The 42,097-nt window shown below is 66.5% G+C and carries 39 protein-coding genes (1 of these 39 only partly in view); 28 read left to right on the top strand and 11 right to left on the bottom strand.

What is annotated here, in order from left to right; genetic code table 11:
- A protein-coding gene (gene hemP / locus GM910_RS02875; protein WP_159585992.1) for a hemin uptake protein HemP crosses the window boundary here: on the bottom strand, positions 1–59 show its beginning. 145 nt of this gene lie to the left of the window's left edge; the window shows 59 of its 204 coding nt (coding positions 1–59); the start codon lies at positions 57–59; its stop codon lies beyond the left edge, outside the window.
- 283 nt (positions 60–342) lie between these two features.
- Between hemP and GM910_RS02880 the strand changes: the two genes are divergently transcribed.
- Genes GM910_RS02880 through hmuQ form a run of 8 tightly spaced genes read left to right on the top strand, consistent with a single transcriptional unit; the run spans position 343 to position 5,902 of the window.
- A complete protein-coding gene (locus GM910_RS02880) occupies positions 343–2,454 on the top strand; it encodes a TonB-dependent hemoglobin/transferrin/lactoferrin family receptor (protein ID WP_201285394.1) in 2,112 nt (703 codons plus the stop codon).
- Positions 2,455–2,456: 2 nt separating this feature from the next.
- A complete protein-coding gene (locus GM910_RS02885) occupies positions 2,457–2,891 on the top strand; it encodes a hypothetical protein (RefSeq protein ID WP_159585994.1) in 435 nt (144 codons plus the stop codon).
- A gap of 43 nt (positions 2,892–2,934) precedes the next feature.
- Positions 2,935–3,636, top strand: a complete 702-nt coding sequence (locus tag GM910_RS02890) for a MotA/TolQ/ExbB proton channel family protein (protein ID WP_159585995.1) — start codon at positions 2,935–2,937, stop codon at positions 3,634–3,636.
- Positions 3,626–4,009, top strand: a complete 384-nt coding sequence (locus tag GM910_RS02895) for a biopolymer transporter ExbD (RefSeq protein ID WP_159585996.1) — start codon at positions 3,626–3,628, stop codon at positions 4,007–4,009. Before GM910_RS02890 ends, GM910_RS02895 begins: the two co-directional genes overlap by 11 nt.
- Before the next feature lie 5 nt (positions 4,010–4,014).
- Positions 4,015–4,419: an ExbD/TolR family protein gene (locus GM910_RS02900; protein WP_159585997.1), complete on the top strand. Its 405-nt coding sequence runs from the start codon at positions 4,015–4,017 to the stop codon at positions 4,417–4,419.
- Complete coding sequence (locus GM910_RS02905; protein WP_159585998.1) at positions 4,416–5,330, top strand: energy transducer TonB; 915 nt, start codon at positions 4,416–4,418, stop codon at positions 5,328–5,330. Before GM910_RS02900 ends, GM910_RS02905 begins: the two co-directional genes overlap by 4 nt.
- Before the next feature lie 15 nt (positions 5,331–5,345).
- A complete protein-coding gene (locus tag GM910_RS02910) occupies positions 5,346–5,576 on the top strand; it encodes a hypothetical protein (protein ID WP_159585999.1) in 231 nt (76 codons plus the stop codon).
- Between the two features lie 11 nt (positions 5,577–5,587).
- On the top strand, positions 5,588–5,902 hold the full coding sequence (hmuQ, locus tag GM910_RS02915) for a heme-degrading protein HmuQ (RefSeq protein ID WP_159586000.1): 315 nt from the start codon (positions 5,588–5,590) through the stop codon (positions 5,900–5,902).
- Positions 5,903–6,139: 237 nt separating this feature from the next.
- Here the strand turns inward: hmuQ and putA are convergent, their stop codons facing one another.
- Positions 6,140–9,754: a bifunctional proline dehydrogenase/L-glutamate gamma-semialdehyde dehydrogenase PutA gene (gene putA, locus GM910_RS02920; RefSeq protein WP_159586001.1), complete on the bottom strand. Its 3,615-nt coding sequence runs from the start codon at positions 9,752–9,754 to the stop codon at positions 6,140–6,142.
- Positions 9,755–9,918: 164 nt separating this feature from the next.
- On the opposite strand from putA, the gene GM910_RS02925 reads away from it, so the two are divergent.
- A complete protein-coding gene (locus tag GM910_RS02925) occupies positions 9,919–10,368 on the top strand; it encodes a winged helix-turn-helix transcriptional regulator (RefSeq protein ID WP_159586002.1) in 450 nt (149 codons plus the stop codon).
- Here GM910_RS02925 and GM910_RS02930 read toward each other — a convergent pair whose 3' ends face one another.
- Complete coding sequence (locus GM910_RS02930; RefSeq protein WP_159586003.1) at positions 10,369–10,641, bottom strand: type II toxin-antitoxin system RelE family toxin; 273 nt, start codon at positions 10,639–10,641, stop codon at positions 10,369–10,371.
- Entirely contained in the window at positions 10,625–10,849 is a 225-nt protein-coding gene (gene relB, locus GM910_RS02935; RefSeq protein ID WP_159586004.1) for a type II toxin-antitoxin system RelB family antitoxin, read from the bottom strand. The genes GM910_RS02930 and relB overlap by 17 nt, the downstream gene beginning before the upstream one ends.
- 141 nt (positions 10,850–10,990) lie before the next feature.
- Between relB and GM910_RS02940 the strand changes: the two genes are divergently transcribed.
- Positions 10,991–11,920, top strand: a complete 930-nt coding sequence (locus tag GM910_RS02940; protein ID WP_159586005.1) for a sugar kinase — start codon at positions 10,991–10,993, stop codon at positions 11,918–11,920.
- A gap of 3 nt (positions 11,921–11,923) precedes the next feature.
- Here GM910_RS02940 and GM910_RS02945 read toward each other — a convergent pair whose 3' ends face one another.
- Together GM910_RS02945 and GM910_RS02950 are read right to left on the bottom strand one after the other, a co-directional pair.
- Positions 11,924–13,381 (bottom strand): NAD-dependent succinate-semialdehyde dehydrogenase, encoded by a 1,458-nt coding sequence (locus tag GM910_RS02945; RefSeq protein ID WP_159586006.1) that lies wholly within the window; start codon positions 13,379–13,381, stop codon positions 11,924–11,926.
- A 133-nt stretch (positions 13,382–13,514) separates the two neighbouring features.
- The gene (locus GM910_RS02950) at positions 13,515–14,462 is read right to left on the bottom strand and encodes an AEC family transporter (protein WP_159586007.1); all 948 of its coding nucleotides are present in this window, start codon (positions 14,460–14,462) and stop codon (positions 13,515–13,517) included.
- Positions 14,463–14,590: 128 nt separating this feature from the next.
- On the opposite strand from GM910_RS02950, the gene GM910_RS02955 reads away from it, so the two are divergent.
- From GM910_RS02955 to GM910_RS03005, 11 genes are all read left to right on the top strand, one after another.
- The gene (locus tag GM910_RS02955) at positions 14,591–15,145 is read left to right on the top strand and encodes a histidine phosphatase family protein (protein ID WP_159586008.1); all 555 of its coding nucleotides are present in this window, start codon (positions 14,591–14,593) and stop codon (positions 15,143–15,145) included.
- 105 nt (positions 15,146–15,250) lie between these two features.
- Entirely contained in the window at positions 15,251–15,535 is a 285-nt protein-coding gene (locus GM910_RS02960; RefSeq protein ID WP_159586009.1) for an acyl carrier protein, read from the top strand.
- 34 nt (positions 15,536–15,569) lie between these two features.
- The gene (locus tag GM910_RS02965; RefSeq protein ID WP_159586010.1) at positions 15,570–16,754 is read left to right on the top strand and encodes a beta-ketoacyl-ACP synthase; all 1,185 of its coding nucleotides are present in this window, start codon (positions 15,570–15,572) and stop codon (positions 16,752–16,754) included.
- 25 nt (positions 16,755–16,779) lie between these two features.
- Complete coding sequence (locus tag GM910_RS02970) at positions 16,780–18,048, top strand: beta-ketoacyl-ACP synthase (RefSeq protein WP_159586011.1); 1,269 nt, start codon at positions 16,780–16,782, stop codon at positions 18,046–18,048.
- A 207-nt stretch (positions 18,049–18,255) separates the two neighbouring features.
- Positions 18,256–19,284, top strand: a complete 1,029-nt coding sequence (locus tag GM910_RS02975; protein ID WP_159586012.1) for a zinc-binding dehydrogenase — start codon at positions 18,256–18,258, stop codon at positions 19,282–19,284.
- 9 nt (positions 19,285–19,293) lie between these two features.
- A complete protein-coding gene (locus tag GM910_RS02980) occupies positions 19,294–20,226 on the top strand; it encodes a lipid A biosynthesis lauroyl acyltransferase (protein WP_159586013.1) in 933 nt (310 codons plus the stop codon).
- Positions 20,227–20,366: 140 nt separating this feature from the next.
- Positions 20,367–21,641 (top strand): acetylornithine deacetylase/succinyl-diaminopimelate desuccinylase family protein, encoded by a 1,275-nt coding sequence (locus GM910_RS02985; protein WP_159586014.1) that lies wholly within the window; start codon positions 20,367–20,369, stop codon positions 21,639–21,641.
- A 62-nt stretch (positions 21,642–21,703) separates the two neighbouring features.
- Positions 21,704–23,185, top strand: a complete 1,482-nt coding sequence (locus tag GM910_RS02990) for an ABC transporter substrate-binding protein (protein WP_159586015.1) — start codon at positions 21,704–21,706, stop codon at positions 23,183–23,185.
- A gap of 243 nt (positions 23,186–23,428) precedes the next feature.
- Positions 23,429–24,385, top strand: a complete 957-nt coding sequence (locus GM910_RS02995; RefSeq protein ID WP_159586016.1) for an ABC transporter permease — start codon at positions 23,429–23,431, stop codon at positions 24,383–24,385.
- Entirely contained in the window at positions 24,382–25,251 is an 870-nt protein-coding gene (locus GM910_RS03000; RefSeq protein WP_159586017.1) for an ABC transporter permease, read from the top strand. Before GM910_RS02995 ends, GM910_RS03000 begins: the two co-directional genes overlap by 4 nt.
- Positions 25,248–26,876, top strand: coding sequence for an ABC transporter ATP-binding protein (locus tag GM910_RS03005; protein ID WP_159586018.1), 1,629 nt, complete (start codon positions 25,248–25,250; stop codon positions 26,874–26,876). The genes GM910_RS03000 and GM910_RS03005 overlap by 4 nt, the downstream gene beginning before the upstream one ends.
- Positions 26,877–27,112: 236 nt before the next feature.
- On the opposite strand, the gene GM910_RS03010 is transcribed toward GM910_RS03005, so the two are convergent.
- Both GM910_RS03010 and GM910_RS03015 read right to left on the bottom strand, forming a co-directional pair.
- Positions 27,113–27,514 (bottom strand): hypothetical protein, encoded by a 402-nt coding sequence (locus GM910_RS03010; protein ID WP_159586019.1) that lies wholly within the window; start codon positions 27,512–27,514, stop codon positions 27,113–27,115.
- 136 nt (positions 27,515–27,650) lie between these two features.
- Positions 27,651–29,147, bottom strand: coding sequence for a cobyric acid synthase (locus GM910_RS03015; RefSeq protein ID WP_159586020.1), 1,497 nt, complete (start codon positions 29,145–29,147; stop codon positions 27,651–27,653).
- Between the two features lie 75 nt (positions 29,148–29,222).
- Between GM910_RS03015 and GM910_RS03020 the strand changes: the two genes are divergently transcribed.
- From GM910_RS03020 to GM910_RS03035, 4 genes are all read left to right on the top strand, one after another.
- Complete coding sequence (locus GM910_RS03020; protein WP_159586021.1) at positions 29,223–30,401, top strand: isobutyryl-CoA dehydrogenase; 1,179 nt, start codon at positions 29,223–29,225, stop codon at positions 30,399–30,401.
- A gap of 137 nt (positions 30,402–30,538) precedes the next feature.
- Positions 30,539–31,423, top strand: coding sequence for a 3-hydroxyisobutyrate dehydrogenase (gene mmsB / locus GM910_RS03025; protein ID WP_159586022.1), 885 nt, complete (start codon positions 30,539–30,541; stop codon positions 31,421–31,423).
- A gap of 375 nt (positions 31,424–31,798) precedes the next feature.
- On the top strand, positions 31,799–33,376 hold the full coding sequence (locus GM910_RS03030) for a trimethylamine methyltransferase family protein (RefSeq protein ID WP_159586023.1): 1,578 nt from the start codon (positions 31,799–31,801) through the stop codon (positions 33,374–33,376).
- Positions 33,377–33,628: 252 nt separating this feature from the next.
- Positions 33,629–36,217, top strand: coding sequence for a GcvT family protein (locus GM910_RS03035; RefSeq protein WP_159586024.1), 2,589 nt, complete (start codon positions 33,629–33,631; stop codon positions 36,215–36,217).
- Positions 36,218–36,466: 249 nt separating this feature from the next.
- On the opposite strand, the gene GM910_RS03040 is transcribed toward GM910_RS03035, so the two are convergent.
- Complete coding sequence (locus GM910_RS03040) at positions 36,467–37,273, bottom strand: phosphate/phosphite/phosphonate ABC transporter substrate-binding protein (protein WP_159586025.1); 807 nt, start codon at positions 37,271–37,273, stop codon at positions 36,467–36,469.
- Between the two features lie 59 nt (positions 37,274–37,332).
- Positions 37,333–38,343, bottom strand: coding sequence for a fatty acid desaturase (locus GM910_RS03045; RefSeq protein ID WP_159586026.1), 1,011 nt, complete (start codon positions 38,341–38,343; stop codon positions 37,333–37,335).
- 204 nt (positions 38,344–38,547) lie between these two features.
- On the opposite strand from GM910_RS03045, the gene GM910_RS03050 reads away from it, so the two are divergent.
- Together GM910_RS03050 and bmt are read left to right on the top strand one after the other, a co-directional pair.
- Positions 38,548–39,396 (top strand): helix-turn-helix domain-containing protein, encoded by an 849-nt coding sequence (locus GM910_RS03050; protein ID WP_159586027.1) that lies wholly within the window; start codon positions 38,548–38,550, stop codon positions 39,394–39,396.
- Between the two features lie 182 nt (positions 39,397–39,578).
- The gene (gene bmt / locus GM910_RS03055; RefSeq protein WP_159586028.1) at positions 39,579–40,601 is read left to right on the top strand and encodes a betaine--homocysteine S-methyltransferase; all 1,023 of its coding nucleotides are present in this window, start codon (positions 39,579–39,581) and stop codon (positions 40,599–40,601) included.
- 57 nt (positions 40,602–40,658) lie between these two features.
- Here the strand turns inward: bmt and GM910_RS03060 are convergent, their stop codons facing one another.
- Positions 40,659–41,249, bottom strand: a complete 591-nt coding sequence (locus tag GM910_RS03060; RefSeq protein ID WP_246225830.1) for a PadR family transcriptional regulator — start codon at positions 41,247–41,249, stop codon at positions 40,659–40,661.
- A 403-nt stretch (positions 41,250–41,652) separates the two neighbouring features.
- Here GM910_RS03060 and GM910_RS27720 point away from each other — a divergent pair.
- The coding region (locus GM910_RS27720; protein ID WP_159586029.1) for a DUF4372 domain-containing protein at positions 41,653–42,097 on the top strand (445 nt) is incomplete at its 3' end.

Raw genomic sequence — 42,097 nt, forward strand, 5'->3', positions numbered from 1 at the left:
TCGACGCCCTGACGGACGGGCACGGGCTGAATCCTGTCGGCCGAAATGTCGCTTCTCATGGTCTGAACCCTCTCTCCTCGTCACGTGAAATCTTCGCCCGCCCGCCCCGCCGCAACGGCGGAATATTTCGCACGGAGCATTTGTTGACAGAAAGTATCATGTTTTATAGACACTGCAATACCGGACAAATCAAGTCAACAAATTAGCCCGCCGGAGGCAAGGCACGCCAGCAAGCCTGGATTTCAGGGCGAGCCAGCATCAGGCCGCGTGAACATCAGGGGTAAAGAGATGAAGGGGCTACTGGCTCGACACAGGACGGCGACGCTCGGCGGGGCGGCTGTTATGACCGTTCTTTCAATGCATGGTGCTGCGGCACAACAGGCCGCCGACAACGCGATCGGCGTCACCGCGCTGCAGCGGCTGGTGGTGGGCGCGGGCGTCGAGAAGGTGGCGATCGACACGCCGCAATCGGTGACCGTGGTCGACCAAGAGGACATCGACGAGGAGCAGCCCATGACCGTGGGCGAGATGCTGAAGCGCGTGCCGGGCGTCAACACCTCCGGTTCCGACCGCCTCTTCGGCCAGACATTCAACATCCGCGGCATCGGCGCGCCCGAATCGGCCAATGAGGAAGGCCGCATCATCGTCACCGTCGACGGGGCGACGAAATATTACGAGCAATACCGAATGGGCGGCTTCTTCTCCGAGCCGGAGCTTTACAAGCGGGTGGAGGTGCTGCGCGGTCCCGCCTCCTCCACGCTCTACGGCTCGGGCGCGCTGGGCGGCGTCATCCGGTTCGAGACCAAGGACGCCTCCGACTTCATCGCCGACGGCCAGAACGGCGCCCTGCGCCTGAAGAGCAGCTACAACTCCAACAAGGACGGCTGGCTCGGCTCCGTCATCCTCGCCCAGCGCATGGGCGAGAACGCCGAGTTCCTGCTCACCGGCAACTATCGCCGCGCCGATTCTTATGAAACCGGCGACGGCAGCATCGTTCCCAGCTCCGATTTCGAGGCCTGGTCGGGCCTCGCCAAGGGCACGTTCAAGGTCGGCGACGAGGGAACGCTGCGGCTTTCCTACCAGCAGTGGGATTCGGACGCGGACGACCAGGACTACGCGCAGGTGGGCGGATCCGTCTCCGGCGGCACGGTGTCGGGTTTCGGCACGGTCGACCGCCACGTGATCGACAAGACGGCCGTCGTCTCTTATGAAAACCCGTTCTCGGACAACGACTGGCTCGACCTGAAGCTGTCGGCCTCCTTCTCCGACACGACTGTGGAGCAGAGGGATGCCTCCGGCATTCCGCCCTTCGTCACCTGCGCCACCAGCGCTCTCTTCTGCGACACCGACTACGGTTACCAGACCTGGCAGTTCAACGCCGAGAATACCAGCGAGTGGCACGGCGAGGGCTGGGAAAACTACCTCACCTACGGCTGGCAGACCGCCTATCAGATCCGCAGCGCCGAGGCGGTGGACCTCACGGGCACGCCGGCGGGCATCACCTTCCACCCCGAGGGCGAGGACCTGAAGTCGGGCGTGTTCGTCCAGAACGAGTTCGTCTGGAACGAGCGGCTGACCCTCATCCCCGGCATGCGCATCGACTGGCACCGGCTGTCGCCCGACGATTCGACCGGCCTCGGCGAGGCGGAGGAAGACTTCGCCTTCTCGCCCAAGATCGCGGCGCACTACCGCTTCAACGACACTTTCGCCATCTTCGGCTCCATCGCGCATACCGAGCGCTTTCCGACGATCGACGAAGTGTTCTCGACCGCCGGCTCGCGCACGGCCTATCTGCCGAGCTATGACCTTAAGAAGGAGCGCTCGAACAATTTCGAGGCGGGCTTCGCCGTTTCCGGTTACGATCTGGCGCAGCCGGGCGACAGCCTGCAGATCAAGACGACCGGCTTCTACAACCGCGTCAACGACCTCATCGACACCAACCCGGCGCTCGATGGGCAGACGGGCTTCGTCCCGGTGCCGGGCTATGTGAACATCGAAAGCGCCGAAATCTACGGCTTCGAGGTCGAGGCAGCCTACGACGCCGACCACGTCTTCGCCGAAGCGGGCTACTCCTATGTGGTCGGCAAGGACCGGGACACGGGCGACTATCTGACCACCATCGCCCCGCACGAACTGTCCCTGACGCTCGGCGGCAAATTGCCCCAGCACGACCTGCGCTTCGGCTGGAGGACGCGCATCGTGGCCGCACCACAGGACCGGGCGCGGCGCTCGTCGGAGGCCAATTGGACCGAAAGCTCGCGCCGCTTCGCCAACTCCTTCGACGTCCACGACGTCTTCCTGACCTGGAAGCCGGACGACGGGAAGTTTGCCGGCTGGGAGGCGGAGGTCGGCGTCGATAACATCTTCGACAAACAGTACAAGGAGTTCCTCCACAACGATGCCGCCAAGGGCCGGACCTTCAAGGTCTCGCTGGCCAAGCAGTTCGGGTGGTGATCATGGGGCGTGCTGCACGGATATCTTCGAGCCTGGCGATGGCGCTTCTTTTGACGGCGGGCGCCCTTACCGCCGGCGCCCAGGAAGGCGGCGAGCCGCCTTCCCTCTCCCTCGAGCTCAACGGGGCGGAGGCGACGGAGCGCGGCTGCCGGCTGACCTTCGTCGCCGCCAACCGGCTGGGTGAGGACATCGACCGGGCCGCCTACGAGGTGGCGCTGTTCGGCACGGACGGGCTGGTCAAGCGCCTGACGGTGCTCGACTTCAAGGACCTGCCCGACGGCCAGACCAAGGTGCGCCAGTTCGACCTTCCCGACATCGACTGCGAAGGGCTCGGCCGCGTCCTTATCAACGGGGCGACGGCCTGCGAGGGCGGCGAGAACGCCTGTATGGACGCACTCAAGACCGAAACGCGCGGCAGCGTCGCCTTCGGCACCTGAACATTCGAGCAAGCAGACAAGCCAGCGAAAGGACAAGACAAAGATGCCCGCCGGACTGTTCGATACCATCGCCTCCTTCCTGACGCTGGGCGGCCCCGTGGTCGCCCTCTTAATCGCCCTGTCGGTCTTCGCGCTGGCGCTCATCCTTCTGAAGCTCGTGCAATTCTGGCGCGAGCGCGTCGGCCGGCACGGCCGCGCCGAGCGCGCGCTCCACGCCTGGTTCCACGACGGCTACGGCGAGGCGCGCGGCCACCTTGAAGGCGACCGCTCGCCGGCGGGCAGCGCGCTTGCCGCCTGCATGCGCCTTGCCGCCCTCAGGAACGTGCCGAAAGCCGAGATCGAGGACGATGTGGGCCGCATCGCGCTGACCCGCCTGCACGACCTGCAGCGCGGCTTCCGGGCGCTCGACGCCATCGCCCAGGTGGCGCCGCTGCTCGGCCTGTTCGGCACGGTGCTCGGCATGATCGAGGCCTTCCGCCAGCTCCAGGAGGCGGGCAACGCGGTCGACCCGTCGCTTTTGGCCGGCGGCATCTGGGTGGCGCTGCTCACCACGGCGACGGGCCTTGCCGTCGCCATGCCCGTCTCGCTGGTGCTCACCTGGTTCGAGACGCGGCTGGAAAACGAGCGCGTGGCGATCGAGACCATGACCGGCGCGGTGCTTTCGCACGGCGTTGAAAGCCGCGGGCGGGAGCGGGCGGCAGACGGAGCGCTGGATGCGGTCGCGGGGGTCGGCCATGCGCATTGACCTTGCCGCCGCCCGCCGCCGCCCGCTGCCGCTGACGCCGCTGATCGACGTCATCTTCCTGCTCCTGCTCTTTTTCATGCTGTCCTCCACCTTCGTGCGCTTCGCAGAGGTGGAGGTGACCGGCGGGGCAGCCTCCGCCGGCACGGCCGCCGAGGCGCCGGACGTGCTGATCCGCCTCGACGGCGGCGATTGGCAGGTGAACGGCGTTTCCGCAGGCGCCGACGAGGCGGTGACCGAACTGAAACGTTTGCAGGAACGAGGTGCCGCACGCGCCGTTCTCCTGGTGCGCGGCGAGGTGACCTCACAGGAGCTCGTCACGGCGATCGAACGCATCCGAGGCGAGACGACCCTTGACCTTACCGTCGCGAGGTGAATGCCATGCTGCGTCTTTCCCGTCCCCTGCCCGCCCGCCGGCGCGAAAGCACGATCGCGCTGATCAACGTCGTGTTCCTGATGCTGATCTTCTTCCTGGTCGCCGGCACCCTGACGCCGCCGCTCGAGCGCGATGTCGACCTGATCTCGACGGCGACGGCCGAACACGCCGAGCCCCCGGACGCGCTTTTCGTGACGCGCGAGGGCGAATTGCGCGCCCATGGGCAGGCGACGGACGCGGCAAGCTATGTGGATGCGCTCAAGGCGGAGGGCGCGGCGGACGGCGCCCTCGAGGTGAAGATGGCGGCCGACCGCGAACTGCCGGCGACCAGGCTGATCGAGATCGTCGGCGCCCTGCGGCAGGCCGGCGCCGGCAAGATCAGCATCGTCACGGAGCGGACGGCCGAATGAAGGGCAACGCGTGGAAATGGGGCCTGGCGCTCGGCCTTTCCGGCGTGATCCATGCCGGCGCGGCGGTCTTCATGCTGCCGCGCGAGCCGGAGGTGGAGATTGCCGGGGGATCGAGTATCGAGATCGCCATGGCGGGCAACGCCTTTGCCGATCTTTCGGCGGCAGGAACGCCGGCCGAGATGGTGGAGCCCGTGACCGAGGCGCCGGTGGAGGCCACACCGGTCGAGCCCACTGAGACGACCGCGGCCGAAGCACCGGTCGTAACGGCCGTTCCTCCGACCGAGACCGAAGCGCCGGCCGAGGCCGAGGCGACGCCCGATAGGGAGCCGCCGGAGGCTGAACCGTCTGAGCCGGAGGCGGCCGAGATCGAGCCCGCCGAGCCCGAGGAGACGGTGACGGCAATGGTGAATGTCCCGCGCCCGACGCCGCGCCCCGACTACGAGCCGCCGAAGGAGACGAGGCAGGCCGCGGTGCAGCCGCCGCCGGTGCGGCGACAGGCGCAAAGGTCCGCCGGTTCCGGCGGGCGCGACAGCCGGGACGCAAGGCGCGGCTCCTCAGAGGACGGGCAGAGCGCCAGGGCGAACAGCGGCCGGACGGCCGCCCGCGCCACGGCGATCGGCAACGCCGCCGTCTCGAACTATCCCGGCAAGATCGTCTCCAGGCTGCGCCGGGCGCTGCGTTATCCGCGTGCCGCGCAGCGCGAGCGGCTGCGCGGCGAGGTGGGCGTGGCCTTCACCGTCGCCGGCAACGGGGCGGTGAGCGGCATCCGCGTCGTGCGCAGCTCCGGCTCGCCGATCCTCGACCAGGCGGCGGTCGAAACCGTGCGGCGGGCCGCACCCTTCCCGGCTATTCCCGACGGCGCCGGACGCTCGTCCTGGCCCTTCACGGTGCCGCTCGCCTTCACCCGCTAAGAACAAGGATCGACGATGTCTCCCTTCGAAAGGCTCCACCAACTGGCCGCTCCGCGTGGCGACGGGCTCAGGCCCGAACTGCTGGCGCTCCTGCGTCATCGCACCGCCATTGAAGCAAATCCCAAGGTGGCCGAGATTGGCCGGCAGGCTGGGCCCAGCCCGATGCCGGCGCGGACGGCAGCGCTTCCCGACAATGTGCTGCCGTTTCCCGTGCCGGAAGCCGAGGCAGGCGCAAAGAACGAATGAAAGGATCAGGCATGTTCATCGCGATGAACCGCTTCAAGGTGCTCGAAGGCTCCGAGGAGGCGTTCGAGGAGGTATGGAAGAACCGGGATTCGAGCCTCAAGGAGATGCCCGGCTTCGTCGAGTTCCGCCTGCTGCTCGGGCCGAACAACGCCGAGGAAGGCTATACGCTCTACGCCTCGCACACGATCTGGCGGAGCCACGAGGATTTCGTGGCCTGGACGAAGTCGGAGAATTTTCGCAACGCGCATAAGAACGCCGGCCAGAACAAGGGGCTGTATAAGGGTCCGCCGATGTTTGAGGGGTTCAGCGTCGTGGAAGGGGCGTGAGGCTGGAGTTGGGGCGGGCTTATAGGCGACGAATGCGCCCCTTCGCGCCCCCCTCTGTCCTGCCGGACATCTCCCCCACGAGGGGGGAGATTGTGCCGGCCGCGCGGCCGGAACTCTTTCTGCAACGTTGACGATTGGCGAAAGAAGTGGCGAAAGCCAATCTCCCCCCTTGTGGGGGAGATGTCCGGCAGGACAGAGGGGGCGCGAAAGGGCGCCGGCGTCTCGAACCACCCCGCCCTACGCAGCCGCCAGCAGGCTCGCGTTGCCGCCCGCTGCCGTGGTGTCGACGCAGACGGCCCGTTCGTGCACGTAGGCGGCGGGAAGGATGGTCTCCGTCGCCAGCGGCACGATCGGCCCTTCGCGACGGGCGAGCGCGCGTCTCAGCGTGGCGAGCCATGCCTTGTCGCCGGTGGCAGCGACGAGATCGACCGGCAGGTTTTCCAGGCTCTCCGGCGCCACCGCGCCGTCGATGACCGCGAGCGGCAGGTTGTCCTTCATGAGCGGCTGCAGGAGTGCCGTCGCGCCCTCGCCGACCGCCAGGACCGCATTGCCCGCGGCGAGCGCCTGCACCGCCTGGGCGGCGAGTGCTTCCCCCTCCACACCAAGGCAGAGGACGCGGCCGCGTGGGACGAATTGCAGCGCGTTCGCCTCACCGGTCGGTCCCGGTAGGTCGACGGGGCCGTGGTCGAGCGCGGCGGCGGCCGCGAGCGCGTCGGGCCAGCGGCCCCGCGACAGGCGCCGAAGGGTGGCTATGCGGTCGGCGCGGCGTACCCAGTTGCCCTTCCTCGGGTCTGGCATGCGCGCTGCCAGCGTTTCGGCATCGACCGGGCTTGCCGTCGGCGCGCCCTCCGCCCCCTTCCCGCGGCGGAAGCGGCGCAGGTAGAGCGGCCCGCCGGCCTTTGGCCCGGTGCCCGAGAGGCCCTCGCCGCCGAAGGGCTGCGAGCCGACGACGGCGCCGATCTGGTTGCGGTTGACGTAGATATTGCCGACATGGATGCTGTCGACCACCTCCTGCACCCGCGCATCGATGCGCGTGTGCAATCCGAAGGTCAGCCCGTAACCCCTTGCGTTGACGTTCGAAATCACCTTCGCCAGATCTTCGGCCTCGAAGGTCGCCACGTGCAGGACGGGGCCAAACACCTCGCGCTCCATCTCCTCGATGCCGGAGACCTTGAAGGCGCTGGGGGCAACGAAGCGACCGCCCGCCGGCGGTTCGATGCGGGCGATCAGGCGGCCTTCCCTCTCCATCTTCTCGCAGTAGCCGGCGATACCGGAAAGCGCCTCGTCGTCGATGACGGGCCCGACATCGGTCGAAACCTGCCACGGATCGCCGACCGACAACGCCTCCATGGCGCCCTTGAGCATGCCGACGATGCGCTTTTCCACGTCCTTTTGCACGTAGAGGACGCGCAGTGCCGAACAGCGCTGGCCGGCGCTCTGGAAGGCGGAAGCGACGATGTCGCGCACCGCCTGCTCGGGCAATGCCGTCGAATCGACGATCATCGCGTTGAGCCCGCCGGTCTCGGCGATCAGCATGGCATCGGGCGACGCCGTCTCGGCAAGCTGCCGCTCGATCAGGCGGGCGACCTCCACCGAGCCCGTGAAGCAGACGCCGGCGATGCGCGGGTCGGCCGTCAGCGGCGCACCGACGGACGGCCCGTCGCCCGGCAGAAGCTGCAGCACATCCTGAGGGATGCCCGCCTCGTGCATCAGTGCCGCCGCGCGCGCGGCGATCAGGCAGGTCTGCTCGGCCGGCTTGGCGATCACCGCGTTGCCGGTAACGAGCGCGGCGGCGATCTGCCCGGTGAAGATGGCAAGCGGGAAGTTCCACGGCGAGATGCAGACGATGACGCCGCGCGCTTCCGTCCCCTCCTCCGCCTGTGGCGCGCCGTTGGCGTAGTAGCGCAGGAAGTCGACGGCCTCGCGCACCTCGGCGATGCCGTCGGCCAGCGACTTGCCGGCCTCGCGCGCGGCGAGCGCGAAGAACTCTCCGGCGTGGGCCTCGTAGAGATCGGCGATGCGCCGCAGGATCGCCGCCCGTTCCTTGACGGGCGTGGCAGTCCAGGCGGGTTGAGCGGCAAGGGCGATCTCCACCGCCTCCCGCGCCTCTTCGGCCGAGGCGTCGAGGACCGTGCCGACCACCTCGTCCGTGCGCGCCGGGTTGAGGACGGTACGGGCTTCGCCCCCGCCCTGAGCGCGCGTCATCGGCCGCGCCTCCCAGCGGTGGGGGCTGAGGAAGGGGCGCCGCGCCTCCTCAATACCGGCGAGCGTTTCCGGGTCCGTCAGGTCCCAGCCCTTCGAATTCCGCCGCTGCGGGCCGAAGATCGCGGGCGGCGCGGGAATGGCCGGGTTGGCGGCCTTGCCGTTGGCCGCGACGGCGATGAAGGGGTCGCGGGCGATTTCGTCGGCGCTCACCTCCTCGTCGACAATCTGGTGCACGAAGGAGGAGTTGGCACCGTTTTCCAGAAGCCGCCGCACCAGATAGGCCAAGAGGTCCTCATGCGCGCCCACCGGCGCGTAGACGCGGCAGCGCGTGCCCTCGCGCCGCCGCACGATCTCGTGCAGCGCTTCGCCCATGCCGTGCAGGCGCTGGAACTCGAAGGCCTGCTTGTCTTCGGCCATGGCAAGGACCGCGGCCACCGTGTGGGCGTTGTGCGTGGCGAATTGCGGATAGATGCGGTCGGTCATGGAAAGGAGCTTGCGGGCGCAGGCGATGTAGGAGACGTCGGTGTTCACCTTGCGTGTGAAGACGGGATAGCCTTCGAGCCCCATCACCTGGGCGCGCTTGATCTCCGTGTCCCAGTAGGCGCCCTTGACCAGCCGCACCATGATCTTGCGGTCGAGCTTTCGGGCCAGCACGTAGAGCCAGTCGAGAACGAAGGGCGCGCGCTGGCTGTAGGCCTGCACGACGACGCCGAAGCCGTCCCAGCCTTCGAGAGAGGGATCGGCAAGGACGCGCTCGATCACGTCGAGCGAGAGATCCAGCCGATCCGCCTCCTCGGCGTCGACGTTGAGCCCCATGCCCGCCGCGCGCGCCGCCTGGGCGAGCAGCAGGAGCCGCTCCGCCATCACCGGCAGTACCTTTTCGCCTTGCGTTGCCTCATAGCGCGGGTGAAGCGCCGAGAGCTTTACCGAGATGCCCGGATTGGCGCGGATGTCGCCGCTTTTCGCCTCGCCCCGAAGGGCTGCGATCGCCTGCCGGTAGGCCTCGAAATAGCGCAGGGCATCGGCCTCCGTGCGCGCCGCCTCGCCCAGCATGTCGTAGGAATAGGTGTAGCCCTTGTCCGTGTTGGCGCGGCCGCGCTTGACGGCCTCGCCGATGGTGCGGCCGAGCACGAACTGCTCGCCCATCTCGCGCATGGCCACCGCCACCGCGGTGCGGATGACCGGCTCGCCGAGCCTTCTCACCATGGCGCGCAGCGTCGCCTCCACGCCGTCGCCCCTTTCGTCCAGGACGCGGCCGGTGAGCATCAGCGCCCAGGTGGAGGCGTTGACGAAGATGGAGGCGGAGGAGCCGGAGTGCGCCGACCAGTCGTGCGGGGCGATCTTGTCGCGGATGAGATCGTCCACCGTCTCCGCGTCGGGCACGCGCAGAAGCGCCTCGGCCAGGCACATCAGCGCCACGCCCTCGGCCGTCGAAAGCCCGTATTCGGACAGGAAGGCTTCCATCAGATGCAGGTCGGAACGCGCCCTGACCGCCCGCACAAGCTCCGCCGCTTGCGCGGAGATCGCCTCGCGCCGCGCCTCGGACAGCGCCGCCATCCCGACGAGCCCTGCAAGAGCGCGGTCTTCGTCGGCGAGATACTGCGCGCGGATCGCCCCGCGCAGAACGTCGAGATCTGATGCGAGCATCGTTCATTCCCCTGTACTTCTTCGGCCCCTGTGCTTCTTCGGCCAGCGGTTTTTCGGACTCATAACATATGGTGTTTCCCCGCCACGGTCTGAAATGAGGATATTGCCAGGCGGAAACGGCTGTTATAAGCCGATTTCATCTCGTGATCGCACTGGAAAAACCGATGTCTTCAGACCGTTTGGACCGCATCGACCGCAATATCCTCGGCGCCCTGTCGCAGGACGGCCGGCTTTCGATGGCCGAACTGGCAAGGCGTGTCGGGCTTTCCAAGACGCCGGTCCTCGCGCGCCTCAAGCGGCTTGAGAAGGACGGTGTCATTCGCGGCTACGCGGCCATCGTCGACCGCGAGCGCATGGGGGAAGGCCACGTCGCCTTCGTCCAGGTCACGCTTTCCGACACGCGCTCGGCGGCGCTCGCGGCCTTCAACCGCGCCGTTCTGGCAGTGCCCGAGATCGACCAGTGCCACATGATCGCGGCGAGCTTCGACTATCTTCTGAAGGTGCGTACGAAGGATATCTCGGCCTATCGCCGCGTTCTGGGCGAAAAAATCTCCAGCCTGCCCCACGTCTCGCATACCTCGACATTCGTGGCGATGGAGACGATCAGGGAGTAGTTATCGCCGGTAGATGTCGCGCCGGTTACCGACCCGCACGATCAGAATCCTCACCGTGTCGTCTTCGATATGGGCAATCAGGCGATAATCGCCGACGCGATATTTCCAGAATGAACCCAAATCCGGCCCTTTGAGCGCTGCGCCGATCGCACGGGGATCGTCCAATTTCGCAACGCGCTCATGAAGGAAATGCAGAATCCGCTGCGCCGCCTCGTGTCCCAGTTTGCCGAGCTCGCGCTCGGCGGCTTTGTGAAACTCAATCCTCCACGCCATAGCGCGCCATCAGGGCGGAAAGCGGCACGGTTTCGCCATCCTCCCTGCGCAATTCCTCCAGGCGCTGAGCAGCCAGATGGAGATCCTCGAGGTCGTCCAGATATTCGAGGATGGCTTCACGCGCGTAAAAGCTCTTGCTGCGCCCTGTACGCTTGGCAAGCGCGTCGAGCCGCGCCTCGATTTCCGGAGGAAGCCTCAAAGCCAGCATGGTCGTACTCCCGGTTGCTATACAAATATAGCATGCCCTCGCCATAGCACCAACTTGCATGCGTGACGACGATACCACGCCCATTTGCCCCACCCAAGGAACGTGCTATGCGCGACGCGGTTTTCGAGCGAGGGAAAGCGTATGGAAATGGGCGGCATCGCGTCGGTGGGTGAGTGCATGCTGGAGCTTTCCGGCGGCAGCGGCGGCAATTGGCGCATGGGGCATGCCGGCGACACCTTCAACACGCTGTGGGCCATGCGCGCACTGACGCCGGAAACGATCGCGGCCGACTATGTCAGCGCCTTCGGCGACGACCCCTTCTCCGCCGATCAGAGGAATTTCTTTGCCGATCATGGCATCGGCACCGCGGCGAGCCCGGTCATTCCGGGAAGGCGTCCCGGCCTTTATGCCATCACGCTCGCCGGCGCCGAGCGCTCGTTCACTTATTGGCGCGCCGATTCGGCGGCGAGGTGCCTGGCGGACGATCCGCAGGCACTGGAAAAAAGCCTGGAAAAACGGGCGCTTGTCTATTTTTCCGGAATCACTTTGGCAATTCTCGAGGAGCCGGCGCGAAAGACGCTGATCGCGGCACTGGAAACCGCCCGCGAGAACGGCAGCCGCATCGCCTTCGACCCCAACTACCGGCCGCGCCTCTGGGCCTCGCCCGAGGCCGCGCGGGCGGCGATCGATGCCGCGCTTGCCGTCTGCGATATCGCGCTGCCCACCTTTCCCGACGAGGCGGAACTTTACGGCGACAAGGACCTGCAGGCGACGATGCGGCGGTTGGCGGAGGCCGGCGTGGGCGAGATCGCCATCAAGAACGGGGCGGAGCCGACGTTGCTCTCGGCCGGCGGCGGGACGGTCTTAATCCCCGCCGTCGCGGTGGCCGATCCGGTCGATACGACCGGCGCCGGCGATTCCTTCAACGGCGCCTATCTTGCCGCAAGGGTTGCGGGCCTCGCGCCGGAGACGGCCGCCCGCCGCGCCCACAAGGTGGCGGCGGCGGTGATCCAGGTGCACGGGGCCCTGGCGCCGTTTTCCGTGCTGCGCGAAGCGTTCGCCGAGGCTTGAGGGCTACAGCCCCAGCCCGCCGATGCAGACATATTTGGTGTCGAGATAGTCCTCGATGCCCTGGTGGCCGCCTTCCTTGCCGAGGCCCGACTCCTTCAGGCCGCCGAACGGCGCCTCAACCGTGGTGATGATGCCCTCATTGACGCCGATGAGGCCGTATCTCAGCCCCTCCATCACGCGGAAGGCGCGGCCGAGATCGGCCGTGTAGAAATAGCAGGCAAGGCCGAACGCGGTGTCGTTGGCGAGCCTGACGGCCTCTTCCTCGTTATTGAAGCGGAAGATGGGCGAGACGGGGCCGAAGATCTCCTCCTGCATGAAGCGCATCTCAGGCGATGCTTCGGCGATCACCGTCGGCTCGAAGAAGGTGCCGCCGAGCGAATGCCGCTTGCCGCCGGCCACCACCTTGCCGCCCTTCTCGGCGGCGTCGGCGACCAGTTCCTCGACCTTCTCGACCGCCTTCTCGTCGATCAGCGGTCCCTGCTGCGTGCCCTCTTCGAGGCCGGAGCCCACCTTGAGCCTTTCGGTCGCCTCAACCAGCTTTTCCACGAAGCGGTCGTAGACGCCCTCCTGCACGAAGAAGCGATTGGTGCACACGCAGGTCTGGCCGGAGTTGCGGTACTTCGCCGCCACCGCGCCCGCGACCGCTCGCTCCAGGTCGGCATCGTCGAAGACGAGGAAGGGCGCGTTGCCGCCGAGCTCCATCGACACCTTCTTGACGGTGCCGGCGGACTTCCGGATGAGGGTTTTGCCGACCTCGGTGGAGCCGGTGAAGGTGATCTTGCGCACCAGCGGGTTTTCCGTCAGTTCGTCGCCGATCTCCGAGGCAGAGCCGGTGACGATGTTGACGACGCCCGCCGGAAAGCCCGCCTCCTCGGCGAGCACGCCCCAGGCGAGCCCGGAATAGGGTGTCTGCGAAGCCGGCTTGGCGACCGCCGTGCAGCCGGCGGCGAGCGCCGGGCCGAGCTTGCGCGCCAGCATGGAGGAAGGAAAGTTCCACGGCGTGATGGCGCCGATCACGCCGACCGGCTCCTTGGTGACGAGGATGCGCCGGTCGGCCCAGGGCGACGGCACGACGTCGCCATAGGTCCGCCGGCCCTCCTCGGCGTACCACAGCACATAGGCCGCCGACATGCCGACCTCGCCGCGCGCCTCGGCCAGCGGCTTGCCCTGCTCCATGACCAGAAGCTCGGCCAGCGCCTCCTGGTTGTCCATGATGGCATCGTGCAATTTGCGCAGGAGCTTGGCGCGGTCGTTGGCCGAGGTCTTCTTCCAGGAGTGGAAGGCTTCCTCGGCGGCCTTTATGGCGCGCCGGGTCTCGGCGCGGCCGCATTTCGGCACCGTGCCGATCGTCTGTCGCGTGGCGGGGTTGACCACATCGATCGTGGCACCCGTATCGGCCCCGACCCATGCGCCGCCGATGAAATTCGCCTCGCGCATGAAATGGCTTGTCTTCTTGAGCATTTTTCCTCCTTCGCGCCGGCGGGCGCGGTTGGCTTTTTCGGGGTCGTCTAGAAACTGGTGCAATTGCCAGGCTGCGGCAAGGACCTGTCCATGCGGGCCGGCTGGGCCACGCCCGAAAAGCTCAAAAGCGCAGTCAGCCGAACACCCACTCCGCCACCGACAGCCAGAAAGCCATGGTGAGAACAGCCGAGGCGGTGCCGATGCTCATGGCGTTCGCCGACAGCGCCTGGCCCGTGCCGAAGCGCATGGCGATAAGATAGGGATTGACGCCGGACGGCAGCGAGGCGGCGGCCACCACAACCTTCGCACTCATCGGCGGCAGGCCCGTCAGCTTGGCCATGACGAGCGCCAGGCCCGGCATCACGAAAAGCTTCAGCGCCGCCACGGCGAGCGCCGGGCGCACATTGCCGGTGATGCCGTAGCGCCTGAGCCCCAGCCCCATGGCGAACAGCGCCACCGGACCTGCGACATCGGCCAGAGCATCCACCAGCCGCGTCATCAGCGACGGCATTTCCATTCCCGAAATGCGCCACAGAAGCCCGGCGGCGATGCCGACGATGAGCGGGCTCGACCCCATGCTGCGCGCAAAGTCGTGCACGGCACCGGCGATCCCTCGCGGCGCCCCCTCCCCGCCCAGCCAGCCGAACAGGATGATGGAGGTGCCGATCATGACCGGCAGATGGATGGAGACGATGAGCGACAGGACCTCAAAACCTTCCTGCCCGTAGACGCCGAGCATGAAAGGAATGCCGAGGAGCACCAGGTTGGAAAAGCTCGCCGCCAGCCCGCCGACGACGGCGGCACGGTTGTCGCGGCCAAAGACGTGGATCACCGCGAGCAACCCGATGAGCCAGGTTATGGCGACGGCGGTGAAATAGGACACCCAGAGGCTCGCCGGCAGGCTGCCGCCGAAGTCGGCGCCGGCCATGGTCCTGAAAAGCAGGAGCGGCACGGCCACCGAGACGGCGAAATCCGACAAGGCCTCGCCGGTCTCCTGCTTGAGCAGCCCGAATAAGCCGCTGGCATAACCGAGCGCGACAAGTGAGAAGACGAAAGCGATTGTTTCGACGAGGGGGGACATCGGCACCGGCTTTATGGCACCGGGTGAGGAACGGCAAGCGGGCGCGCCGGGAATACACAGTTGAAAAACCCGTGATTGCTTACCGGCGCGCCATCCTCCTATATGGTAAGACAACCTCGGAGGAATGCATGTTTCGTGCCGCCATCGCTTTTCTGATGCTTCTGGCGGTGGCAACCGCGGAGGCGACGGAAGCGGCCTGGGCGCTGTTGCGGAACGGCGGCCAGGTGGTGCTCGTCAACCATGCCCATGCGCCCGGCAGCGGCGACCCTGCGAATTTCGACCTGGAAAACTGCGCCACCCAGCGCAATCTCTCCGAACAGGGACGGCAGCAGGCGCGCGGGATGGGCGCGCTCTTCTACGCCCGTGCCGCACCCATCGGAATGGTGCTGACCAGCCGCTACTGCCGTGCCCGCGATACCGCCGACATTGCCTTCCGCGACAGCCCGATCGAGATGTTCGACGCGCTGGACGAACTGGCGCGCGACCCGGAAGCGGCCGACGAGCAGATACGGGCCACATTGCAGCGCATACTCGACTACAGCGGGTCGGAAAATCTCGTCATGGTGACGCACGGAGCCAACATCGAAGCGATCGCCGGTGTCCGGCCGCGGGAGGGCGAGGCGGTCGTTCTGTCACGCTCGGATGATGCGGTCAGAGTCGCAGCTCGTCTCACCTTCGACTAACATCCGCCTGGATTGAGCGCGACTGCCCTTTTCCTGCCGTTAAAAACCGATTAGACAGCCGGCGCACACGTAGAGAACCGAATCCCCCACACCGAGGGAACCGCAGTGACGACGACATTTGACAAGGTTGCCGACATCATCGCCGAAACGAGCGAGATCGACCGCGACAAGATTACCCTTGAAAGCCATACCATCGACGATCTCGGCATCGACAGCCTGGACTTCCTGGACATCGTCTTCGCGATCGACAAGGAGTTCGGCATCAAGGTGCCGCTGGAACAGTGGACGCAGGAGGTCAATGACGGAAAGGTTGCGACCGAGGAATATTTCGTCATGAAGAACCTGTGCGCCAAGATCGACGGCCTGGTCGCCGCCAAGGCCGCCGCCTGAGCACGCACCGATACCCGAACCGCAGCGAGGCGACATGAACCCGAAGGACGTGGTCATCACCGGGATCGGCGTCGTCTCGTCGCTGGGCCTGGGCGTTGACGCGCACTGGCAGGCGCTGACGGGCGCCGCGCCGAAGCCCGTTCTCGATGGAGAGCGCTTCGCTCCCTATACGATCCATCCGCTGCCCGAGGTCGACTGGAGCACGCAGATCCCCAAGCGCGGCGACCAGCGCCAGATGGAGACCTGGCAGCGCCTCGGCACCTATACGGCCGGGCTGGCACTGGACGACGCCGGCATGAAGGACGACGAGGCGCTGTGCGCTTCCATGGACATGGTTGTGGCTGCCGGCGGCGGCGAGCGCGATGTGGACGTCGACCAGGATATCCTCGACACATCGCTCACCCGCAACGACCACGACGTGCTTTTGAACGAGAAGCTGACGACGGAACTGAGGCCCACCCTGTTCCTGGCCCAGCTTTCCAATCTTCTGGCCGGCAACATCTCCATCGTCCACAAGGTCACCGGCTCCTCGCGCACCTTCATGGGCGAGGAGGGCGCCGGCGTCTCGGCGATCGAGACGGCGGCCGCGCGCATCCGCTCGGGCCAGTCGAGCCACCTCCTGGTGGGCGCGGCGTTCCAGACCGAGCATCCCGACATGCTTCTCGCCTACGAGCTCGGCCGCCACCTGCAGCGCGGCGGCTGGTCCCCGCTCTGGCAGCGGCGGCCGGAGGAAGGCGGCGGCGTCATCACCGGCTCGGGCGCGGCCTTCCTGGTGCTGGAGGCGCGCGAACATGCTGAAGAGCGCGGCCGCACCGCCTACGCGGCCGTCGGCCCCGTCGCCTCCGGCCGGGCGCGGCGCGGTGGCGATGGCTTGCAGGAAGCGCTGGAGGAGATGGTGGGCGGACTGCTGGACGGCGATGCGCCAGTGCTGGCGATCTCCGGCGCCTCCGGCGCGCACGCGGTGACGAAGGCCGAAAAAGCCGCGCTCGACGCCCGCGGACATGTCGCGGCGCGCGGCTTCTCCTCGCTCACCGGGCACATGAAGGAGGCGCAGTTCCCCTTCGCCATGGCGCTTGCCGCACTCGCCGTTCATCACGGAAAGGCCTATCCTGCATTCGCGGAGGGCGAACTGCCCTTTGAAGCCGCCCCATCGGCCGCGTTGGCCACGGCGGTCGGCTACAATTGCTTCGAGGGCATGGGGCTCGTGGTCAAGGCCTGAGAGATAAGGGGCTGAGGAAGGAAGCATGAAGACAACCGACAGCTTCGGAAGGCCGCTCGTCGCCGTCACCGGCATGGGCGTGGTCACCTCGCTCGGCCAGGGCAAGGACGAGAACTGGACGGCGCTGACAAGCGGGCGCTCGGGCATCCATCCCATCACCCGCTTTCCCACCAGCCACCTGGCGACGACCATCGCCGGCACTGTCGACTTCCTGCCCGAAAGCCGGCGTGGGGCAAGTCCCCTCACCTACGCGCTTGCCGACCTTGCGGCCGAGGAGGCGGTGGGCGAAGCCGGCCTTCCCGCCGCCGATTTTGGCGGCCCGCTGTTCCTTGCCGCCCCGCCGGTCGAGATCGACTGGCATCACCGGCTGCGCCTTTACGCGCAGTCGCAACGCGCGGGCGACTGGCGTAGCCTGATCGAGGCGGCGCGCGAGGCCGACGAGGCGGAGCTTTTCGACGAGAGCCAGTTTGCCACCATCGCCGACCGGATGGCGGAGAAATACGGCACGCGCGGCCTGCCGATCACGCTTTCGACCGCCTGCGCCTCCGGCGCCACGGCCATCCAGCTCGGTATCGAGGCGATCCGCCGTGGCGAGTGCGACCGGGCGCTGGCGGTCGGCTCCGACGGTTCGGCGACGGCCGAGGCGCTCATCCGCTTCTCGCTGCTTTCGGCGCTGACGACCCATAACGAGGTGCCGGAGAAGGCGTCGAAGCCGTTTTCCAAGGACCGCAGCGGCTTCGTGCTTGCCGAGGGCTCGGGCGCGATGGTGCTCGAATCGCTGGAAAGCGCGCTCGCCCGCGGCGCGGAGATCCTCGGCATCATGCGCGGCTGCGGCGAGAAGGCGGACGATTTCCACCGCACGCGCTCCAAGCCGGACGGATCGCCCGCCATCGCCGCCGTGCGCGCCGCCCTTTCCGACGCCGGCATGTCGGAGGACGAGATCGAGTACATCAACGCCCACGGCACCTCGACGCCGGAGAACGACAAGATGGAGCACCTGTCGCTGTCGACCGTCTTCGGGGAGCGCATGCGCGAGATTCCGATCTCGTCCAACAAATCCATGATCGGCCATACGCTCTCGGCAGCAGGTGCGGTGGAGGCCGTTTTCTCGATCATGACCATGCGCAAGGGGGTCATTCCGCCCACCATCAACTACGAGAATCCGGACCCGGCGATCGAGCTCGACGTGGTGCCGAACGTGAAGCGCGATGCCGATGTTGCAACGGTATTGTCCAACTCCTTCGGCTTCGGCGGCCAGAACACGTGTCTGGTGATGGCGCGGGAGGCGGGGTGAATAGTGAATAGTGAATAGTGAATAGTGAATAGTGAATAGTGAATAGTGAATAGTGAATAGTGAATAGTGAATAAAGGAAACCACGCGGACATATTCTTCAAGACGAAATACCAGGAATTTACCATTAACTATTCACTATTCACTACTCACTACTCACTACTCACTACTCACTACTCACTATTTTACCAATAGCCGAGACACCGACCCATGCGCGCACTGCAACTCATTGCCGATCGCCAGCTCGAAACCGCCGACGTTCCGCCGCCCCCTCCGCCCGGCCGGGGCGAGGTGACGGTGCGGGTTGGCGCCGTTGCGCTCAACCATATCGACGTGTGGGGCTGGCGCGGCATGGCATTCGCCAAGCGCAAGCTGCCGCTGGTGGTGGGGGCGGAGGCTTCCGGCACCGTCGACGCCGTCGGCGCCGGCGTGGGTAATCTCCTGCCCGGCCAGCTCGTCTCCATCTACGGCGCGCGCACCTGTGGCCTGTGCCGCCCGTGCCGCGAGGGACGCGACAATCTGTGCGAGAATGTGGGCGGCGTGCACGGCTTCCATCTTGACGGCTTTGCCCAGGAGAAGATCAACCTGCCGGCCCGCCTGCTCGTCCCAGCCCCGCCGGGCGTCGACGAGATCGGCGCCGCCGTCGCCCCCGTCACCTTCGGCACGGTCGAGCACATGCTGTTCGACAACGCCAAGCTGGAGCCGGGCGAGACCATCCTGGTGCACGCCGGCGGCTCCGGCATCGGATCGGCGGCCATCCAGCTCGCCAAGCGCATGGGCTGCACCGTCATCACCACCGTCGGCTCGGATGAGAAGATCGAGAAGGCGAAGGCACTGGGTGCCGACCACGTCATCAACTACCGCGAGGACCGCTTCGAGGGCGCGGTGCGCAAGATCACCAGGAAGCGCGGCGTGGATGTGGTTTTCGAACATGTCGGCGCCGACACCTGGGCGGGCTCCATGCTGTGCTTAAGGCGCGGCGGCCGCATCGTCACCTGCGGCTCCACCTCGGGCGTTTCGACGAACATGAACCTGATGCAGCTCTTCCAGCAGCAATTGAAGATCTTCGGCTCCTTCGGCTGCCGCATGGAGAACATGGCCGATGCCATGCAGAAGATGGCCGCCGGCCTCGTCGCGCCGGTCGTCGACACGGTGGTGGGGTTCGAGGACATCGAAACCGCGCTGAAGCGCATGGAAGGCCGCGACGTCTTCGGCAAGATCGTCCTGCGCGTTCAGTAGCGCCGCCGCATGAATCGCCTCCTCGTCAAATTCGGCCGCCACCTTCAGACCGCCGAGCACTGGCTGACGGCGCAGATATCGCTCGCCGTCCTTTCCGCCCTGCGCCGCCTGCCGCCCGACAAGGCGCTGAATTTCGCCGAGCGCGTCGCCCGCAAGGCCGGCCCCCTGGTCGGCCGCCACCGCCTGGCGCTCGACAATTTGCGCAAGGCCTATCCGGAAAAGCCGCAAGCCGAGATCGAGGCCATCGCCTCCGACATGTGGGCCAACATGGCCCGGCTTTCCGTCGAGTACGTGTTTCTCGACAAGCTGTTCGACTTCGACCCGGAAAGCGAGAGGCCCGGCCGCGTCGAGGTCACGGGCATAGAGATCTTCAAGCGCGTGCGCGAGGAGAAGCGGCCGCACATCTTCTTCACCGGCCACCTCGGCAATTTCGAGTTCCTGCCGATCGCAGCGGCGACCTTCGGCCTCGAGGTCACCTCTCTCTTCCGCCCGCCGAACAACCCCTATATCGCCGACTATATCCATAGCACCCGCACCACCTCCATGGGCGGCCTCCTGCCCTCGCGGGCGGGCGCGGCGCTGCAGCTCGCCCGCGTGATCGAGAACGACGGCAATATCGGCGTGCTGGTCGACCAGAAATTCAGGCGCGGCGTGCGCACCCGCTTCTTCGGCCGCGAATGCGAGACGAGCCCGCTCGTGCCCAAGCTGGCGCGCCAGTACGGCTGCGACGTCTACCCCGCCCATTGCATCCGTCTGCCCGACGGCCGCTTCCGCATCGAGGTGGGCGAGAAGCTCGAACCGCCGCGCGATGCGAGCGGCGCCATCGACGTCGAGCGCATGGCGCAGCAGTTGAACGACGTGGTGGAGGAATGGGTGCGCGCCGACCCCGGCCAGTGGATGTGGTTCCACCGGCGCTGGGAGGTCACCCGCAAGCGGCGCTGAGGCCAGCCCCCATTTCTCAGGCCGTTCGGCAGGATGCGGCTGCGATATTTGCAGGTTCGTGCGTGGGTCTATGGAGGCGGAGCGGGGGAAGACCTGCCTGCCGTCTTGCCAAGCTGGCCGATTCCCGTCTCTATGCCGCAATGAATGAAAGATTGTTCCGCGCTGTCGACGAGCGTGTCGAAGACCTCGTCGCGCTTACCGTCGACCTGATCCGCTTTCCCACCGTCAATCCGCCGGGCGAGGCCTACACGCCTTGCGCGGAGTATATCGGCCGGCGGCTTTCCGCGCGCGGCTTCGACACCCGGCTCATCCGCGGCGAAGGCGCACCTGGCGACAGCGACCGCTATCCGCGCACCAACGTGGTGGCCCGCCGCGAAGGCCGGGGCCCCGGCCCCACCGTCCACTTCAACTCGCATATAGACGTCGTCGAGGCCGGCGAGGGCTGGACGGTCGATCCCTTCGCCGGCGTGGTGCGCGAGGGCAAGGTGTTCGGCCGCGGCGCCTGCGACATGAAGGGCGGGCTCGCCGCCTCCGTCATCGCGGTGGAAGCGTTTCTCGCCGTGAACCCGGATTTTCCCGGCGCCATCGAGATTTCCGGCACGGCGGACGAGGAATCGGGCGGCTATGGCGGCGTGGCGCATCTGGCCAAGCAAGGTTTCTTCTCAAAACCCCGCGTCGACCACGTCATCATTCCCGAGCCGCTCAACAAGGATCGCATCTGCCTCGGCCATCGCGGCGTGTGGTGGGCGGAGATCGAAACTGCCGGCTCCATTGCCCATGGCTCCATGCCTTTCCTCGGCGATTCGGCGATCCGCCACATGGGTGCGGTGCTCAGCGCGTTCGAGGAGGAATTGTTTCCGGCCCTCGCGGCCAAGGAGACGCACATGCCGGTGGTGCCGGAGGGGGCGCGCCGCTCGACGATGAACATCAACTCCATCCATGGCGGGCAGACGGAGGATTTCTTCCCCGGCCTGCCGTCGCCCAACGTCGCCGATTCCTGCCGCCTCGTCATCGACCGCCGCTTCCTCATCGAGGAGGACATCGGCCAGGTGAAGGGCGAGGTGGTGGCGATACTGGAGCGGCTGAAGCGCGAGCGGCCGCGCTTCGACTATTCCATCCGCGACCTGATGGAGGTGCTGCCCCTGATGACGGAGCGCGACGCACCGGTGCCCAACGCGCTCGCCGGGGCCATTCGCGAGGTTTTCGGCAAGGAGCCGGAATACGTGATCTCGCCCGGAACCTACGACCAGAAACATGTTGCCCGCTTCGGCCACCTGCACGACTGCGTGGCCTACGGCCCCGGCATCCTCGACCTGGCGCACCGCCCGGACGAATGGGTGGGCATCGAGGATATGGTCGAATCGGCCAAGGTGATGGCCGCCGGCCTCGATACGCTGCTGCGCGGTGTGGCGTAAGGGCGATTTACTCACCACCGGATTCGCGCTTCAATCGCGCCGAAAAAAATGGGAGATACGGCATGAAGACTTTTGCAACGATGCTCGGTGCGGCGGCGGTTCTCCTTGCGTCCGGCTCAGCCGCCTTGAGCGCGCGTACGGACCTCGTTGTCGGCGTCGTGCTTGAACCGCCGCATCTCGACCCCACCGCGGGTGCGGCCGCGGCCATCGACGAGATCGTCTATGCCAACGTCTTCGAGGGCCTCACCCGCATCGGCCCCAGCGGCGAGGTCGAGCCGGCGCTTGCCGAAAGCTGGGAGGTTTCCGATGACGGACTGACCTACACCTTCAAGCTTCGTGAGGGTGTGACCTTCCATGACGGCACGACCTTCGAGGCCGCGGACGTGAAATTCTCCCTCGACCGCGCCAGGGCCGAGGATTCGACGAACGCGCAAAAGGTGCTCTTCTCGGCCATCGAGAGCGTCGAGGCCTTCGATCCCACGACCGTCAAGATCACGCTCAGGCACCCGCAGGGCGCCCTTCCCTATAACCTTGGCTGGGGCGACGCCGTGATCGTGGCGCCCGAATCGGCCGACGCCAACAAGGAAAAACCCATCGGCACCGGCCCCTTCAAGTTCGACAACTGGGCCAAGGGCTCCTCCGTCACCATCTCGAAATACGCCGACTACTGGGGTGAGCCGGTGGCGCTGGAAAAGGCCGAGTTCCGCTTCATTCCCGATGCCGCGGCCTCGGTGCCCGCGCTCCTGTCCGGCGACGTGCACACCTTCCCCAACCTGCAGGCGGGCGATGCCCTGCCGCAGATCGAGGCCGATCCGCGCTTCGAGGTGGTGATCGGCGCCACCGAGGGCGAGACGATACTGGCCACCAACAACGGCAAGGCGCCGTTCGACAATCTCATGGTGCGCCAGGCCATCGCCCACGCGCTTGACCGCGACGAGATCATCCTCGGCGCATCGGCCGGCAACGGCGTGCCTATCGGCTCCCATTTCTCGCCCGCCAACGCGGCCAATATCGACCTGACCGACACCTATCCCCACGACGTGGAGAAGGCGAAGGCGCTGCTCGCCGAGGCCGGCTATCCGGACGGCTTCTCCGCCACCTTGAAGCTGCCGCCGCCGCCTTATGCGCGCCAGGGCGGCGAGATCGTCGCCTCGCAGCTCCGCGAGATCGGCATCGAGCTGGAGATCATCCCCGTGGAATGGGCGCAGTGGCTGGAGCAGGTCTTCACCAACAAGGACTACGACCTGACCATCGTCTCCCATACCGAGCCCAACGACATCAACATCTATGCCCGCGAGGGATACTACTTCAACTACGACAACCCCGCCTTCGATGCGGTGATGGAAGAACTCGGCGCGACCTCCGACCCGGCCAAGCGCAAGGAGCTCTTTGGAACGGCCCAGCGCATCCTCGCCGAGGACGCGGTGAACGGCTTCCTCTTCCAGCTGCCGAAGACGGGGGTGTGGGATGCCAAGCTGGAAGGCATGTGGGAGAACACGCCCATCCAGGCGAACGACCTGACGAAGGTGCGGTGGGTGGAGTGATTCCTCTTTGAGGGAAGTCGGTAAAAGCTTGCGCCCTACGTCGCCCCCCTCTGTCCTGCCGGACATCTCCCCCGCAAGGGGGGAGATCGGCTTGCACCCGCGATTTCGCCAATCGTCGACGTTGGAGGCTATGCGCATCCGGCAATCAAGGCCAATCTCCCCCCTTGCGGGGGAGATGTCCGGCAGGACAGAGGGGGGCGCGAAGGGGCGCGGACATAGCCTGCTGCTTTGGGACCACCGCCCATGACCGCCTACCTCGCAAAGCGCCTCGCCGTCGGCCTCGCCACCCTCTTCGTCGCCTCCCTCGTCGTCTTCTCCGTCCTGGAGATCCTCCCCGGCGATCCGGCGCGCATCATGCTCGGCATGAACGCGAGCCCGGAGGCGCTTGATGCCTTACGCAGCCAGATGGGTCTCGACCGCCCGGTGGTCCTGCGTTACCTCGACTGGCTCACCGGCATGGCGACGGGCGATTTCGGCCGCTCCTACACCTATTCCTCGCCTGTCGTCGAGCTTGTCGCCGAGCGCGTGGCGGTCTCCCTGCCGCTCGCCGTGATGGCGCTGACGCTGTCGACGGCCATCGCCATCCCCGTCGGCATCTTCGCCGCCGCCCGCCGCGGGCGGCTCTCCGACACGCTCGCCATGGGTGCTGCGCAGGTGGGCGTCGCCATCCCCAATTTCTGGTTTGCGATGCTGCTCGTCTACGTCTTTGCCGTCGGCTTCCGCCTGCTGCCGGCGGGCGGCTTTCCCGGCTGGGGCGAGGGCTGGGGTGGGCTTTGGCAGGGGTTCAAGGCGCTGCTCCTGCCGGCCGTCTCACTCGCCCTGCCGCAGGCGGCCATCCTTGCCCGCGTCACCCGCTCGGCCATGCTGGAAGTGCTGGGCGAAGACTATATCCGCACCGCCCGCGCCAAGGGCCTGCCGCGACGCGCCGTCCTGTGGCGGCACGCGCTGCGCAACGCGCTGATCCCGGTGCTGACCATCCTCGGCCTGCAATTCGCCTTCCTGCTGGCCGGCACCATCATCATCGAGAACGTGTTCTACCTGCCGGGCCTGGGAAGGCTCATCTTCCAGGCCATCAGCCAGCGCGACCTGATCGTCGTCGAAGGCGTGGTGATGCTGCTGGTCGCCAGCATCATCGTTGTCAACCTCCTCGTCGACATCTGCTACGCCGTCGCCGACCCGCGCCTGAGGACCGGCCGATGAGCCTCGATCCCGTCTTCACCCCGGCGCCCGAGCGCCATGTGCTGATGAAGGCGCTCGCCAACCGCTCCTTCCTCATCGGCCTTGTCGTCACCGGTGTGATCGCGCTCATGGCGCTCGTCTCCTTCTTCTGGACGCCTCACGACATCACCCGATTGCAGGTCGCCGCCCGCATGCAGGGCCTGTCCCCCGCCCACCCCTTCGGCACCGACCATATGGGCCGCGACATCCTGTCGATGATCATGATCGGGGCGCGCAACTCCATCGCCGTCGCCATCGTCGCGGTCGGCATCGGCATGGGGCTTGGCGTGCCGCTCGGCACGTGGGCGGCGGCGCGCGGCGGATGGGCGGACGAGGCGCTGATGCGCGTCAACGACGTGGTCTTCGCCTTTCCCGCCCTTTTAACGGCGGTGATGATCACCGCCATCTTCGGCCCCGGCGCCGTCAACGCCATCATCGCCATCGGCATCTTCAATGTGCCCGTCTTCGCCCGCATCGCCCGCGCCGGCGCGCTTTCGCTGTGGCCGCGCGAGTTCATCCTGGCCGCCCGCGCCTCCGGTAAAGGCAAGGCGCTGATCACCATCGAGCACATCCTGCCCAACATCGTCAGCTTGCTGCTCGTGCAGGGCACCATCCAGTTCGCCCTCGGCATCCTGGCCGAGGCCGGGCTTTCCTATCTCGGCCTCGGCGCACAGCCGCCCATGCCCTCGTGGGGGCGCATGCTGTTCGAGGCGCAGACGCGCATGGCAGTTGCCCCGCATCTGGCGCTCTTCCCGGGGCTTGCCATCGTCGTCACCGTGCTGGGCTTGAACCTTCTGGGCGACGGCCTGCGCGACGTGCTCGACCCGAGGCTGAGGCGCGAGCGATGAGCCTGCTGGAGATCGAGAACCTGTCGCTGACGATCGGCGAGGCGCCGATCCTCAAGGATATCGACCTTTCCATCTCCGCCGGCGAGGTGATGGGGCTGGTGGGAGAATCGGGCTCCGGAAAATCGATGACCGCGCTGACGGTGATGAAGCTCCTGCCGCATGCCGCCCGCGCCAAGGGACGTGTCGTCTTCGACGGCATCGACATCGTCGCGGCCCCGGAAGCCGCCATGTGCCGGCTGCGCGGCGACGACATCGGCATGGTCTTCCAGGAGCCCATGACGGCGCTCAACCCCGTCAAGACGATCGGCGAGCAGGTGGCCGAGGGGATTCGCTGGCACACCGGCGCCAACCGCCCGGACGCCGAAGCGCGCGCCCGCGCCATGCTGGAACGCGTCGGGCTGCCGGAGAAGCAGTTTCCCCTGACGCGCTATCCGCACGAACTGTCGGGCGGGCAGCGCCAGCGCGTGGTCATCGCCATCGCCTGCGCGCTGAAGCCGAAGCTCCTGATCGCCGACGAGCCGACGACGGCGCTCGACGTGGTGCTGCAGGCGCAGATCCTCGACCTTCTGCGCGACCTGGTCGATGAAAACCGCATGAGCCTGCTTCTCATCTCGCACGACCTGGCGGTGGTGACTGAGATGGCCGACCGCACCACCATCATGCGCCACGGCCAGGTGATGGAAGCCGGCGAGACGGCGCGCACGCTGACCGAAAAGGTGCATCCCTATACGCGCCGGCTCGCCGAAGCCTCCACCCACGTGCCGGAACGCGCGAAGCCGGCCGACAGCGGCCCGGGGGAGACGCTTCTGAACGTGGAGGGCGTGACGCGCGACTATCCCATCCGCCGTGCGTCGCTCTTTTCAACGCAGCATTCCTTCCGCGCCGTCGACGACGTCTCCTTCTCGCTGGCGCGGGGTCAGTCCATGGCGCTGGTCGGCCGGTCGGGTTGCGGCAAGTCCACCCTCGCCCGCATGATCCTGGCGCTCGACCGGCCGACCGGAGGCTCCATACGCTTCGAGGGCGAGAGGCTGGAGAACAAGAGCGAGGGAGAGCTGCGTCCGGCCCGCCGCCACATGCAGGTGGTCTTCCAGGATCCGTACGGCTCCTTCAACCCGCGTCACAAGGTGGAGCGCCTGGTGGCCGAGCCGCTGCATTTGCTGGACGAGAAGCCGGATCGAGCGCGCCGGCGCGAACTCGTGGCCGAGGCGCTGGAAGAGGTGGGGCTTTCGGCTGCCGACATGGAAAAATATCCGCACGAGTTCTCTGGCGGCCAGCGTCAGCGCATCTCGATTGCCCGCGCCGTCATCACCAGGCCGAAGCTGATCGTCGCCGACGAACCGGTCTCCGCCCTCGACGTGTCGATCCGCGCGCAGATCCTCGATCTCTTCGCCGACCTCAACCGGCGGCTCAAGGTGGCCTATCTCGTCATCACCCACGACCTGACGGTCGCCCGCGCCATCACCGACCGGGTGATGGTGATGCATGAGGGAAAGATCGTGGAAGAAGGCGACACAAATACGGTGTTCGACCGGCCGGAGACGGAAACGGCCAAGGCGCTCGTCGCCGCCGCGCCTGACCTCGATCGGGCGCTGAGAATGCGGTTGGCGCGGGTTTCGGGCGGGTGAGGAAAAGGGCCTGGCGTTACGGTTGCTTGAAAAGCCGAGCCCCTTCGCGCCCCCCTCTGGCCTGCCGGCCATCTCCCCCACACGGGGGGAGATCAGCTGTCACGTATGGTTTCGCCAATTTTTCACGTCGCAGAAGAGGTGCCCAAGCAAGCGGCAGCCGCAATCTCCCCCTCGTGGGGGAGATGGCCGGCAGGCCAGAGGGGGGCGCGAAGGGCGCCCAAATCGCAACTGTGGTGCTACCGCACGTCCCCTTCGTCCAGGCCGAGGATCTCCGCCGCCCGCGCGCGCAGGCGCTCTTCGTGCAGGGTCAGCGTGTCGCCCTTGAGTGCGGCGGCAAGCAGCATGCGGGCGAGAAGCACGCGCTCTTCCTTCGGCCGCGCGCGGAGCACCGCGCCGGCCCGCGCCGTACCCTTCGCGCCAAAGGGCTGGAGTACCGGCAGGAATGCCTCGAACGTCGGCGCGTCGATGCCGAAGGCGCGTTCGGCCACGCGCTGCAGGGCCTCGCGCGCGGACGGCGTCATCTCGCCGTCGTTCAGCACCAGGCGCAGCAATAGCAGGACGTCTCCGGCAAGCTCCGTCGGAGATGCCGGGCGGGGCCCGACGGGGCCTTCGGTCTTGGTCGGCATATCCACGGCCATTATTCGGCATCCCCAGTCCGTGCAAGGCGGCAGGCGAGCCCGCCTCGCCGACAGAGGCCCTTGCGAGCGAAAGTCCCTTCTTTCCCTTGCAGAGCAATATTGCCAAATGTTTGACGCCGCCCGGCGCACTGCCCGTTCATGCGGTTTGGGAACGCAGGCCGCCCGACCGGGCGATGGCAAAGAGCGCGTCGCAGTCGAGATGGGTTTCCAGGTGATCGGCGATCGCGTCGAGCGCCGCCTCCACCCCGGCGCGGTAGTCGGCGCCGCCACCGACGATCCCGAACGCCTCGAGGAAGCTTGCGCGGAAGGGGTCGGAGCCGAAGAGCCCGTGCAGATAGGTGCCGAAGACCTTGCCGTCGGGGGAGGTTGCGCCGTCGGCGCGGCCGTCGATCTCGGCGACCGGGCGCAGGCAGTCGGCGCCTTGCGTGCGGCCGAGATGGATTTCGTAGCCGGTGAGCGGCACATCGTGATGAAGCGAGCGGGCGCGCACGTTGCGGACGGATTTCTCCGGCTCCATGACGGTCTCCACGTCGAGATGGCCGAGGCCCTCGACCGCTCCCGCGCCGCCCTCCAGCCCGTGCGGGTCGCTCACCCGCCTGCCCAGCATCTGGTAGCCGCCGCACAGGCCGACGATGCGGCCGCCGCGCCGGCGGTGGGCGGCAAGATCGCTGTCCCAGCCGTTTTGCCGGAACGCGGCGAGATCGCCGATCGTCGATTTGGAGCCGGGGATGACGACAAGCGCCGCATCGGCCGGCAGCCGGCTTCCCGGCGGCACGAAGACCACCTCCACCTGCGGCTCGGCGCGCAGCGGGTCGAGATCGTCGAAATTGGCGATGCGCGGCAGCATGGGCACGGCGACCTTGAGCGGCCGCGCGCTGCCGCCGGCAAGCCGCTCCAGCACCACCGAATCCTCCGACGGCAGCCTTGCCGCCTCGGAAAGCCACGGCACCGTGCCGAAGGAACGCCAGCCGGTGAAGCGGTCGATCGCCGCGATGCCGTCGTCGAAGAGCGAGACGTCGCCGCGGAACTTGTTGATGATGTAGCCGGCCACCATGCGCCGGTCCTCTTCCGCCAGGATGAGATGCGTGCCGGCTATGGCGGCGATCACGCCGCCGCGGTCGATGTCTCCGACCAGCACCACCGGCACGTTCGCGCGGGTCGCAAAGCCCATATTGGCGATGTCGCGGTCGCGCAGGTTGATCTCCGCCGGTGAGCCGGCACCCTCGACGATGACGAGATCGGCGCCCTCGCCCACCTGCGCCCAGGATGCCATCACCGCCTCCATCAGCCGGCCCTTGAGCGCCTGATAGTCGCGCGCGGCCGCCGCGCCGGCCACCCTGCCCTGCACGACGATTTGCGAGCCGATGTCGCTCTGCGGCTTCAGGAGCACCGGGTTCATGTGCACGGTGGGCGGCACGCCGCAGGCGAGCGCCTGCAGCCATTGCGCGCGGCCGATCTCGCCCTCGCCCGCCTCGCCGGGAATGGCGGCGACGGCGGCGTTGTTGGACATGTTCTGCGGCTTGAAGGGGCGCACCTTCAGGCCGCGCTTGCGCGCCGCCCGGCACAGGCCGGCGACGAGCACCGTCTTGCCGACGTCGGAACCGGTTCCCTGCAGCATGATGGCGTGGGCCATGGGCCATCCTCCCGTTGCGCGCGCCCTCCAATGCACTAAACTTCACCGAAAGAAAAGAAAGGCCGGGAGGACACGATGGAGGCCATCGCCGACGGCGGCAGCGGGCAGTTCACGCTCAACGCCGACCAGCGCGCCATCCGCGAGATGACGCGGAGCTTTGCCGCCGACCACGTGGCGCCTTTCGCGCTCGACTGGGACCGTGAGCGGCATTTCCCCCTGAACGTCATCCGCCAGACGGGGCCGCTCGGCTTCGGCGGCATCTATTGCGCGGAGGATGTCGGCGGCTCCGGCCTCGGGCGGCTCGACGCGGTGCTGATCTTCGAGGCGCTGGCGGCCGCCTGCCCCGGCTTCTCCTCCTTCATCTCCATCCACAACATGGCCGCCTGGATGATCGATACCTTCGGCGATGAGGCGCAGCGCAAGCGCCTTCTGCCGAAGCTCACCTCGATGGAATGGCTGGCGAGCTATTGCCTGACGGAGCCCGGCTCCGGCTCGGATGCCGCGGCCCTCAGGACGAAAGCGGTGAAATCGGGCGGCGACTACGTGCTGAACGGCGCCAAGCAGTTCATCTCCGGCGCCGGCGAGACCGAGCTCTACGTCACCATGGTGCGCACCGGCGAGGACGGGCCGAAGGGCGTATCCGCCCTTGTCGTGCCGGCTGACGCGCCGGGCCTTTCCTTCGGACCTTTGGAGAAGAAGATGGGCTGGCACATGCAGCCCACGCGGCAGGTGGTCTTCGAGGACTGCAAGGTGCCGGCGGAAAACCTTCTGGCGAACGAGGGCGAGGGTTTTAGCATCGCCATGGCCGGGCTCGACGGCGGCAGGCTCAACATCGCCGCCTGCTCGCTGGGCGGCGCCCAGGCCGCGCACGAGAAGGCGCAGGCCTATACGGCCGAGCGCGAGGCCTTCGGCAAGACCATCAACCGCTTCCAGGCGCTGCAGTTCAAGCTGGCGGACATGGAGACGAACCTTTCCGCCGCGCGCGTGCTGCTCTACACCGCCGCCGCCAAGCTGGATGCCAGGGCGCCCGACGCCTCGAAGTGGTCGGCCATGGCCAAGCGCTTCGTCACCGATACCTGCTTCGACGTCGCCAACGACGCCCTGCAGCTTCACGGCGGCTACGGCTACCTGCACGACTACGGGCTGGAAAAGCTGGTGCGGGACCTGCGCGTGCACCAGATCCTGGAAGGCACGAATGAGATCATGCGCGTGATCATTGCGCGGCATCTGGTGGGGAGAGTGAACAGTGAATAGTGAATAGAATGGATTTTTGATTCGCAACAACAATTCCAAAAATTCCAATCACTACTCACTACTCACTACTCACTACTCACTATTCACTATCACTACTTCACTACTTCACTATTCCCCACTCGCGGAGGAGCATCGACATGACCACCATCGCATTCATCGGTCTCGGCAACATGGGCAACCCCATGGCTGCGAACCTCGTCAAGGCCGGGCACAAGGTGCGCGGCTTCGACCTTGTGGCGGAGAACCTGGAGAAGGCCGCCGGGAACGGCGTCGACGTGGCGGCGAGTGCGGTTGATACGCTGGAAGGGGCGGAGGTCGCCATCACGATGCTGCCGGCCGGGCGGCATGTGCTGTCGGTCTATGGGGACATTGCGCCGAAGGCGGCGAAGGGGATGCTGTTCATCGATTCTTCGACCATCGATGTGGAGTCGGCGCGCAAGGCGCATGTCATCACCGCCGAGCACGGCCTCTTGTCCATCGACGCGCCGGTCTCCGGCGGTGTCGGCGGTGCGGAGGCCGGCACGCTTACCTTCATGGCCGGCGGCAGCAAGGCCGCCTTCGCCAAGGCCGAGCCTTTCCTTCAGCCGATGGCCGGCCGCATCGTCCATTGCGGCGAGGCGGGCGCCGGACAGGCGGCGAAGATCTGCAACAACATGATCCTCGGCATCTCGATGATCGGCGTCGGCGAGGCCTTCGTCCTGGCGGAGAAGCTGGGGCTGTCGCACCAGGCGCTGTTCGACGTGGCCTCCACCGCGTCCGGCCAATGCTGGTCGCTCACCACTTACTGCCCGGTGCCGGGCCCAGTGCCAGCCTCGCCCGCCAACCGCGACTACCAGCCGGGCTTTGCGGCAAGCCTGATGCTGAAGGATCTGCGCCTTGCCCAGGAAGCCGCCCAAGCCTCGGGCGCGGCGACGCCGCTGGGCGCGGAGGCGGCACAGCTTTATGCCCTGTTCGAGGCCATGGGCAACGGCGGCAAGGATTTTTCCGGCATCATAAACTTCCTGCGCGGAAAGGCGGGTTGAACGAACCCGCGTCAGAAAAATGTCGAGATTAAGGATTGCGCAAGCACTTGCTAACCTCCCGGTAACGATGTCGGCTTAGAACAAAAGCAGGCGGACATCACAGGCACCGCCCCAGCTCCGGAAAAGGTCTCGCGTACCGGAGCGGACCGCCTTCACAAGCGTAACTGTACCCGTGAAGGCGCCTGTCGAGTTACACAGAACCGCGTTTCTCCAGTCGGAGGGCGCGGTTTTTTGCTGCCTGTGGCAGCACCCGCGTCTTGTCGGAATACGTCACCTTTATGTCGCTTCTCTTGCGCTTTCGGTCGCCGTTTCTTTGTCGGCGCTTCGCGCGACAGGTCATGATGCCGGTCAGCGCAACGCGAAGCGAGGCATCCCATGACCATCCCGGACGCAGCCGCCGAGGCACAACCGGAGGCCGGCCGCACGCGGCGTGGCGGCCGTGCGGGAAAGCGGGATAGCATGGCCGACGCCTTCGACCAGCCTCCCTTCCGGCAGCTGACCGTTCCCTTCCCGCCGACGGGTCTCCTGTCCGAGGACGAGCTGGAATCGATCCACCTCGCCTCGCTCAGGGTGCTGAAGGAAATCGGCGTCGAGGTGCTGCACGACGAGGCGCGCGCCATCATGCGCCGCCATGGCGCGGATGTGCGCGAGGATACGCACCGGGTGCATTTCGACAGCGACATGGTGCTGGAGTTCATCGCCCATTGCCCGTCCGAGTTTACCGTCCACGCGCGCAATCCGGCGCACGACCTGCGCATGGGCGGCAACAACATCATATTCGCGCAGATCGGGTCCGCGCCCAACTGCTCCGACACGGATAGGGGTCGGCGGCCGGGCAACCAGGCCGACTTCCGCAATTTCGTGAAGCTCGCCCAGATGCACAACATCGTCCACGGCCTAGGTGGCTACCCGGTGGAGCCGATCGATATCCACGCCGGCATCAGGCATCTGGAGTGCCTGCGCGACATCACCACGCTGACCGACAAGACCTTTCACATCTATTCGCTGGGCAAGGAGCGCAACCAGGACGGCATCGAGATCGCCCGCATCGCCCGCGGCGTCAGTGCCGAGCAGTTTCGCGACGAGCCCTCCTGCTTCACCGTCATCAACACCAACTCGCCGCTGAAGCTCGACATCCCGATGCTGGAGGGCGTCATCCAGATGGCGACCCACGGCCAGGTGGTCATCGTCACGCCGTTCACGCTGGCGGGCGCCATGGCGCCCATCACCGTCGCGGGGGCCCTGGTGCAGCAGAACGCGGAGGCGCTCGCCGCCCTCGCCTTTGCGCAGATGGTGCGGAAGGGCGCGCCGGTCGGCTATGGCGGCTTCACCTCCAATGTCGACATGCGCTCCGGCGCGCCGGCCTTCGGCACGCCCGAATCCATGAAGGCGCAGCTCATCGGCGGGCAGCTCGCCCGCCGTTACGGCATCCCCTACCGCAGCTCCAATGTCTGCGCGGCCAACACGGTCGACGCGCAGGCGGCCTATGAGAGCGTCTTTTCGCTGTGGGGCTGCATCCACGGCGGCGCCAACCTCGTCAAGCACGCCGCCGGCTGGCTCGAGGGCGGGCTATGCTGCTCCTACGAAAAGATGATGCTCGACTTCGACCTCCTGCAGATGGTCGCGGAGTTCCTGACACCGCTCGACCTGTCGGAGGACGCGCTTGGCGTGGAGGCCATCCGCGAGGTGGGCCCGGGCGGCCATTTCTTCGGCTCCCCGCACACCCAGGCACGCTACAAGACCGCCTTCTACTCACCGATCATCTCCGACTGGCGCAACTACGAGACCTGGGCGCAGGCCGGCAGCCCGACGGCCATCGAGCATGCGAACCGGCTCTGGAAAGAGCGGCTGGCGACATACGAGGCGCCGCCGATGGACGAGGCGATCCGCGAGGAACTGGACGCGTTCGTGGAGCGCCGCATCCGCGAGGGCGGGGCGCCGACGGATTTTTAGCAGAACCCATGGAAAACGAAGCGCTCTACGTTGCCCCCCTCTGTCCTGCCGGACATCTCCCCCGCAAGGGGGGAGATTGGCTGGCAGAGATACCAGCGCCTCACTTTCCAGCGTTGCCGGTTGGCGACAGCCGAAATGACCGACTGATCTCCCCCGATGCGGGGGAGATGTCCGGCAGGACAGAGGGGGGCGTGAAGGGGCGTCGTCCTTTCAAGCTCTTGAATCACCTCTCGCATATACGGACATAACCAAATGAAATCCCATGCAAAAGCAGTTGTCATCGGCGGCGGTGTGGTGGGCTGCTCGGTGCTTTATCATCTGGCGCGCGCCGGCTGGGCGGATGTGCTTCTGATCGAGCGCTCGGAGCTGACATCCGGCTCGTCCTGGCATGCGGCCGGCGGTTTCCATACGCTGAACGGCGATCCGAACGTGGCGAAGCTGCAGGCTTACACCGTCCAGCTATACAAGGAGATCGAGGAATTGTCCGGCCAGTCCTGCGGGCTGCACCTGACGGGCGGCGTGATGATGGCCGACAGCCCGGAGCGTATGGATTTCCTGCGCCTGGCGCACGCCAAGGGGCGGTATCTCGGCATGGAGACGGAGCTGATCACGCCGTCGGAAGCCAAGGCCATGTTCCCGCTCATGGACGAGACCAACTTCGTCGGCGCCATGTGGGACCCGGTGGAGGGCCATCTCGACCCCTCCGGCACCACCCACGCCTATGCTCGCGCCGCGCGCAAGCTGGGGGCGGAGATCGAATTGAGGAACCGGGTGGTGGAGCTGACGCAGGAAGCGGACGGCACCTGGAATGTGGTGACCGAGAAAGGCACGGTGAAGGCCGAGCACGTGGTCAATTGCGGGGGCTTATGGGCGCGCGAGGTGGGGCGCATGGTGGGGCTGGAACTGCCGCTGCTCGCCATGGAGCACATGTATCTGTTGACCGAGCCGATGCCGGAGGTTGAAGAGTTCAACCGCGCCACGGGGCGCGAGATGGTCGGCATCATCGACTTCAAGGGCGAGATCTACACGCGGCAGGAGCGCAACGGCATCCTGCTCGGCACCTACGAGAAGGCCGCAAAGCCCTGGTCGGAGCTAGAGACGCCGTGGGACTTCGGCCACGAACTGCTTCAGCCCGACATCGACCGCATCGCTCCCTCGCTGGAGGTCGGTTTCCGCCACTTCCCGGCACTTGAGAACGCCGGCATCAAGCAGGTCATCAACGGCCCCTTCACCTTCGCGCCGGACGGCAACCCGCTGGTCGGGCCCGTGCAGGGACTGACGAATTTCTGGTGTGCCTGCGCCGTCATGGCCGGTTTCTCCCAGGGCGGCGGCGTGGGGCTGGCGCTCTCCAACTGGATGGTGAACGGCGATCCGGGCTTCGACGTGTGGGGCATGGATGTCGCCCGCTTCGGCGAGTGGGCGACATTGCGCTACACTAACGCCAAGGTGCGCGAGAACTATTCGCGGCGCTTTTCCATCCGCTTCCCCAACGAGGAACTGCCGGCCGCGCGGCCGGCGCAGACGACGCCGCTCTACGACATCATGGTGCGCGACAACAACGCCGTGATGGGCGACAGCTGGGGCCTGGAAACACCGCTCTGGTTCGCGCCGAAAGGCGCGGAGGCGAAGGACATCGTCTCCTTCCACCGCTCCAACGACTTCGAGCATGTCGGCAATGAGGTGCGCGCGGTGAGGAACGGCGTCGGCGTCACCGAGATCGCCAATTTCGCCAAATACGAGGTTTCGGGGCCGGGCGCTGCCGCCTTCCTCGACCGGCTGATGACCAACCGCATGCCGAAGGCGGGCCGCATCGTGCTGTCGCCGATGCTCAACGAGTTCGGCAAGCTGATCGGCGATTTCACCATCGCCCGGGCCGGCGAGGAGCGCTTCATGATCTGGGGCTCGTCGGCCGCGCAGGTCTACCATATGCGCTGGTTCGAGAAGCACCTGCCGAGGGATGGCTCGGTGAGGATCCACCGCTTCGACCAGACGCTGGTGGGGCTGTCCATTGCCGGGCCGAAATCGCGGGAGGTGCTGGAGAAGCTTGCCGACACGGATGTCTCCAAGGGAGCCTTCCGTTTCATGGATTTCCGCGAGATGGCTGTGGCGGGCGCGCCCTCAATGGTCAACCGCCTCACCTATACGGGCGACCTCGGTTACGAGATCTGGATGCCGCCGGCCTATCAGCGGCGTGTTTATGAAGGCATCAGGCAAGCGGGCGCCGAGTTCGGCATCGTCGATTTCGGCATGCGGGCGCTTCTGTCCATGCGGCTGGAGAAGAACTTTCCCACCTGGTTCCGCGAACTGCGCCCCATCTACGGCCCCTTCGAGGGGGCGATGGAGCGCTTCGTCAAGCTGGAGAAGAATGACTTCATCGGCCGTGAGGCGGCGGCAAGAGAGAAGGCGGAGGGGCCGAGGCTGCGCCGTGTCTCCTTCATCCTCGAGGCGCTCGATGCCGACGTGATGGGCGACGAGCCGATCTGGGCCAAGGTTGGCGAGAAGGATTTTGGCACCGTGGAGAAGCCGCACGGCTTCGGGGCGCCGCGCTTTGCGGCCGGCGGCGAGGCTGTGCAAAGAAGCGAGGGTGCCGGCGCGAGCCGCGAGGATCCGGCGCACATCCGCGGCATCGAAGACGGCGAGTGGCGCGTCGTCGGCTGGGTGACCTCCGGCGGCTACGCGCACTTCGTGGAAAAATCCATGGCTCAGGGCTATCTGCCGGCGGAACTGGCGGAAGACGAGAGCGAGGGCCTGTTCGAAATCGAGATCCTCGGCCAGCGCCGCCCGGCGCGCATCAATCTTCTGCCGCCGTTCGATCCGGAAGGGGAGCGGATGCGGGGGTAGCCGCTGCCCCTTAAGACAGTTGTAAATTTGGAAATCAGGATGGTCGGCACCCCTTCGCGCCCCCCTCTGTCCTGCCGGACATCTCCCCCACATGGGGGGAGACCATCTCTTCATTGATGTCTCGCCTCTTCTGCAGCGTTGAAGATTGGCGAAAGCAATGATGACAGCCAATCTCCCCCCTCGTGGGGGAGATGTCCGGCAGGACAGAGGGGGGCGCGAAGGGGTGCAGCGGTAAATCGTAATTGTAAATCAAGCGGGGGTGCGGAGCCCGAGCGCGCGTCGGAGGATCGCCAGATGCTCCCGTGCGGTCGCTCTGCTCGTAATGAACGGCAGGCCCTTCCGCCGCGCCGTCCAGCCGGCGACCACAAGGCCGGCGGATGCGGGCCTGAAGCGCCGGATGAGCGTAAAGGTCCGGCAGTCGACGGCGCAGGCATCCGCCCTGCCCTCGGCCACGGCCAGCGCGGCAGCGCCGTGCGAACCTGTCGCAATTCTCTCCGCAAACAGGGAAAAGCCCTCGCCCATCGCCTCCAGATCGCGCCGCAGGGCGATGAAACCGGACATGGAGTTGGGCTCGTTATAGGCAAAGCGCTTGCCGCGCAGCGTCTCGAGCGGGATGAAGGTGCGTCCGCCGGCGGGGGCGGCGATGGCCGGCGCGTCGCCGCGCCGCATCAGGATGGCGCTCGAATAGAGCGCCCCTTCCCCGCCCTCAAAGGCCGAATAATCCGGCTGGCCGACCACCTGCACATGGGCTTCAAGCCCGGCCTCCATCGGTCCCCAGCAGGTTTGCGCCAGGAGGAGCCGCGGGTGCCGCCACAATGTTGCAAGATCGAGCTCTTCCGGGGGCAGCCTCGCCGGGTCCGGCGCGATCCGCCGGCCCTCGGCGTCCCGTATGCCGCCCGTGACCGCCGGCAAGTCGGCGTTGCGGCGGGCGAGCCGGAGAGGTGCAGCGATCCCCGCCGTCCGCAGGGCATCGCAAAGCCGCGCCCATTCGGCATCCGTCTCAGCCCGCGTCTCGGGCCAGTCGTACATCGGCAGGGCGGCAACGAGACTGCTCATGATGCCTTATCGGCCTCCTGCGCCGGATAAGGCAAGGCAGGAGAAGGCAAGGCCGGCGCCTATTCCTTCGCCGGCCTTGCCGGCACGGGCACGGTGCCCGCCTCCGTCAGCGAATGGCTGCGGGCGCGCGGGCGGAAGGCCCGCGGTGCATGCGGCTCGCGCTGCAGGACCGGGTGCGGCACCGGCTCCTTGGCGCGGAAGGCGAAATCCTTCAGGAGCGCAAGATAGTTCGGATAGGCGTAGCCGCCGTTCATTGCCAGCCACTCGGCGCGCTTTTCCCGGTAGAGCGCGGGCAGCCGGTACCACGGCACGGAGGGCAGCTTGTGGTGCACGAGATGCAGGTTGTTGTTGAGGAAGAGGAGCGCCAGCGGCGAGCGCTCGACGATGATGGTGCGCCCGTCCGGCCGCTCCGACCACTGGTGCTCGGCGAAGGTGCGCACGGAGATGAGCGACTGGCCGAGCCACGCCGGCACCAGGACGTAGAGCCATAACGGCATGCCGAAGCCTTGAGACACGATCGGCAGGACGATGGCCAGGCCCACGGCGTGCAGCGCCCAGGCTGTCCTGACGCCCCGGTCGCCCGCCGCGATCAGCTTCGCGTCCGAGGCGAAGAAGGCGGCGTTCATGATGAGCGGGCCGAGGACGAAGCGGCCGATCATCGTGTTGTTGATCTTGAGGATGAACTTGATGGCCTCCGGCAGCTCCTCGTACCGCCACAATGCGTGATAGTAGCTCTCCGGATCCTCGAACGGGTCGGTGAGCCGCTCGTGGGCGTGGTGGCGCAGGTGCAATGCCTTGAAGCGGCGATAGGGATAGACGAGGCCGACGGGCAGGCCCACCAGCGCCTCGTTGACAGCTGAGTTGCGCGTCGGGTGGCCGTGCAGGCACTCGTGCATGAGCGAGGATTGCAGGGCGATCGTGACCGCAAACGCGGCAAGCGCTGCCAGCGGCCAGTCGGGCCACAAGAATATGCCGGCCGCTCCCCAGGCGGCGTAGCAAAGCAGAATCAAGGCAATAGTCGGCCATTCAATCGCCGGACGGCCGCGCCGGCTCTTGGTCTTAGGTTTCATTGCTGTCCTGGTCTGCGGTGCCAAACCCCATGCCCGGCACCGCGTCCGATTCCTGACAAATAGATGTCAGGAGGGACGGAAAGCCGCAACGCGAGAATGCGCATAAAGCGATGCTTATCGGAAGCATCTACCCCAATTGTTGACTTAAGTGAACAAATGCGGAAGATTTACCGGTTTCCGCCATCGAATCCGGCAGGGAGCCCAATGGAAAAGATCATCGACAAGCGCGACCTGTCCGGGACGTTCCGCGAGCGGCTGAAGGTGCTCATGTCGCGCTCGGGCCTCAACCAATCCGCCTTCGCCGCCGCCGTCGGCATCGACCGCTCGGCACTGTCGCAGCTTCTCGCCGGCAGTTCCACGCGCCTGCCGCGCGCCGAGACGCTGATGAATATCTCCGCCCGGCACCAGGTGTCGCTCGACTGGCTTCTGGGCCTCAGCCAGGACGAGGGGATTACCGGTGAATTGCGCGAGAACATGGAGATCGCGCAAGCCGAGGGCGGCTTCGACAGCACGCTGCTGGCCAAATGGCACGCCGAGGCGGTGGGCACCAAGATCCGCTACGTGCCGTCGGGCATCCCCGATCTCCTCAGAAGCGAGGATGTGATCTATTTCGAGGCCGATGCCGCTAAGGCCAGCCGTGAGGCCCAGCGCGACGAGGCGCAGTACCGGGTGGACTACAACCGGCGGCCGGAGACCGACATGGAGGTGTGCATGCCGCGCCAGACGCTGGAGCTGTTCGCCAGCGGCCTCGGCCGATGGCACGGCCTGCCGCGGGACGTGCGCGCCGCGCAGCTCGCGCATATGGCGACCCTGATCGACGATCTCTACCCGACCTTCCGCCTATTCCTCTTCGACTGGCGCGAGCGCTTCTCCGCCCCCTACACGATCTTCGGGCCCTATCGCGCCGCGATCTACATGGGCGGCATGTACCTGGTCCTGAACGCCCGCCAGACCATCACCACGCTGACGCGCCACTTCGACGGCCTCATCCGCATCGCCGAGGTGAACGCGCATGAGACGGCGGCGTTTGTGCGAAGCCTGAAGCCGGACTGACGGGAGCCTTGCAATGCTGAACCGGCATGCCTGAGGCCGGGATGATGTCTCCCCGCTTGCGGGCGCGACGGCAACTTTTCTCCACGCATCCGCTCAGCCTCCATTGACCCCATATAAAGACTTCTTTATATCCTTATCCAGTTTCCCAAACGTGCTGAGCGCAGTTGAAGAAGGCGCCCCCAATGCAAAACCCTATCGATGCGCTGATTGCCGAAAAGGGCGTACTGCTCGCCGACGGCGCGACGGGCACCAATCTCTTCGATATGGGGCTGGAATCGGGCGAAGCGCCGGAGCTTTGGAACGAGTCCGCACCTGAGAAGGTGGAGGCCCTGCACCAGGGCTTCGTCGATGCCGGCGCCGACATCATCCTCACCAATTCCTTCGGCGGCACGCGCCACCGGCTGAAGCTGCACCACGCCCAGGACCGGGTGTTCGAATTGAACAGGCGAGCGGCCGAGATCGCCTGCCGGGTGGCCGCAAAGGCCGGGCGACGCGTCATCATCGCCGGTTCCGTCGGTCCCACGGGCGAGCTTCTGGTGCCGCTCGGCGCGCTCACCTACGAGGAGGCGGTGGAGGCCTTTGCCGAGCAGATCGAAGGGCTGAAGGCGGGCGGCGCCGAGGTCGCCTGGATCGAGACCATGTCGGCGCCGGACGAGATCCGCGCCGCGGCGGAAGCCGCCATCCGCGCCGGCCTGCCCTACACCTATACCGGCTCCTTCGACACCGCCGGACGCACCATGATGGGTCTGGCCCCGAAGGACATCCACGGTGTGGCCGAGGTGCTGCCGGTGAAACCGGTCGCCGTCGGCGCCAATTGCGGCGTCGGCGCGCCCGACATCCTCGCCGCCCTCCTCGACATGTCGGAGGCGCGGCCCGACAGCACCATCGTGATCAAGGGCAATTGCGGCATTCCCGAATTCCGCGGCACGGATATCCATTATTCCGGCACACCGGAGCTGATGGCCGACTATGTGCGGCTGGCGGTCGACGGCGGCGCCAAGATCGTCGGCGGTTGCTGCGGCACCTCTTTCCAGCACCTGGCCGCCATGCGCAAGGCGCTCGACGAGCACAAGAAGGCTGCCGCCCGCCCCACCATCGCCGACATCGAGGCGCGCGTCGGCCCGATGCGCAACAAGGGCGCCGCCCAGAGCGGCGCGGGAAGCGCCCCCGCCGGCCGGCGGGAACGGCGGCGGGCGCGGAGCTAAGCGGCGGGCTCACGGAACATCGCCGCACCACCAGCGGTCAACATAAGGCCGCCGGCATTACAGATCGTTCAGCTCGTCGCGCGCCTTCTTCAATATCTCAAGCGCCTTCTTCGCCTGCTCGGTGCTCATCTCGCCGCTGCGCACCTTACCGAAGAGCGTGTGGCGCAGCGACCTGAAGGCTTCGCCGAGCGCAATGCCCTGCATGTCGGCCGAGACCTCGTCGAGCTGCGCATTGATGCGCTCGAGCTCATCGTTGTGCTCCTTGAGAAAGGCGCGGCCCTGCTTCGTGATCGTGAAGAGGCGCTTGTTTCCCTCCGTCTTGGAAGAAACGAGGTCGGCCTCCTCCAGCATCTGAAGCATCGGATAGATCGCCCCGGGGCTCGGGCTGTAGGCGCCCTGGAAGCGGGCTTCCAGCGCCTTGATGATGTCGTAGCCATGGCGCGGCTCTTCCGCGATCAGGCCAAGGACGACAAGGCGCAAGGCGCCCGAATCGAACACCCGCCTGCCGCCTCCGCCGAACGGTCCGCCGCGATGGCGGCCGAACGGACCGCCCCTGCCGCCCTTGAACCCGCCATGATGGCCGCGCGATGCCGCAAGAGCCCAGGCGTCCCGGCATCGACGGTGTCTGTATCCATGCATACCGTGCATGAGATTTCTCCTAAGTTATGCCTAACATGCGCTATATCTAGCAAACGATATATCTTTTGCAAGAGGCATCTCTGGAGGATTCCGGGAAAATAGAACCCGACTTTTCCGTCCACAATTGCGACGAATATCGACGGCCTTATGTTTGACCGCTGGTGGCGCGTCGATGTTCGGGCATGGATCCTCGGGTCATCCTCGGGTTTAACCCGAGGGCCACGGATGACGATGGCAGGGGCGTTCCCGCAAATCTCCGACGTTGGCGATTGGCGCAGACATCCCCACTTCGTCATCCTCGGGCTTGACCCACTGGTGTCCGGTTAAATTTTCTGGACACGGCGCATGACATTGATTCTACTCTGTTTCAGACGTTTCGCGGCGTTTGAGACACGAGCAGAAGGTCAATGTCATGCGGCACCACAATAGCGTTTTTCACGGGCTTCAGAAGCATATTCCGTGGGCGGTGTTCGAGCGGCTTGTGGACAAGCACCGAGCCGACCACAGGGTGCGCCGGCTCGACACCAAGAGCCAGTTCCTGGCGCTCCTGTTCGGGCAATTGGCGGGGGCGGCGAGCCTACGCGACATCGAGGCGGGGCTGATGAGCCAGTCCGCCCGTCTCTACCACCTGGGCATGGGCTGCGTGGCGCGCTCCACCCTGGCCGATGCCAATGCCCGGCGGCCGGCCGCGCTTTATGGCGAGCTGTTCGCCCATATGGCGGCGCAGGCCAGCCGCCGCACGCGCCGGCACCTCAAGGATGCGGTGCGTATCCTCGATGCCACCAGAGTGCAGATGTCGTCGCTGAGCCGGGGCTGGCTGGAGACGCAGAACGGCCGGCGCGCCATCAAGCTGCACA

Origin of the sequence: Chelativorans xinjiangensis (assembly GCF_009812055.1) — a bacterium.
GTDB classification, from domain to species: domain Bacteria; phylum Pseudomonadota; class Alphaproteobacteria; order Rhizobiales; family Rhizobiaceae; genus Chelativorans; species Chelativorans xinjiangense.

Excerpts from the sequence above, each read along its gene's own strand:
- GM910_RS02880 (WP_201285394.1), top strand. The coding sequence starts at position 343 with ATGACCGTTCTTTCAATGCATGGTGCTGCGGCACAACAGGCCGCCGAC.
- GM910_RS02885 (WP_159585994.1), top strand. The coding sequence starts at position 2,457 with ATGGGGCGTGCTGCACGGATATCTTCGAGCCTGGCGATGGCGCTTCTT.
- GM910_RS02890 (WP_159585995.1), top strand. The coding sequence starts at position 2,935 with ATGCCCGCCGGACTGTTCGATACCATCGCCTCCTTCCTGACGCTGGGC.
- GM910_RS02895 (WP_159585996.1), top strand. The coding sequence starts at position 3,626 with ATGCGCATTGACCTTGCCGCCGCCCGCCGCCGCCCGCTGCCGCTGACG.
- GM910_RS02900 (WP_159585997.1), top strand. The coding sequence starts at position 4,015 with ATGCTGCGTCTTTCCCGTCCCCTGCCCGCCCGCCGGCGCGAAAGCACG.
- GM910_RS02905 (WP_159585998.1), top strand. The coding sequence starts at position 4,416 with ATGAAGGGCAACGCGTGGAAATGGGGCCTGGCGCTCGGCCTTTCCGGC.
- GM910_RS02910 (WP_159585999.1), top strand. The coding sequence starts at position 5,346 with ATGTCTCCCTTCGAAAGGCTCCACCAACTGGCCGCTCCGCGTGGCGAC.
- hmuQ (WP_159586000.1), top strand. The coding sequence starts at position 5,588 with ATGTTCATCGCGATGAACCGCTTCAAGGTGCTCGAAGGCTCCGAGGAG.
- putA (WP_159586001.1), bottom strand. The coding sequence starts at position 9,754 with ATGCTCGCATCAGATCTCGACGTTCTGCGCGGGGCGATCCGCGCGCAG.
- GM910_RS02925 (WP_159586002.1), top strand. The coding sequence starts at position 9,919 with ATGTCTTCAGACCGTTTGGACCGCATCGACCGCAATATCCTCGGCGCC.
- GM910_RS02930 (WP_159586003.1), bottom strand. The coding sequence starts at position 10,641 with ATGGCGTGGAGGATTGAGTTTCACAAAGCCGCCGAGCGCGAGCTCGGC.
- relB (WP_159586004.1), bottom strand. The coding sequence starts at position 10,849 with ATGCTGGCTTTGAGGCTTCCTCCGGAAATCGAGGCGCGGCTCGACGCG.
- GM910_RS02940 (WP_159586005.1), top strand. The coding sequence starts at position 10,991 with ATGGAAATGGGCGGCATCGCGTCGGTGGGTGAGTGCATGCTGGAGCTT.
- GM910_RS02945 (WP_159586006.1), bottom strand. The coding sequence starts at position 13,381 with ATGCTCAAGAAGACAAGCCATTTCATGCGCGAGGCGAATTTCATCGGC.
- GM910_RS02950 (WP_159586007.1), bottom strand. The coding sequence starts at position 14,462 with ATGTCCCCCCTCGTCGAAACAATCGCTTTCGTCTTCTCACTTGTCGCG.
- GM910_RS02955 (WP_159586008.1), top strand. The coding sequence starts at position 14,591 with ATGTTTCGTGCCGCCATCGCTTTTCTGATGCTTCTGGCGGTGGCAACC.
- GM910_RS02965 (WP_159586010.1), top strand. The coding sequence starts at position 15,570 with ATGAACCCGAAGGACGTGGTCATCACCGGGATCGGCGTCGTCTCGTCG.
- GM910_RS02970 (WP_159586011.1), top strand. The coding sequence starts at position 16,780 with ATGAAGACAACCGACAGCTTCGGAAGGCCGCTCGTCGCCGTCACCGGC.
- GM910_RS02975 (WP_159586012.1), top strand. The coding sequence starts at position 18,256 with ATGCGCGCACTGCAACTCATTGCCGATCGCCAGCTCGAAACCGCCGAC.
- GM910_RS02980 (WP_159586013.1), top strand. The coding sequence starts at position 19,294 with ATGAATCGCCTCCTCGTCAAATTCGGCCGCCACCTTCAGACCGCCGAG.
- GM910_RS02985 (WP_159586014.1), top strand. The coding sequence starts at position 20,367 with ATGAATGAAAGATTGTTCCGCGCTGTCGACGAGCGTGTCGAAGACCTC.
- GM910_RS02990 (WP_159586015.1), top strand. The coding sequence starts at position 21,704 with ATGAAGACTTTTGCAACGATGCTCGGTGCGGCGGCGGTTCTCCTTGCG.
- GM910_RS02995 (WP_159586016.1), top strand. The coding sequence starts at position 23,429 with ATGACCGCCTACCTCGCAAAGCGCCTCGCCGTCGGCCTCGCCACCCTC.
- GM910_RS03000 (WP_159586017.1), top strand. The coding sequence starts at position 24,382 with ATGAGCCTCGATCCCGTCTTCACCCCGGCGCCCGAGCGCCATGTGCTG.
- GM910_RS03005 (WP_159586018.1), top strand. The coding sequence starts at position 25,248 with ATGAGCCTGCTGGAGATCGAGAACCTGTCGCTGACGATCGGCGAGGCG.
- GM910_RS03010 (WP_159586019.1), bottom strand. The coding sequence starts at position 27,514 with ATGGCCGTGGATATGCCGACCAAGACCGAAGGCCCCGTCGGGCCCCGC.
- GM910_RS03015 (WP_159586020.1), bottom strand. The coding sequence starts at position 29,147 with ATGGCCCACGCCATCATGCTGCAGGGAACCGGTTCCGACGTCGGCAAG.
- GM910_RS03020 (WP_159586021.1), top strand. The coding sequence starts at position 29,223 with ATGGAGGCCATCGCCGACGGCGGCAGCGGGCAGTTCACGCTCAACGCC.
- mmsB (WP_159586022.1), top strand. The coding sequence starts at position 30,539 with ATGACCACCATCGCATTCATCGGTCTCGGCAACATGGGCAACCCCATG.
- GM910_RS03030 (WP_159586023.1), top strand. The coding sequence starts at position 31,799 with ATGACCATCCCGGACGCAGCCGCCGAGGCACAACCGGAGGCCGGCCGC.
- GM910_RS03035 (WP_159586024.1), top strand. The coding sequence starts at position 33,629 with ATGAAATCCCATGCAAAAGCAGTTGTCATCGGCGGCGGTGTGGTGGGC.
- GM910_RS03040 (WP_159586025.1), bottom strand. The coding sequence starts at position 37,273 with ATGAGCAGTCTCGTTGCCGCCCTGCCGATGTACGACTGGCCCGAGACG.
- GM910_RS03045 (WP_159586026.1), bottom strand. The coding sequence starts at position 38,343 with ATGAAACCTAAGACCAAGAGCCGGCGCGGCCGTCCGGCGATTGAATGG.
- GM910_RS03050 (WP_159586027.1), top strand. The coding sequence starts at position 38,548 with ATGGAAAAGATCATCGACAAGCGCGACCTGTCCGGGACGTTCCGCGAG.
- bmt (WP_159586028.1), top strand. The coding sequence starts at position 39,579 with ATGCAAAACCCTATCGATGCGCTGATTGCCGAAAAGGGCGTACTGCTC.
- GM910_RS03060 (WP_246225830.1), bottom strand. The coding sequence starts at position 41,249 with ATGCACGGTATGCATGGATACAGACACCGTCGATGCCGGGACGCCTGG.